This window comes from Chryseobacterium populi, from assembly GCF_000282115.1.
Lineage (GTDB): Bacteria > Bacteroidota > Bacteroidia > Flavobacteriales > Weeksellaceae > Chryseobacterium > Chryseobacterium populi.
The window spans coordinates 1-42,150 of sequence record NZ_AKJY01000077.1 but is presented as its reverse complement, the minus strand read 5'-3'; the positions used below and the strand labels follow the sequence as shown (position 1 = coordinate 42,150).

At 35.9% G+C, this 42,150-nt stretch carries 38 protein-coding genes; 33 read left to right on the top strand and 5 right to left on the bottom strand.

The window, feature by feature from the left end:
• The 3 genes from PMI13_RS16460 to PMI13_RS16450 all read left to right on the top strand — a co-directional run.
• Positions 1-825, top strand: an 825-nt coding sequence (locus PMI13_RS16460; protein ID WP_007845782.1) for an ABC transporter substrate-binding protein, incomplete at its 5' end; no start/stop codon positions are given.
• A gap of 43 nt (positions 826-868) precedes the next feature.
• Positions 869-1,513 carry a monofunctional biosynthetic peptidoglycan transglycosylase gene (gene mtgA / locus PMI13_RS16455; protein ID WP_007845775.1) on the top strand — a complete coding sequence of 215 codons (645 nt, stop codon included), beginning with the start codon at positions 869-871 and terminating at the stop codon, positions 1,511-1,513.
• Between the two features lie 13 nt (positions 1,514-1,526).
• Entirely contained in the window at positions 1,527-3,557 is a 2,031-nt protein-coding gene (locus PMI13_RS16450) for a recombinase (protein WP_007845772.1), read from the top strand.
• Here PMI13_RS16450 and PMI13_RS16445 read toward each other — a convergent pair.
• From PMI13_RS16445 to PMI13_RS16435, 3 genes are all read right to left on the bottom strand, one after another.
• Complete coding sequence (locus PMI13_RS16445; RefSeq protein WP_007845770.1) at positions 3,535-3,828, bottom strand: hypothetical protein; 294 nt, start codon at positions 3,826-3,828, stop codon at positions 3,535-3,537. The two genes, PMI13_RS16450 and PMI13_RS16445, sit on opposite strands and share 23 nt — an antisense overlap.
• A 251-nt stretch (positions 3,829-4,079) precedes the next feature.
• Positions 4,080-5,183, bottom strand: coding sequence for a DNA replication/repair protein RecF (recF, locus tag PMI13_RS16440; RefSeq protein WP_007845768.1), 1,104 nt, complete (start codon positions 5,181-5,183; stop codon positions 4,080-4,082).
• A gap of 3 nt (positions 5,184-5,186) precedes the next feature.
• Positions 5,187-5,942, bottom strand: coding sequence for a UbiA prenyltransferase family protein (locus PMI13_RS16435; RefSeq protein ID WP_007845767.1), 756 nt, complete (start codon positions 5,940-5,942; stop codon positions 5,187-5,189).
• A gap of 18 nt (positions 5,943-5,960) precedes the next feature.
• Here PMI13_RS16435 and PMI13_RS16430 point away from each other — a divergent pair, with 18 nt between their 5' ends.
• The 20 genes from PMI13_RS16430 to PMI13_RS16335 all read left to right on the top strand — a co-directional run bounded on the left by PMI13_RS16430 (position 5,961) and on the right by PMI13_RS16335 (position 25,428).
• Positions 5,961-11,855 (top strand): alpha-2-macroglobulin family protein, encoded by a 5,895-nt coding sequence (locus tag PMI13_RS16430; RefSeq protein ID WP_007845766.1) that lies wholly within the window; start codon positions 5,961-5,963, stop codon positions 11,853-11,855.
• 43 nt (positions 11,856-11,898) lie between these two features.
• Positions 11,899-12,387: a serine protease inhibitor ecotin gene (gene eco / locus PMI13_RS16425; protein WP_007845765.1), complete on the top strand. Its 489-nt coding sequence runs from the start codon at positions 11,899-11,901 to the stop codon at positions 12,385-12,387.
• Positions 12,388-12,695: 308 nt separating this feature from the next.
• Complete coding sequence (locus tag PMI13_RS16420; RefSeq protein ID WP_007845764.1) at positions 12,696-13,151, top strand: DUF1569 domain-containing protein; 456 nt, start codon at positions 12,696-12,698, stop codon at positions 13,149-13,151.
• On the top strand, positions 13,151-13,678 hold the full coding sequence (locus PMI13_RS16415; RefSeq protein ID WP_007845763.1) for a hypothetical protein: 528 nt from the start codon (positions 13,151-13,153) through the stop codon (positions 13,676-13,678). The genes PMI13_RS16420 and PMI13_RS16415 overlap by 1 nt, the downstream gene beginning before the upstream one ends.
• Before the next feature lie 12 nt (positions 13,679-13,690).
• Positions 13,691-14,161 (top strand): hypothetical protein, encoded by a 471-nt coding sequence (locus PMI13_RS16410; RefSeq protein WP_007845762.1) that lies wholly within the window; start codon positions 13,691-13,693, stop codon positions 14,159-14,161.
• A gap of 2 nt (positions 14,162-14,163) precedes the next feature.
• Positions 14,164-14,568 (top strand): hypothetical protein, encoded by a 405-nt coding sequence (locus PMI13_RS16405; RefSeq protein ID WP_007845761.1) that lies wholly within the window; start codon positions 14,164-14,166, stop codon positions 14,566-14,568.
• Positions 14,565-14,936 carry a VOC family protein gene (locus PMI13_RS16400; protein ID WP_007845760.1) on the top strand — a complete coding sequence of 124 codons (372 nt, stop codon included), beginning with the start codon at positions 14,565-14,567 and terminating at the stop codon, positions 14,934-14,936. The genes PMI13_RS16405 and PMI13_RS16400 overlap by 4 nt, the downstream gene beginning before the upstream one ends.
• A 21-nt stretch (positions 14,937-14,957) precedes the next feature.
• Positions 14,958-15,506, top strand: a complete 549-nt coding sequence (locus PMI13_RS16395; protein WP_007845759.1) for an SRPBCC family protein — start codon at positions 14,958-14,960, stop codon at positions 15,504-15,506.
• Between the two features lie 29 nt (positions 15,507-15,535).
• The gene (locus tag PMI13_RS16390; protein WP_007845755.1) at positions 15,536-15,985 is read left to right on the top strand and encodes a VOC family protein; all 450 of its coding nucleotides are present in this window, start codon (positions 15,536-15,538) and stop codon (positions 15,983-15,985) included.
• A gap of 441 nt (positions 15,986-16,426) precedes the next feature.
• Positions 16,427-17,101 carry a DUF2490 domain-containing protein gene (locus tag PMI13_RS16385; RefSeq protein ID WP_007845753.1) on the top strand — a complete coding sequence of 225 codons (675 nt, stop codon included), beginning with the start codon at positions 16,427-16,429 and terminating at the stop codon, positions 17,099-17,101.
• A gap of 19 nt (positions 17,102-17,120) precedes the next feature.
• On the top strand, positions 17,121-18,125 hold the full coding sequence (locus PMI13_RS16380; RefSeq protein WP_007845752.1) for a bestrophin family protein: 1,005 nt from the start codon (positions 17,121-17,123) through the stop codon (positions 18,123-18,125).
• 115 nt (positions 18,126-18,240) lie between these two features.
• The gene (locus PMI13_RS16375; protein WP_007845750.1) at positions 18,241-19,851 is read left to right on the top strand and encodes a Na+/H+ antiporter; all 1,611 of its coding nucleotides are present in this window, start codon (positions 18,241-18,243) and stop codon (positions 19,849-19,851) included.
• A 17-nt stretch (positions 19,852-19,868) separates the two neighbouring features.
• Entirely contained in the window at positions 19,869-20,294 is a 426-nt protein-coding gene (locus tag PMI13_RS16370) for an SRPBCC family protein (RefSeq protein ID WP_007845749.1), read from the top strand.
• Between the two features lie 184 nt (positions 20,295-20,478).
• A complete protein-coding gene (locus tag PMI13_RS16365; protein ID WP_007845748.1) occupies positions 20,479-20,862 on the top strand; it encodes a VOC family protein in 384 nt (127 codons plus the stop codon).
• A gap of 35 nt (positions 20,863-20,897) precedes the next feature.
• Positions 20,898-21,923 (top strand): glutaminyl-peptide cyclotransferase, encoded by a 1,026-nt coding sequence (locus PMI13_RS16360; protein ID WP_007845746.1) that lies wholly within the window; start codon positions 20,898-20,900, stop codon positions 21,921-21,923.
• 164 nt (positions 21,924-22,087) lie between these two features.
• Positions 22,088-22,285, top strand: coding sequence for a hypothetical protein (locus PMI13_RS16355; RefSeq protein WP_034670127.1), 198 nt, complete (start codon positions 22,088-22,090; stop codon positions 22,283-22,285).
• A gap of 167 nt (positions 22,286-22,452) precedes the next feature.
• Positions 22,453-23,427, top strand: coding sequence for a hypothetical protein (locus PMI13_RS16350; RefSeq protein ID WP_007845732.1), 975 nt, complete (start codon positions 22,453-22,455; stop codon positions 23,425-23,427).
• Positions 23,428-23,471: 44 nt separating this feature from the next.
• The gene (locus tag PMI13_RS16345; RefSeq protein ID WP_007845731.1) at positions 23,472-24,089 is read left to right on the top strand and encodes a deoxynucleoside kinase; all 618 of its coding nucleotides are present in this window, start codon (positions 23,472-23,474) and stop codon (positions 24,087-24,089) included.
• Positions 24,090-24,284: 195 nt separating this feature from the next.
• Positions 24,285-24,902 carry a hypothetical protein gene (locus PMI13_RS20750; protein WP_007845729.1) on the top strand — a complete coding sequence of 206 codons (618 nt, stop codon included), beginning with the start codon at positions 24,285-24,287 and terminating at the stop codon, positions 24,900-24,902.
• Between the two features lie 175 nt (positions 24,903-25,077).
• Positions 25,078-25,428, top strand: coding sequence for an ArsC/Spx/MgsR family protein (locus tag PMI13_RS16335; RefSeq protein WP_007845727.1), 351 nt, complete (start codon positions 25,078-25,080; stop codon positions 25,426-25,428).
• A gap of 48 nt (positions 25,429-25,476) precedes the next feature.
• Here PMI13_RS16335 and PMI13_RS16330 read toward each other — a convergent pair whose 3' ends face one another.
• Both PMI13_RS16330 and PMI13_RS16325 read right to left on the bottom strand, forming a co-directional pair.
• Complete coding sequence (locus tag PMI13_RS16330) at positions 25,477-25,782, bottom strand: DUF493 family protein (protein ID WP_007845726.1); 306 nt, start codon at positions 25,780-25,782, stop codon at positions 25,477-25,479.
• A gap of 41 nt (positions 25,783-25,823) precedes the next feature.
• Positions 25,824-26,501 carry a DUF4197 family protein gene (locus PMI13_RS16325; RefSeq protein WP_007845724.1) on the bottom strand — a complete coding sequence of 226 codons (678 nt, stop codon included), beginning with the start codon at positions 26,499-26,501 and terminating at the stop codon, positions 25,824-25,826.
• Positions 26,502-26,669: 168 nt separating this feature from the next.
• Between PMI13_RS16325 and PMI13_RS16320 the strand changes: the two genes are divergently transcribed.
• The 10 genes from PMI13_RS16320 to PMI13_RS16275 all read left to right on the top strand — a co-directional run bounded on the left by PMI13_RS16320 (position 26,670) and on the right by PMI13_RS16275 (position 42,099).
• Entirely contained in the window at positions 26,670-28,289 is a 1,620-nt protein-coding gene (locus tag PMI13_RS16320) for a T9SS type A sorting domain-containing protein (protein ID WP_007845722.1), read from the top strand.
• 288 nt (positions 28,290-28,577) lie between these two features.
• Positions 28,578-31,424, top strand: a complete 2,847-nt coding sequence (locus PMI13_RS16315) for a SusC/RagA family TonB-linked outer membrane protein (RefSeq protein ID WP_007845721.1) — start codon at positions 28,578-28,580, stop codon at positions 31,422-31,424.
• 10 nt (positions 31,425-31,434) lie between these two features.
• Positions 31,435-32,901: a RagB/SusD family nutrient uptake outer membrane protein gene (locus PMI13_RS16310; RefSeq protein WP_007845719.1), complete on the top strand. Its 1,467-nt coding sequence runs from the start codon at positions 31,435-31,437 to the stop codon at positions 32,899-32,901.
• Positions 32,902-32,912: 11 nt separating this feature from the next.
• Positions 32,913-34,415 carry a fibronectin type III domain-containing protein gene (locus tag PMI13_RS16305; RefSeq protein WP_007845718.1) on the top strand — a complete coding sequence of 501 codons (1,503 nt, stop codon included), beginning with the start codon at positions 32,913-32,915 and terminating at the stop codon, positions 34,413-34,415.
• 14 nt (positions 34,416-34,429) lie between these two features.
• Complete coding sequence (locus PMI13_RS16300; RefSeq protein ID WP_007845717.1) at positions 34,430-35,338, top strand: LamG domain-containing protein; 909 nt, start codon at positions 34,430-34,432, stop codon at positions 35,336-35,338.
• Positions 35,339-35,383: 45 nt separating this feature from the next.
• Positions 35,384-36,772, top strand: a complete 1,389-nt coding sequence (locus PMI13_RS16295) for a glucoamylase family protein (protein ID WP_007845716.1) — start codon at positions 35,384-35,386, stop codon at positions 36,770-36,772.
• A gap of 12 nt (positions 36,773-36,784) precedes the next feature.
• Positions 36,785-38,176, top strand: a complete 1,392-nt coding sequence (locus tag PMI13_RS16290) for a glucoamylase family protein (RefSeq protein WP_007845715.1) — start codon at positions 36,785-36,787, stop codon at positions 38,174-38,176.
• A 212-nt stretch (positions 38,177-38,388) separates the two neighbouring features.
• Positions 38,389-39,105 (top strand): carboxylesterase family protein, encoded by a 717-nt coding sequence (locus PMI13_RS16285; RefSeq protein WP_007845714.1) that lies wholly within the window; start codon positions 38,389-38,391, stop codon positions 39,103-39,105.
• Between the two features lie 143 nt (positions 39,106-39,248).
• On the top strand, positions 39,249-41,576 hold the full coding sequence (gene bglX / locus PMI13_RS16280; protein ID WP_007845713.1) for a beta-glucosidase BglX: 2,328 nt from the start codon (positions 39,249-39,251) through the stop codon (positions 41,574-41,576).
• A 112-nt stretch (positions 41,577-41,688) separates the two neighbouring features.
• Complete coding sequence (locus tag PMI13_RS16275; RefSeq protein WP_007845712.1) at positions 41,689-42,099, top strand: hypothetical protein; 411 nt, start codon at positions 41,689-41,691, stop codon at positions 42,097-42,099.
• The last annotated feature ends 51 nt before the right edge of the window (positions 42,100-42,150 follow it).

Below are 42,150 nucleotides of genomic sequence, written 5' to 3'. Positions count from 1 at the left end.
TATATTACAGAACTGGGCGCAGAAAATTTAGTAATCGGAGTATCCAGCCCTGAATATATTTATTCTGAAAAACTTCAGAATCTGCTTAAACAAGGAAAAATTCAAAATGTAGGCAGTGAGCAGAAATATGATGTAGAAAAAATTATTTCCCTGAAGCCTGATGCTATTTTCACCAATTATATTGCAAGCTTTGATAATACTTACCAGCTATTGAAAAATAATGGGATTCAGGTGATTTTTCTGGATGAGTTTATGGAACAGAAGCCTCTTGAAAAAACAGCCTATTTAAAACTTTTCGGAAAGCTTTTCGGAAAAGACAAAGAAGCGGAAACAAAGTACAATAAAATTAAGAAAAATTATAACGAACTGAAACAGATGGCCTTGAACGCTAAGACAAAACCCGTAGTTTTAGCCAATGAAATGTATGGTGATGTCTGGTATATGCCGGGAGGAAAAACTTCGGTGGCCAACTATATTTCAGATGCCAATGCCGAATATATTCTGAAAAATAATACGGATGAGAAAGCTTTACCAATGAGCTTTGAAGAAGTATATGCAAAATCCGGCAATGTGCAATATTGGATCAATGCAGGAAATCATGCCTCTAAAAAAGAAATGCTGGGCATGAATCCATTCTATGGAAAGCTGGAAGTATTCAATAAAGGTAAGATCTATGTGATTACAGGAAAGGAAAGATTGAAGGCCAATGATTTTTTTGAAAGCGGAGCGGTAAGGTCTGATCTTATTCTTAAAGACTATATTAAGATTTTTCACCCCGAGCTTCTTCCGGATTATCAATTTACCTATATAAAAGAATTGCAATAACTCAGACTATTTGTTTATTTTTGCATTTCCTTTTTTAAAAGATATGTGGAAAAAAATAAAACAGTTTCTGTTCATTGTTATCATACTGAATATAGTATTGATCATCTGGGGTAGATTTTTCAATCCACCCATTACGATAACCCAGATCGGTGGCCTTTTTGAATACGGAAGGTTGCAGAGAGATTATATTTCCTATGATGAGATGGGAGACAATGTGAAAAAAGCAGTGATCGCCTCTGAAGATCAGAAGTTTTTTATTCATAATGGTTTCGATTATGTTGCCATTGAAAAAGCTATGAAAAACAATGAAAAAGGGAAAAAAGTAAGAGGCGGAAGTACCATATCACAGCAAACGGCGAAAAACATCTTTCTCTGGCAGGGAAGAAGCTGGTTGAGAAAAGGATTGGAGGCAGTTTATACCTTCATTATAGAAAAAGTATGGAGTAAAGATATTATTCTTGAAAGGTACCTGAATTCAATTGAGATGGGGCAGGGCGTTTTCGGAGTGGAAGCTGCGGCTGAATATTATTTCGGGAAATCATCAAAAAGTCTTACAACCTCGGAAGCTGCCTGGATCGCTGCTGTATTGCCTAATCCGAAGAAATATGACCCTAAAAATCCGTCGGCATATTTAAGAAAGAAACATAACTGGATCATGAGACAAATGAGAAATGTGAGTTTGAAATAGTATCTTTGTACTAATGAAATTCTTCAATTCCAGCACAAATTTTGAATCCGTTCTTAAAAAATATTTTTCTTTTAAGAATGAAACCCTTTCTCTGGAGCCATTGGCAGAGTTTTTAGAGAGTGTAAAAAAAAATGATTTTACAGATGTTCTCAATTTTATCCGGAACAATCCTGAATATGCAGAAAATTTTAAATATTACATTCAGAATATTTTTGAAGGAAGACCTTTCAACCTTTCTTTAACAGAAGCCAATATCTTATCGGAAAACGCTTTTTTCCCCGAGCTTAAAAAGAGAATACTGAATAAGATTTTACCTCCCGTAGAAAATGAGAAAACGGTGTGGTACCTGATTGATAATATCAGTCTTCGGCCAAAAACAGACCTGAAATACTTACATAACCTTCCCGAAAATGAAATCAATGAGTTTTTTACCATTCTCGGAATTTCAGATTTCATTATCAGCCCTAAAGTAAAAAAAGAACTTATTTTTTCCATGAATATCCTTTCATGGCGCGTTACCGGAATGGCAATGGAAGTGGAAGTCGTAAGGATGGCTCCACAATACAGGAATTTTGATAACCCATTTTTAGCCTTACAAAACGAACTGGAAAGACTGGCGGAAGAATTTGAAAATGATCCGGATCTTCAGCTGCATTCTAAAGACGATCGGTATAAGCAAATCAAAATTTATGTTCAGCAATGTCAGGAGTTCGTCAATATTGCCTTCAAAAACTCATCTAAATATGGAATTTCCGGGAAAATCAACCAGTCACTTCTTAAAATCAATCAGCAGACCAAGAGGATCTATGAAATTGTAAAGCTGCTGGTAATCAATAATGAAGAAGATATTATTATTAAATCCAAGCAATTGGTTTTTAATATATTAAGCTATAAATCCCATAAAAATAATATCTCGGAACTGATTAATGACAGTACGAGGCTCTTATCCCATCTGATCACCAATCATACAGCGGAAACCGGTACCCATTATATTACATCTACCCGGAAAGAATATATGACCATGTTTTATAAGGCCAGTGGAGGAGGTATCATTGTCGGGGCATTGTGTGTCTTGAAAATGCTGTACGGATACATTCCGGGGAGTGATTTTTCCCATGCCTTCCTATACTCAATCAATTATGCGATGGGGTTTGTGATGATTTATCTGATGGGATTCACATTAGCGACCAAACAACCGGCAATGACTGCTGCTACCATGACCAAAGTACTGTCTGAAGAAGGAAACAATAAAAGAAATAACACAGAATTTGCCCATCTGGTTTCCAAATTATTCAGAAGCCAGTTTATTGCCTTTGTAGGAAATGTATTGTTATCGTTTCCGATCGCTCTGGCTATCATATACGGGTTGGATGTATTCTTCTCCCAGAATATGGCGGTTGAAAGATCAGATAAGCTGCTTAAAGATCTTGATCCGTTTAAATCCAAAGCTATTTTACATGCAAGTATTGCGGGTTTTTATCTTTTTATTTCCGGGATTATTTCTGGAAATATCGGTAATAATTCTGTATTCTATCAGATTCCTGAACGGATAGCAAAGAACCTTTCTATCAAAAGATTCTTTGGAGCAAGGTTTGCGAAAAAACTCTCTAAATATTACGCTAAAAACTGGCCGGGGATCATTTCCAATTTCTGGTTTGGCGTTTTTCTGGGAGCAACCGCGCCTGTCGGATTATTTTTCGGCCTTGATTTAGATATCCGGCATATTACTTTCGCAGCGGGAAATTTTGCCATTGGATTATATGGAAAGAATTTTTCCGTAGATTCTTATGCTTTCTGGCTTTCTTTCTTTACGGTTTTCCTGATCGGATTCTTTAACTTCCTGGTAAGCTTCAGCTTATCGATGTTCCTGGCATTCAGATCTAGAAAATTAAATTTCGGACAGGTGAGTGAGATCTATAAAGAAATTTTCAGGTATTTTATAAAACATCCGTTTAAGTTTTTTATCCCTTTACAGTCAAGGTTGGACAAAAAAGCAGATGATCTGATGAGCAATACAATTTCTACAAAATCTGAAGATCATTAAATTTTTCAGCACCGAATTTATCCTGAAACTTTTTCAGATAAAAGTTTCTGCGCATTTTAAAATCATTTTTCAGTAAAGGCGAATCAATCTTAATCGTGATGGTTTTATCTTTCAGATCAACACTTATGATTTCCCTGAACAGGCTTTCATCAAGATATTCTTCAAGGAAATCTTTAATTTCAAATGCTACAAGTTTACCTTCAAAACCATAAATTCTGGCGAATGATTTCACCAGTTCGGAAGATTCGTATTCTCTTTTTTTTCTTTTCATAAAAAAAAGCTACCGGGGTAGCATTCTGATTTTTAATTTACTTTTAAGATAAGTTTAAATACAAACAGGCAGGAGCGGGCATTTTGTAGGAAACTCTGTCCAATAAGCACATTGTGTTTCATCTGTATAACTTACTGCACAACATATCTGTACACCGGCACCCTGAACAGCTCTTAAATCTTGTATGCTTAATTTCTTTGAAGAAAGTGATTTTTCATAATATATTTAATTTAGTATCTCAAATATATCGATTAAATTTCAAAAATAATACTCTCCTCATTAATCTTTTTCACAACACTTTCAGTGCGTTCTCTGTGGGTATCCGTGATGAAGATCTGTCCGAAATTTTCCTGGTTGACAAGCTCAATTAATTGTGAAACCCGGTGATCATCAAGCTTATCAAAAATATCATCCAAAAGGAGAATAGGGGTTTTCCCTGTTAGTTCTTTTACAAGGCTCATTTGAGCGAGTTTAAGTGATATTAAGAAAGACTTCTGCTGGCCCTGGGAACCAATCTTTTTAATCAGAACTGCATCCATTTCAAAAAGAAGATCGTCTTTATGAATTCCCTTTGAAGTGTAAGTCAGCATCCGGTCTCTTTCAAGGCTTTGAGCTAAAAGCTCCTTAAATATTTTTCCGGGTTGGGTTGGGTCAAAACCTTCCTTAAGATCAGATTGATAATAAACGGAAACGGTTTCTTTTCCGCCTGAAATAATGTGATAAAAACTTTGGACAATTGGATTTAATTTGGCTACAAAATCTCTTCTTTTTTCAAAAATTTTGGTTCCGGATTTAGTGATCGGATCATCATAGATTTCCAGGGAATCTTTATCGAATACCCTGTTTTTTGCAAAATATTTTAATAAGGCGTTACGCTGTTGAATAGTCTTCTGGTATTGGATCAGGTCAAAAAGGTATTCAGAATCGGTTTGAGAAATCATCGAATCCAGGAACTTTCTCCTGCTTTCCCCTGAATCTGAAATCAGGTTAGAGTCATAAGGAGAAATCATCACACTGGGTAAATAACCAATGTGATCTGCTAATCTGTCATAACTTTTATCATTTTTTCTGATGATTTTTTTAGCCTCCTTAGGCTGTGAGATTTTAATGATATCTTCACTGTCATCATTTTGGATTTCAGCATCGATTGTGAAGAAATCTTCTTCTCTTTTGATGTTATTGAGATCGGTATTCCCTAAAAAACTCTTTCCTACAGACAGATAATGCAGGGCATCCAGAATGTTGGTTTTTCCTGCACCGTTATTCCCTACAAAACAATTGATCTGCGGCGAAAATTCAAACTTTTTCTCAGAATGGTTTTTGAAATTATACAGGGAAAGTTTCTTAATAATCATTCGTCAAAAATACTTCATTATTCCTAAAAATAAAAAAGGAAGTGCAGAGCATGTTTCCACTCCGAACGAAAAATAAATATCATTTCTTCTGTTTTCAGAAAAATAAATCAGAATATAGGTCACAATGCTTGATAAAAAAAAGGCAAATGAGGCACAGTGATCCAGGTAGTAAGCACTCAGAATGCTGCTTAAAAAGACGAGCAGGTAAGCGATGTATTTCGTGTTCTGAACTCCGATTAATTTAGGAAACGTTTCTACCGTATCGCTTTTCATATCCCGGATGTCAAAAGGTAAGACTAAGGCAGTGATAAAAAAGAAGCTGATCAGGAAAATAGGGAGGTTAAATTCAGGTAATGTAAGCCAGCAATTGACCAGTGCCCAGACCAGGCCTACATAAAAGACCTTTAAAAAAGGTATTTTCCGGATGTAGACATCAAGAAAAAAGCTATTGTACAGCAATCCTAAAACAACAATAATGGCCCATTTTATCAGTCGTATTTCATTATGGTTGTGAATGATTAAATAGGCACAGACAATCCCTGCAACGGCATTTAAAACCAGGATTTTTAAAAAATGTCGGGTGTATTGGTATTTGGTGTAAATATAACCGCTGAAATAAGTGATGAAAATTAAAGCTACAGAAGGGAAACGGAACGTGTTTTGCTCTTCCATGAAAAACACTGCAAAAAGAGTTCCCATTAGTGAGACATATAATTGGCTGTCGATAATGGTTTTTTTCAGTATTTTTAAGAAATTCATTTATCAAAAATAGCACATATGAAAACATTTTCCAAGCTTTTTGTTCTTTTGCTTTTAATACTGAATTTTTCGACTGCCTTTGCTCAGAAATATTATGATGCACAGTGGAAAAAGATAGAAGAGAACAGTAAAAAAGGAGCTTATAAGTCTAACCTTCCCTACATTTTAGAGATACAAAACCAGGCTATGAAAGAAAATAATGCACTTCAACTTATCCGCTCACTGAAGGCTGAATTTAGTGTGGTGAATCAAACTGTGGATGATGAAAAAAATGATTCTGCATCAAAATTCTTCAGTAAACTTCAGAATGCGGAGAAACAGCTGAAAGGTGATGAGAAAATGATTTATCAGGTACTTTTAAGCAGGTTCTTTTTAGATTATTATAATCAGGATTCATGGCAGATTGATGGCAGGACAAATATTAATTCACAGGATGTTTCACAGATCGAAACATGGAGTAAACTGGATTTCAAAAACTATTTAAGCAATAGTTACAAAACACTGGATCAGCAGAAGGCTGAAATGAAAAAGATTTCTTTGGCAAAATATAAAGATATTTTTTCCAATGATGGAAATATAGATTATTTTCCGACCTTGCTGGATTGGTATTCAGTGAGACAGATCGATTTCCTGTCTAATAACAGCCTGTTTACAAAAAACGAGCTCGCAGAAAATCAAAAAAAGTATAATGCTATTTTCGATGAATTAATTTCCCGGAATACCGGAAATGCAAAGCTCTACTTCATGCATAGGAAGTTATCTGAAAACTGTGATTTCACTCAATGCAAAGATAAGCTGGAGCAACTTCAGAAACTGGTAAAATCTGATACGGAAGGAGATTATAAAGTTCTGATCATGGAAAGTATGATGGATGAGCTTCTGGCCAAAAAAAAGGAAAAAGAAGCGCTTGCTGTTGCAGACCAGGCAAAAAGCCAATATCCGGAATCACCTTTTATTAACAATATTAAAAATAAAGAAGGACAAATTAAAAACCCCTTTTTAAGTATAAAATATGAAGCCCAGACCCAGGGTAATCTTCCTATTCATTTTGTAGCGGAACACAAAAATGCTTCTGAATTTTCTTTGCAGATTTATGAAGTTAAAGATGATCTCACATCAATGATGCAGTATATCAAAAATTCTTACTCGAATATGTATGGTAAACTGAAAAAAAATCTTGTAAGAAAAGAAGTGTATCAGCTCCCGGATCTTAAAGATTATCAGATCCATAAAACTTCCCTGGAAATCAAGCCGCTCCCTTCAGGGATGTATGTTGTGGAATACGTGGTAGCAGGATCAGATCCTAAAGATGAAAATTCAAGACAGAATTTCTATTTTTTAGTTTCCAACAATAAGGTGGTTTATCAGAATAAATCAGATAGAAACCAGCTTTCAAACGAATTAAAATTAGTAAGCAGTGAAAACGGGAAACCTGTCATTAATGAAAACCTTACATTTTACGAATTTGTTACGAATAAGACACTGACTAAAATTGATGGAAAAACAGATGCTAAGGGAGTATTCAGGCTTCCTTCAACAGAAAATAAGGAATATTACAGAACCTTCCTGATCCGGCAGCCTAAAACAAATGATGTTCAGATTATGCAGGTTTATGGGAATAATGATAATGCCGGAAGACAGGACCCCAATAAGCAAATGCATACCAAAGCCCAGATCTTTACGGATAGAGCCATTTACAGGCCCGGGCAAATTGTTTATTTCAAAGTCATCAATACCAGGATAGATAAGGAAATCGAATCTGTAACTTCAGGTTTAAAGCAGAAAATAACATTATTGGATGCCAATGGTGAAGAATCTTCTTCTCAAAATTTCACTACAAATGAATTCGGATCTTATCACGGAAGTTTTATTTTACCAAAAGGAAAATTAAACGGAACATTTTATTTAAAAACGGATGATGAGAGCCAGGGTTATAAAGACATCAGGGTTGAAGAATATAAAAGGCCGAAGTTTGAAGTGACTTTTGACCCGGTGAAAGGAGATTACAAATACGGGCAGACCATTGAATTAAAAGGAAAAGCAGCCATGTTTTCCGGCGTAGCCTTAAGCAATACCACCGTGAATTATGAAATTAAAAAACATAATATCCGTTGGAGATATTTCTGGTGGTATCCGCAGGGAGATGATAATGAAAACTCGATACTCGGAGAAGCAAAAACCAATGATAAAGGAGAATTTACCATCCGCCTGGATCTTAAAAAAGATGAAAAGCTTGAAGGGATTCAGGTCGATAATTATGAAATCAGTGCTTCGGTTACCGATATCAATGGCGAAACACAATCTGCAGAGACGCAGCTGAAAGTCGCTTCAGTTTCCCATTATATTAAAGCTGATGAGATTAAAAATGTTTTTGCAGATGAGAATCTTAAGCTGAAAGTTGAAACGAAAAATTATAACGAGCAGAACCTTAAAAAATCATATCAGGTTAAACTGTCAAAACTAGATGCTCCGGACAGGATTTTCAGAAATAATTTCAACACCGAAGTTCAGGACTTATCAAAATATTCTAAAGATGAATTTATAGGTAAATTTCCACATGACTTGTTTGATAAAAATGATGAGATGAAAAACTGGAAAGCCGGGAAAATACTCTTTGACAAATTGCAGCAGTCTTCTGCAGATAATGCTCAGCTGGTAACCCATCTTGATTTAGGAAAACTTGAAGCCGGGAATTACCGGTTGGAATTATACAATATCGAGGGAAAAGACACAATAAAATCTTCTCAGGATTTCAGTGTCTGGGATAAAAGATCTTTAAAACCTGCTCAGAAATCCTTCCTTGCAGTAGTAGACCCTAAAAATGAAGTAGTAAGAGGAGAGAAGGCTACAATTTACGCGTATTCTGCCATTCCGGATGCTTTGGCCAATGTTTTTGTACAGGATGGAAAAGGAAAAACAGTATCAGAAGTCCGGGAATTCAAAAACGGAGTGCTTGAATATGTGGTGGATATCCCGAAAGATAAAAGCATCACAACTTTAAACCTCCAGTTTATGGTGGTGGCATTCAATGATGTGCAGGTGGAGTCTGTGAATTTAGTGATAAAGGATTCAGAACAGCCTTTAAAAATTGAAACGGTTACTTTCAGAGATAAGCTGGAACCGAATGTTAAGGAAAAATGGTCTGTAAAAATCTCAGGAAACGATAAAGAAAAGATTAATGCTGAGGTATTGGCAAATATGTATGATATGTCTCTGGATCAGTTTGCAGTGAACAGCTTCAACTGGCAGGATCTTTATGTTCCCTATGCATTTATCACATCATATTACACAAGAGAATACCTGCAGCAGAAATATTACCAGAAAAGACTGGAGTATTTCAATGGGAAATATGTGGAAGTGCCCGGTTTTAATTGGTTTGATGGCGGGATTTATGAAGGAAGAATATTAAGTGGAAGGGTTGCAGACTTACAGGTTGAGGCAGCAGCAATGCCGGCGCCTACGGTAGCTTCTGAGGTAGTTAAGGAAGAGGTTGTTATGACTGGGGCTTACAGACAGAAAAAAATGATGAGAAAAAACGGAGCCAATGATGCTCAGGCAGATGCAGCCGGAGCTTCAGATGAAGAGGTACTGGATAAAGTTCCTGTTCGTCAAAACCTCAATGAAACTGCATTTTTCTATCCCGATTTAAAAACCGATGCAGAAGGAAATGTAAGCTTTGAATTTACATCGCCGGAAGCTTTAACAAAATGGAAGCTGATGTTTCTGGCCCATACAAAAGATGCAAGGGCAGCCACTCTGCAAAAAGAAGTGGTAACGCAGAAAGAGTTTTCGGTAACGCCAAATTATCCCAGATTCTTAAGGGAAGGAGACGAGCTGAATCTTCAATCCAAACTATCCAACTTAACGGATAAAAAATTAAAAGGTTCTGCCGTTTTACAGATACTGGATGTCTTTACCAACGAAGATATTTCCTCAAAATTCGGTTTAAACCCAGGAACTCAGAATTTTGATTTAAATGAAAACGGAAATTCAGCAGTAACCTGGAAAATTAAAGTTCCGGAGAACGTATCATCCATTATTTTAAAAGTAGTTGCGAAAGCAGGAGCATATTCCGATGGTGAACAACAGGCCGTTGCTGTTTTACCAAACAGGATGCTGGTTACAGACGCCGTTCCGGTATTTGTAAAAGAAGACGAAACTAAAACCTTTGTTTTAGATAATCTTCAGAACACAGCTTCAACAAGTATTTCAAATGTTTCAAATACGCTGGAGCTGACTACCAATCCGATCTGGGAAATTATGTTTGCGCTTCCGAGCCTTAAAAATGACCAGAATAATTCAGCAGATGTGATCTTCAATAAATGGTTTGCAGATGTCTTGGCGTCAGAGATTTTCAGATCTAATCCGAAAATGAAAACAGTGTTTGAAGAATACCAGAACAAAGGCTTATTGAATTCCAATCTTGAAAAAAATCAGGAATTAAAACAATTGTTACTGGAAGAGACACCCTGGGTTCTGGAAAGTAAAAACGAACAGGAGCAAATGCAGAAACTGGCATTATTGTTTGATGCCAATACGATGAGAAACTCGATTAATCAGGATTGGGATGATTTCAGGAAACTGCAGAATCCGGATGGAGGCTTCTCCTGGTATTCCGGATATCCGAGTTCTTACGGGGTATCAATGTACATCCTTAAAAATTTAGGGAAAATCAATCTCTGGCTGAAAGATAATGTAAAAGACTATCAAAGCTCTGCTCAGAATGAAATGGTTGCAAAACTGGTACAATATGTAGACAATGAGATCGATAAATATTGGGAAGTGAAGAAAGAGAATATCTGGAACAACTGGACGTTGGATTATCTTGATACCCGAAACTACTGGGAAAAACAATATCCGCTAAAAGGAAAAGGAGCAACCCTGAAATCATTGGTGAAACAGAAAGCGAGAACCGCAAAAATTACCGATTTTACGTTCTTCGGATTGCACCGTGCAGCTTTACTGATGAATAATTACGGGTTAAAAGATACTGCTGATAAGCTGATGAACTATCTGAAAGAAACATCAACCGATACAAAAACACAGGGTATTTACTGGAAACAAAACCTTAACGACTGGGGCTGGTTCAGCTCAAAAGTAGTGAATCATGCCGGGGCATTGGAGGCATTTAATACTTTGAAGCCGAATGATACTAAATTTATTGAAGATATGAAGATCTGGTTGATAACCCAGAAAGAAGTTAATTCATGGGGGAGCTCAAGAGGAACGGCAGAAGTGATTTTCACCATTTTAAATTCAGGGAAATCATGGACTGGTGCTGAAAGTGATAAGGCAACCATTGTTTGGGGTGGAAAAGAGTTGAATCCCCAGACCCAGGCAACAGGTTACGTAAAATCAACAGTTAAAACAGATGTTGTAGATAAAAATTTAGGTACAGTTACGGTTACAAAACCCGGCCCGGGAATTGTTCAGGGCGGATTGTTCTGGCAGTATTATGAAGACCTGGATAAAATTAAATCATCTGAAAATTACATATCAATCACGAAAGAATTGTATAAAAAGATAAAAACGGTAAACGGCGAAGAGTTGCAGAAAATCTCTTCAGAAACACCGCTGAAAGTGGGTGATAAGGTAACGGTAAGAATGATCCTGAATACAGACCGCCCGATGGAATTTATTCATATTAAAGATATGCGTGCAGCAGGATTTGAGCCCGTAGATGTATTGTCCGGTTATCAGTGGAAAAACAGTTTAGGCTATTACCAGTCTACAAAAGATGCTTCTACAAATTTCTATATCCAGTATATGCCGAAAGGGAAATATGTTTTTGAATATGATTTTGTGGCTAATGCATCCGGAAAATTCTCCAATGGGATTACTACTATGCAAAACTATTATGCGCCGCAGATGAATACTCACACAAAAGGGATGAATGTTCAGATTTTGGAATGATATTTGGGTATAGGGAAATAGCGAAATTTTAAAATAAAGACAAATGAAGTTTTCAAAGACCTTAATGATGGGATTAGTAATGTTGATGGGTGTAAATGCTTTCGCCCAAAATAAAGCAGATAAATTTGAAAAACTGGAGATTAAAATGTTCCCGAAAGCCAAAGAAGGCTACAAGCAGGTATATATTCAGCTTCCGGTTGCCAAAAATGAAAATGATTTAAAAGTAGAATTTTTTGTAGGAGCTGAGAAAATGCTGGACTGTAACAAACATTTTCTGATGGGAAATGTAAAAACTCAGGATTTGCAGGGGTGGGGCTATACCTATTATGAAGTGGAATCTACTGGAGAAACCGGAGGAACTTTAATGGCCTGCCCGGATCAGAAACTGACAAAGAAATTTGTTACCCTTCAACCGGAAATCGTAAGATACAACAGTAAATTACCATTGGTATTTTATGTTCCGAAAGACCTGGAAGTACGTTACCGGGTTTTACGCCCCGATGCTAAAATGAAATCGGCGGTTCAACAATAATTTAAATTGATTATTATAGAAAGCACTTCATCCATCTGGATGGGGTGCTTTTGTTTTAAATAGAGCTTTTTTATAATTGCAATCAGCTGCCCTGGTCATTCTATAAGAATCGGAAGTGCCGATATTTTAAAATTTTATATTCCGATTTATTCAAATTGACCATTTACCCCAAAACCAAAACTTAAAAATTCATCACTCAAAACTCATCATTCATCCTGTTCATTTTCAACCTTCTTTCTCTTTTTTCAAAAGAATATAAAATCAAAAGAAAAAACTGATATATTTGTTTTTTGACAATTAAACAAACTATGGAAAACGTTTTTGAAGCGAAAGTCGCTCAGGATTATATTAATAGAATAAATAAGCTTGTTGAAGATACTCACGGTTTATGGGGAAGAATGACAGTAGATCAGATGCTGGCTCACTGCTGTATTACTTATGAAATGGTTTACGAACCTGAAAAGCATAAAAAACCGGGTACAATTGCTAAATTTATTCTAAAAACATTTGTAAAACCTAAGGTAGTAGGTGAAAAAGCTTATCCGAGGGATTCACCTACAGCACCACAATTCTTAATTCAGGGGAGAAGAAACTTTCATGAAGAAAAGAAAAGATTAATTGGTTATATTCAGAAAACCCAACAGTTGGGTGCTTCAGCTTTTGACGGAAAAGAATCTTTCTCATTCGGTAAACTGAATTCTCAGGAATGGAATAATATGTTTGCCAAGCATCTGAACCACCATCTGGCTCAGTTTGGAGTATAATGAAAAAGTATCTTTTATTTTTATTATTTGCTTTTTCAATTCATTTTGGGCAGACAAAAGAATTTCCTTTAAAAAATGAGGATTTCAGTAAGCTGTTGATGAATGATGAAACTGCTTTTGCCGGAACTATTTCAACAGATGAAACAGTTATCAGGTTAAGAATTGAAAAAGCAGACAAAAATCCTAAAAAGCAGGAACAGTATTTTGTTTCAGGATATTCTGAGGTGGAAGATAATAAATCACCGTTTTCAGGAGAAATAATTTTCACCCAAAAATATAATGTGAAAAATGAACCTGATTCCATGCTTATTTTTGGTGATTTTACTTTAAAAGAATTAGATTCCGGAAAACATTCCGGGGTTTTTACAGGAAAGGTGAGAATTCAGACCCAGAAGGATCAGACAAAAGAAAACGGAACAACACTGACCTTCAAAGGAAAATGGAAAAATTACTCCAGAAATCTGGATTTTGATGTCTGGTGGGCCAATTTTCAGCCAAAGGATCTCTCTAAAGTAATATTCAAATAAAACCTGAACACTATGAAAAAAATTTTATTCCTTCTCATTCTTATTTCCAATTTTGCTTTTGCTCAGATGCCTGATATTTCAAGTGTGTGGCTTAATAACAGTAAGGCATATACCGGAATTATCGGAAGCAATAATCAGGAAATCAAGCTTAAAATCAATATTTCTGAACAGAATAAAAAGAATGACCAGGAATATTTTGTTTCCGGATATTCTTTAGTAGAAAAGAATTATTCAAAATTTGAAGGCAAAATATCTATTACGAAGTATAAAGATGCCAGGAAAAAAGGAACGGTTTACGGGGAATATGAATTAGCAGAGGAAAATAAAGGAAAGCATTCCGGAGTCTTTAAAGGAAGATTTATCTATACTTTCAAATGGAATAAAACAACGGAGAAGATTGAAGGACAATACATAGAATTCATCGGAGACTGGAAAAGCTACGACGGAACTTTGAATTTTAAAACCCGTATAAAAAATCAATAACCATGATAAGACGAATTTTAGCAGTAGTAGGAGGCATTATCACAGGATCACTTGCCATCTGGCTGATGGAGACTTTAGGACATTATTTATACCCGCTTCCCAAAGGTATAGGTCCTAATAATATGGCTGAGTTTAAAGAATATGTAAGTAATCTGCCGTTCCCTGCGTTACTTCTTGTAATCGTGGGCTACGCATTAGGTGCGGTGGTTTCGGGTTTTATATCGACTAAAATCGGGAAAGACGGTAAAAACAGGTATGCCCTGATCTGTGGGGTTTTCTTTTTACTGGCAACCATTTATAATATGGTTGTTTTACCGACACCAATCTGGTTCTGGATCCTCGGAATTGTAGTATGGATATTGGTTTTAGTAGGCTACAGATTAGCATTAAATAAAAAAACAATATGAAGCTGGGAGCATTTTCAATAAGCTTAAGTGTAAAAGATCTTCAGAAGTCGAAAGATTTTTATGAAAAATTAGGATTCAGTTCGATGGGTGGAAATATGGATCAGAATTATCTCATCATGAAAAACGGAAGTACCCTGATCGGGCTTTTCCAGGCGATGTTTGATGGAAATATGCTGACGTTCAACCCGGGATGGGATGAAAATGCACAGAACCTTGAATCTTTTGACGATGTGCGTGATATTCAGAAGCATTTAAAGGAAAACAATATTCAGCTTGATAAATCAGCAGACGAAAATACTTCAGGTCCGGAACATATTTTCCTTAAAGATCCGGATGGAAATATGATTCTGATCGATCAGCACAGGTAATTAATAATAAAAAAACTGATTATGAAAATTTTAAAGTGGATCATCATTGTTTTAGCTTCCATACTTATTGTCTGGCTTGTAGCTGCAGCATTTGTTTCCGGAGAGTGCAAATATGAAAAAAGCATCTCGATCAATGCTCCTGCAGAAAAAGTATGGCAAAATACGAATACATTAAAAGCAATGGATTTTTGGAGCCCATGGAATGATCTGGATCCGGGTATGAAAAAAGACTGGACCGGAGTAACAGGACAACCGGGAGAAAAAATGTGCTGGAACAGTAAAAATGATAATGCCGGTAAGGGCTGCCAGGAAGTTAAAAAAGTAGATGCCTCAAACAAAAGAATCGAGACTCAGATTAAATTTTTAACACCTTATGAAAGTGAAGCGAATGCTTTTGTAGCGGTTACGCCTGAAGGAAACGGAAGCAAAGCAACCTGGGGCTTTACTTCAACAATACCGTACCCGTTTACCCTGATGAAACTGTTTATGAACATGGAAAATGCGATTGGAAAAGATTATCAGAAAGGGCTTTCAAAACTGAAAGAAATCTCCGAGAAACCTTCAAATTAAAACTAACTCATATTTAAAAGAAACAAATTATGGCATCAGTAAACGTTTATTTAACATTCAACGGAAATTGCAGGGAAGCATTCGACTTTTACAAATCAGTTTTCGGTGGTGAATATCCTTACATCGGAACTTTTGGAGAAATGCCTCCAATGGAAGGAAAAGAAACTCCTGAAGAAGACAAAGACAAAATTATGCACGTTTCTCTTCCTATTTCAAAAGAGACGATATTAATGGGAAGTGACACCGGAGGCGAGTGGGCTTCTAATTTTAAAGCAGGAAACAACTTCTCAATTTCTGTCAATGCAGAATCTAAGGAAGAAGCGGATAAATTATTCAACGGACTTTCTGCCGGTGGGCAGGTGACAATGCCAATGGCTGATACATTCTGGGGGGCTTATTTCGGAATGTTTAACGATAAATTCGGAATCGGCTGGATGGTAAATTATGATGATCCGGCTAAAATGCAGGCTCACCCGTAAGATTAATATTTTGTATACGAAACATAGTTAAAACTAACCGGCAGATTGATCTGTCGGTTTTTATTTTATGGTAAATTTGAAATCCGGAAAGTAGGAATTAGGCAGCAAAAGATAGGTTTAAGGTTTGGGAGGGGTTGCATAAGCTTCAGAAAGTGAAGCTAAATCTTTGCTTTCTACAGATCACAAGAAGCAAACTAAATCTTTGCATTTAAATTTTGATTAATTTTAAAGTTGTAGTCATTAAGGATTGGTTACAGGCCAACTAAATCTGATGAACCAGAAAATGAAATTCTTGTAGGGCAGGTTTATATAGAAAGGATTTAACTGATTGTAAACAATTAAGAAAAATTTTCATAAACAATATTTTTTCCTTATTATTGATATTTCATATTAACTTTAGTTGAAGTGATAGATTTTAATAATAAATGTAAAAGATAAACTATGGAGATTTTCAGGTCGCTGGCTTTAGTGGTTTTTATTTGTGCAGCAACATTTTCATGGGCTCAGAAAAATGATTTGGGAGTCTGGTATATGTACTTCGGAAATAATAAGATCAGTAAAAAATGGAACTGGCATAATGAAGTTCAGTATCGTAATTTTGATGCTGTCGGAGATTTGGAACAGCTGCTTATCCGTACCGGGATCGGATATGACCTTAGTGAAAATAATAACAATGTTTTACTGGGGTACGGTTTTATTTTAAGCCAACCTTATGTGAACGGAGAAAAAAAGGAAAATATTGAGCACAGGATTTTTCAGCAGTTTATTACCAAACAGAAATTCGGGCGTTTCAATCTTCAGCATCGCTACCGTCTGGAAGAACGATTTCTTCAGGATGATTTCAGGATGAGGTTCAGGTATATGCTTGGGTTGAATATTCCGATCAGTCAGAAAGAAATGCTTCCGAAAACATGGTATGCTTCCGTTTATAATGAAATTTTCCTTCATTTTGACAGTTCCGTTTTCGACAGAAATCGTGTTTATGGAGCTTTGGGATATGTGATCAATAAAAATTTGAGAATTGAAGCAGGATATATGAACCAGCTTCAGGAAAGCAGAAACCGTGGCCAGATTCAGATCGGTTTTTATAATAATATTCCGTTTAATAAAAATTAATAAAACTAAAAAAACACTTATGCATTCAGGAAAAAAATTCGGCGCAATAGAGTTTATTATCTGGACAAGAAGAAGTATCTATTGTTTAATTATTTTATCAGCCATTCCTACGGTACTTTACTTTTGTGGCTGGACTTTCTTTTCGTTTCCGTGGCAACCCATTGCAATTATGGGAACTGCCGTGGCTTTTATTGTAGGCTTTAAAAATAATGCAAGCTACAGCAGGCTTTGGGAGGCAAGGCAGATTTATGGAGCCATCATTAATGACAGCCGGAGTTTCGGATATATCGTAAGAGATGCACTTTCAGGAAAGAATCCGGGAAGAGTAAACGAAATGTTCTCACGTCATTATGCCTGGTTGACAGCACTCCGTTTTCAGCTTCGTGAACCCAGAAACTGGGAAAATATGAATACGGCACAATTTGATGAGTATTCAAAAAAATATGAAATTCCGGAAAGGCTTTCCAAAATAGAAGATGAGCTCAGAAAATATCTTTCAGATCAGGAAACTTCCTATATTTTGAGCAAGAAAAACAGGGCGACACAGCTGATGGCAAGGCAGAGCAAAGAATTATCCGAAGCGTATGCAAAAAGTGAAATTAATGATTTTCAATGGACACAGATTAACCAGCAATTGGTAAAGTTTACAGATAACCAGGGAAAAGCAGAACGGATTAAAAACTTTCCTTATCCAAGAAATTTTTCATCCATCACGACTTATCTTTTGCTGTTATTTATTGTTTTTGTGCCTTTCGGATTGTTGAAAGAATTTGATAAGCTGGGTGACGGAACTTTACTCGAAGGCTTTACCCTGTGGTTTAATATTCCTTTTTCACTGTTGGTGACATGGTGTTTTTATACATTAGACAGTGTAGGGGAGGCTTCAGTAAACCCTTTTGAAGGCAGCCCGAATGATGTTCCCATTACGCAGATCAGCCGAACCATTGAGATTGATATGAGAGATATGCTGGATGAGAGTAATCTCCCGCCGGCCATTGCTCCGAAAAATAATATTGTCCTTTAAAATAAGCTAACCGCAAAGACACAATCTTATAGCAATATTTTATGTTTTAAGTCGCAAAAAAAATAGGTCTTTACGGTTAATAAATAATTAACCTTTAAAATAAATATCTGAAATAATGATTCACAATTATGTCATAATATCAATCGCGGTATTGTTGTCTGTGATGATACTGGTGATGATTGGCCAGAAATTAAGAGTAGCTTATCCTATCTTCCTGGTAATTGCCGGGTTACTGATAAGCCTTATTCCGGGAATGCCTCATATTGAAATAGAGCCGGACCTGGTTTTCCTGATCTTTCTGCCTCCTATTTTATTTGAAGCCGCCTGGTTTACTTCCTGGCAGGATTTCCATAAATGGAGAAAGCAGATTTTTTCAATGGCATTTGGACTGGTTTTTCTTACCTCGGTCGTTGTTGCTTATCTTTCATCATCCATCATTCCAGGGCTTACCATAGCAATGGGATTCTTGTTAGGTGGTGTTAATTCCCCGCCGGATGCCGTAGCAGCTACCTCTGTTCTGAAGCATATGAAAATTCCGAAAAAAATTACAAGCATTCTTGAAGGCGAGAGTCTGATTAATGATGCTTCAAGTTTAATCGTCTTTAAATTTGCTTTGGCAGCGGTTATTTCAGGGCAGTTTGTTTTCAGGGATGCAGTGCAGGATTTTTTCACCATGGCTATTGGTGGAATTGCAGTGGGAGTAGGAGTAGGTTTGCTCTTTGGGGCCCTGTTGAGAATTATCCCGACAAACTCCAATATTGATACCGTTATTACCCTGATTGTGCCTTATATTATGTACATCGGAGCGGAACATTTCCATTTTTCCGGAGTATTGTCTGTTGTTGCAGGAGGTTTGTTAATGTCTTACAATTCCCACTGTTATCTGAGCCATACCTCGAGAATTCAGTCGGGGAATGTATGGAGTGTCTTAATCTTCCTGATGAATACGATTATCTTCATCTTAATCGGCCTTGAATTGCCTGTGGTGGTAGCTGCGATGAAAGATTATACTATTTCTGAAGGTATTTTCTACAGTGTAGTGATCGGTGGTGCCATTATCCTGACCAGAATAGTATACAGCTATGCACTGATGTATTTTCCGAGATTATGTTCTAAAGAACTGAGGCTGAAAGTCCCGAAACCCGATTGGCGGGAACCTTTCATTATCAGTTTTGCAGCGATGAGAGGTGTGGTTTCCTTAGCGGCCGCATTGTCTATTCCTGCTTTTTTACCTAATGGTGAAGCATTCCCCCACCGGAATATTATTTTATTCGTAACTTTCGTTATCATTTTGATCACTTTAGTCGGACAGGGATTATTATTGTCTCCGATTCTGAAACTACTGAAAATAAATGACGCCGGAAGTGAGCTGCCTGAGGAAAAACAGGAAGTAATTTTAATGAGAAAATTAAAAGAAACAGCTTTGCAGAAATTAGATGATTTCTCTGAGCTGGCAGAAAAAAACAGTCTGGTACGCCATCAGAAACATAAGCTGGAAAACGAAATGATGATGATGGCTGATAAAGCCCAATGTATGGCCTCCACAGGAGATTACGTTACTGCGATGAATGAAAATAAAGATGTGCTCCGGCAGGTGATTCAGGCACAGCGAAACGAACTTCACCGTATGAAACGCGAGAAAATATTTGACGATCATGTGATGAGAACCATAGAAATGCAGCTCGATTTTGATGAAGCGAAAATCACAGGTTTTTCACACAGCTAAATTTAAAATCCACAAAAATGGGTACCCCGATTATTGTTCAGTACACCGTTAATGCACCCGTTGAGAAAGTATGGAAAGCATTGACCGATAAGAATGAAATGAAATCCTGGTATTTTGATATCCCGGATTTCGAGCCGGAAGCAGGAACAGAATTTAACTTCTATGAGCCGGGAGAAGAGAAAAAATATCACCATCAGGGAGAAGTTCTGGAAATTAATCCCCATAAGAAGCTGAAGCATAGCTGGTCTTACCCTGAATTTTCCAAAGAAAAAACATATGTGACCTGGGAGCTTCAACAGACTGATAAGGGCACAATTGTTAAGCTTACTCATGAGGATATTGATAAGTTTAATGAGCTGGGAGATAATTTTTCAAGAAACAGTTTTACAGAAGGCTGGAACGGGATTATCGGACAAAGCCTGAAAACCTATCTTGAAGAATAATTGAGCTGAACACAAAGAAGTAAAATTTCATCAATCAATTTCTTTAAGGAGTAAGGATTTTACTATGATAAAACTCCATTCCGTTTATATTGAAAATCTTTGATTTTCATGCGCCTTAAAGATCCGGTATTGCGGTAAATTTGTGTCTTTACGTTTAACTTATTTTAATTTTAAACAAAACATCATGGTAAAATACACTTCCCTCCGTCCTGTCCTATGGACAGAAAACCTCGATGACACCATAGGTTTTTACATTCATGTCCTGGGCTTTTCATTATTGGGGAGAAATGATGACTGGCAATGGGCCTCGATCTGTAAAGATGATGTACAGATTATGCTTTCAGCTCCCAATGAGCATGAAAAATTCGAGGGAATAGGCTTTACAGGATCATTTTATTTCAATGTGAGTGAAGTGAATAACCTTTGGGAAGAGCTTAAAGCCAAAGCAAAAATCTGCTATGAAATTGAAACCTTTGACTGGGGAATGAGGGAATTTGCGGTTTATGACAATAACGGCTATATATTACAATTTGGTGAACCTGTAGATGAAATTAGCAAAGCGGAATAAAATTTGCTATTTTTGGGGAAATATTTAGAAATTCAATGAAGAAAAATATAATAGCAGGTTTTGCAGCGATCCTATTGCTGGCATCTTGTACCAATAAAGATGAAAAAATCCTGAGTACCCTGAACGATTATAACAATTCAATGGAGCAGAAGGGATATCATTTCGGTGATAAGCTCGAGCTTCCGAAAGATGTTTCAGAGAATGCGGAAAGCATTAGCATCAGTTTTGGTGACAAAGAAACTTCAAACCTGACGATTGATCCTAAATTTTTTACATTAGGAGACAATGCTGTAACATTTAATATTAAAACAAAAGGAGGGGCATCCCTGAATCAGGATGCTACCATCAACGTTTTTGCTAAAAGTCCCGAAAAAAATATTTCGTATCAGATTATAGCCGAATACCCCCACAACCCGGAAAATTTTGTTCAGGGTTTTCAGATAGAAGGAAACACCATCTATGAAAGTGACGGGCAGAACGGTGCATCACAGATATTAAAATACACGTTGGGAACTACAACTCCGCTTGCTTCTACAAAACAGGCTCAGGAAGATTTTTCCGAAGGAAGTACCATCGTGGGGGATAAAGTATACCAACTGACATGGCAGAGCAAAAAAGGCTATATTTATGATAAAACCTCTTTAAAGTTATTATCTGAATTTGCTTATCCAAACGTTCTTGGAGAAGGTTGGGGACTGACGTACGACGGTAGAAACCTGATTGCATCAGACGGAAGCAAGCTTTTATATTTCCTTGATCCGAAAGATCCTTCAAAAATGATTAAATATATTGCGGTTGCCGGAAGTAGTCAAGCTTACGATCAGCTGAACGAACTTGAGTACCATAACGGATTTATCTATGCCAATGTCTGGCAAAAACCGGTTGTTTTAAAGATCAATCCTGCCAACGGAGAAGTAGTAGGAACATTTGATTTTACAGAAATTGCCAAGCAGAATACCAAAGGAAGCGATGATGTGCTGAACGGAATTGCCTTTAAAGGTGAAAATATGTTGGTAACAGGTAAAAACTGGCCGAAAATATATGAAGTAGCTATTAAATAATAAAATTTCAGATGGCTTATCCTCTGATAAAATATGGCAGATAGCGTTCCGTTGGAGCGCTATCTGTCTTTAATAAACAGAATTTTACTGATCATTATGCCTGCTAATGAAATTAGTTATACGGGATAAATTTTACTATTTTTGGAGAACAAATTAGAAATTGAGTGAGAAATCATTTCGGAGATAAGTCTGATCTTCTGAAGGAGGTTTCGGAAAACGCTGAAAGGACCATGATCAGTTTTGGTGACAAAGAAACTTCAAATCTTGCGATTGCTCCTGAGTTTTTCACGTTGGGTGACAATGATAACACTTTCAATATCAAATATGCTGGTCACCGGAAAAAACTGGTCGAAAATTTATGAAGTTGTTATTAAGTAAATTATAAGTTTAAATTTGTACATGAAAAGCTAATTGATAAAAAAATATTTTCCCTTTCTTTTGTATTGTTAATGATTTTTAGATTTGCCAATTATCAAAGCGATATAAACAAGGTTTAAACAAAAAAATGTTAGATAAAGCTATAAATTAATTGAAATTATTTATTCTCATATTGGGGTTTGCTTTCTGTTCATTATCTGCACAGAAAGCTCTTCCGCTAGACACTTTAAAGTTAAAGGAGGCAGGAGATATGCTTGCTGATGATTACGGTAATCTGTATATCTACAAAAACAAAGATTTTAGCTTTACAAAATACGATTCCCTGGGAAAGCAGATCGGAAAAATGATGCTTACCGTACCCTATAAAGTTCAGACGGTTCAGAATCCTTTAAGTGTTCCGTTGTTCTCGGAAAATGCCCAGGAACTGAAATTTGTAGATCAGAACCTGAATGAGATCCAACGGATAGATTTCAAGCAGAAGTTTGCGTTTATAAAAATGGCATACGCAGAAGATCTTCAGCAGATATGGCTGCTGGATGAAAGCTCAAAACGACTGATTCAATATAATTTCAGGAATGATACGACGATAAATTCATACCCTTTTGATGCCAGTTTTGATGATCTTATGGACCTTCTTGTATTTGAGAATAAAGTTTATATTTTAACAAGGAAGCACTTCAGGGTTTACAGCCTGAAATTTGAAAAGCTTTTTGAAGTACCTTTAGAAAATGGAAAACGTTTCAGAAGGGAAAATGAATTCATCCTGGTGATCACAAATAATTCGATTCTTAAATACATTCCGGAAAAAGAGCTGGTTAAAATTTTTGAAGATCCTGATGCACAAATTGTGGATAAAAACACGCTTTCTTATTTTGAAATCAAAGCGAACAACCTTTATCTTTACAGCCTTGAAAAGAGTAAAGAACCTAAACTACAAACCGACCCTGAACAAAAACCAACAGAAAAGCCTTCTGATCAACCAAAAGAACAGTCGGATGATGCAACCGGGCAAACTGTGGAAAAGGTTGAGGAACAGCCTAAAGAACAATCTGCAGATAAACCTGCAGACGACACTTTACAGAAGCTTATAGAAGAGACTTCTGAAATTCAGGCCGTGGGTATTTAGTTTTTTACCGGATAAGTATCATTAAAAACATTAAGGAAAAAATTATGCATATTGCAGTTACAGGGAATATTGGGGCAGGAAAAACTACATTGACAACCATGCTTTCAAAGCATTACGGATGGGATGCACAGTTCGAAGACGTAGATCACAACCCTTATCTTGAGGATTTTTATGCGGATATGAGCAAATGGAGTTTTGCCCTGCAGATCTATTTTCTCGGAAGCAGGTTCCGTCAGGTAAAAGAAATCAGGGAAAGCGGTAAAAATATTATTCAGGATCGTACGATCTATGAAGATGCACACATTTTTGCAGAAAACTTAAATGATATGAATCTGCTTTCTGACAGGGATTTTAATAATTATGCTGCTGTATTCAACCTGATGAAATCTTTCGTTTCAGCACCAGACTTATTGATCTATCTGAAATCTGATGTACCGAATCTTGTGAAAAAAATCTATAAAAGAGGCCGGGAATATGAAGCATCCATCAGTATTGAATATCTTTCAAAACTGAACCAGAAATACGAAAAATGGATTTCAAACTATACAGAAGGAAAACTGCTGATTATTGAAGTGGATGATCTTGATTTTGTTGAAAAGCCGGAAGATTTTGGGTTTATTCTGGAAAAAATTGAGACTGAACTTCATGGACTATTTCAATGATTGACTTAAAAATATACATTTAAACTATTTTGTAAATTATTATTATTTTATAAAATTTACTTTTTAAATAAAGTAGAGGTGTTAATTTAAGAGAGTGGGTTTTAATTGGATAAAAATATTTAATTTTAGCTGAAAAGGATCGGTTTTCAATAATGATAATTTGATCTTGAAATTTTTAACCTTCAAACTACATTTATGTTTTTAAATATTAAACGATTATTGATATTTTTCCTTGTTTCAACATGTTGTTTTTCGTGTAATAAGCAAACAGAAAAGCCGGTTTCTCCTGATGCCGGCAGTGCTGTAAATAAAGATCATGATTTACCGGCAAAAGGCTCTGCTACCTTATCTAAAACAGATACAGTCAGGAAAGTTATTGATGGGAGAGCTTTGTTTATTGGTGAAATCCTGAGAAAGAAACTGCTGAAAGACGATATGAATATTCTTACCGGCAGTGATCGTATATTTCGTTATACAGAGGCAGACCTGAATGGAGATAATAATAAGGAGATCTTTATTATGATGAATGGAAGCTATTTTTGCGGAACCGGTGGATGTACTGTTTTCCTTTTAAACAGTAAAGGGCAAAAAATCAGTCGATTTACAGTTGTAGGTGGGCCTATAGCTATTTCTTCCGATAAAGCAAACGGTTGGGCAGATCTGATTATTCCTAGCAGAGGTCAAAATTACCAGGTAAAATATAATGGAAAAACATATCCAGGAAATCCGACCGTACAACCTGAATTTAAGGGAATGATACCATCATCTTTCCGGATTGTGCTGAGAGATAATGATGTAGAGTATAGCTTCTAAAGGAAACAGTTTTTACAAAAAACTTTGAAGAAAATAATCACCAGCTGTATAGACACACTTGAATTATAAAAGTTAATGAGTAATATTGTTTTAACAGTTTTTATCAGAAATTAATACTGCTGTCAACTCTTTTCTTCCTAAATTTGTTTATAGAATTTAATTTTTGACTTATATTATGCTGGTTAAAGTTTTACATAACGGAAACTGTTCTAAATCAAATGCCGTACTGGAGTATCTTGATGAAAACGGAGTGCCTTTTGAGATCATCAACATCGTTGAAGATCCTTTAAGCATTTTAGAGATAAAGACGGTATTAAAAAAATTGAACCAGAGTGTTTTTCATATCATCAGAAAAACGGAAAAACTATATACGGATAAATTTGCAGACAAAAATTATTCGGAAGAAGAATGGCTTAAAATCTTATCGGAGAACCCTTCCTTAATCCAAAGACCGATTCTTATAAAAGGTTCAGTAGCCATGTTGGGAAGACCTATTGAAAATGTAAAGTTTTTTATAGAGAAATAAAGAAAATCAAAATAAATAAAAGTCAGCTTTACGCTGACTTTTTGCTTTCTATAATAGAATGACGCCTTCTATTCTGGCGACTTCCTGGTAAATTCTGACCACCTGATCGGCATCCAGTACAAATGCATTGATGTTACAGGCTGTATATTTTCCGTTTTTACTTTCACGGTTTCCTAATGTGAATTTAATGCCATCAAAAACTTTATAAATTTCAGTGAGTTTTGCCTGGTCTGTCGGAATGATAAATTTAAATAAATAATCTTCCGGAAAATCGTGATGATCTTCCAGTTTTTCCTTCAGAGATTTATAAAAATCCTCCGGGCTGGCGTGTTGATTTCCTTGTAATATATCCATCTACAAATTTTAAATTATATATAAATATAACGAAATTTTATTTATTTTCCAAGTGGTCCCAGCAGGGCTTTGGAGTTCTGAATTTCGTAATCTTCAATGATGTTGAACAGTCCGTTTACCAACTGTTCGGAAGCAAGCTGGCTTAAGCCTCCTGCATTCACGGTATTGCTGTTCCCGCCTAACAAACTTCCCAGTAAATTGCTTCCTGACAAAGCTGTATTGATGGTTTTCACAATTCCGTATTGATTTAGCTGCTCATCTACTTTTGGGGTAATAGCTGCTACCAGTCGCTGAGCAGTTTTTTCTTTTAAGATCTGTGTTGCAGTCCCTTTCTCACCCTGAATAATTCTTGTTACGTCCTGTGCATTCAGGCTGTTCACTGCATCCACAAGGATAGGCTTTGAAATATTCACGGTATAGGAAGCTGCCTGGGCAATATATTCCCTTTCTTTTGCAACAAGTGAAGGGGCTATTTTTTCCAGCGTTGAATTGATTTCCCGCAATTGTTTAGGTAACGCTTTATCTACCATATTATTTTGCAGGAAAGCATCTTTATTGCTGTAAATTCCCATTCCCTTATCAATTCCGTTAATTAAAAACCTTTTAATAACTGATAAGCCAAGGTCACTTGTGGCTAAAGTAGTGCATGACTGTACAGAGGTATAGATTACTGTACCAACGCCTAACATAAGAGCTGCAGCGAAAATATATTTTTTCATTGATCTTTTTTCTTATTTTTTCAATTATTGAGCCAAAGTTAAATACTATTATCTGTTTAACAAATTTTTATAGAAATTAAATAATTCAATATTATTTGATTTATTTTTAATAATTTTAAGACTATGAAATTCATATAATAGAATCATTAACACCCAATCAAAATTATTATGAAAAATTTTATCCTATTCTTTTTTTTCTTTATAACCTTTATTGTTAAATCACAGGTTACTGTGGCATTTAAAGATTTTAAGGTAAATAATAGTGCTCATAGTATAAGCAATCCCATAAATCTGGGAACAGGAGGATCTGTAAATGTCAAATTTACAGTATTGCTTACAAAGTCATCAACCTATGTAGTAGGTAATTGTAAATTATTCATCAGAACGTACAATAGCTACGGACAGTATACGGATTTAGTGGACCCACTGAATATATATCTTCCGGATTCTGGAACCAGCTTTGCAACCGCTATTGATGCTAATATATCATCTACCTATATTACGTATGAACCTGGTAATTATTTATCAGTAGAGCTTGTAGCACAATCTTCGGGAGCAGTTTGGTATTCTCCAAGACCGGTTGTTGTAAAAACTCCTTCATTTACGCTTTCGCCAACAAGTATTACAATATCATGTGGTTCAACATCTCCTGTTACCCTTACTTGTAACAGCAGTACAAACGTGGGAACCTATGTGTATAAATGGAATGTTGGAAATGGATGGAGTAAAGATGGTAATCCGGTTTCAGGAATTATAACAACAAATACTAATTCTATTACTTTATCACCTACTGATCCTAATATTTTACCTTCCAATATTTCATTGGAAATTATTTGGAACACCAATTATTCTTTTGGTATAACTTGTTTAGTCAAAAGAGAAATATTCGATAGCTCAGGCTCTTTGCAAATTTTAGGGGGCTCGCCCACAGTGTGTGTTTTCCCAACGACCCAATTTTTTAGTATCAATTCAGGAAGTGGAAATACTGTTTCCTGGACTAGCTCGGATAACTCAGTCGGAGAAGTGCAGACAGTTAACGGGACTTCAACAAATGTTATTGTCAAAAGACAAGGAGAGTTTACTTTAACAGCGACCGTTTCAAATTCCTGTAACCAAACCAAAATTGTAACAAGAAAAATCTGGGCAGGAACTCCATTGGTTTACATGCCTAATGCATATTGTGGAAATCCTTATGACTCCGTTTGTTTCAATTCTAATTATAATGTGCCTACCGGACAATATAGTAATGTAGTTGTTGATGCATTAGGTTTTGATGGCACACCAAATTTAGATACAGATTTTGAATGGGAAAAAATTGACGGGCCATTTACGTTTGCATCGTATGGTAATGGTTATTATTCCAATGTATCAAACAACGGGACTAAAGTAACTGGAAGAATGGCCATATTATATATAACTTCTGGGTATAATTATATGCAGGTAAGGGCAAGAGCCAAAAATAGTTGTGGTTGGGGCCCCTGGAAAAATATTTTGTTCCAAAGTGGAGGTTCCAAAATGTCTTTAAGTATAAAAAATTATAAAGTTTCTCCAAACCCGGCGAGTGATTATATAAATATAGTTCCAGTTGATGAAAATGACACAGAAATAAATAAAAGCTCAGCAATTGTTTCCGCAGAATTATTTAATGCAACAGGAGTAAGAGTTGGTAAAACCGAATTACAGCATAATAAAGGAAAAATTTATGTTAACGGATTAAACCAGGGAGTATATACATTAAAAATATATACCAATAAACAACAGGAAGATCATCAGGTTATCATAAAATAAAGTAGAAATATATTCTTATAAAAAAAGCTGTTTTATCCTTTTAAAACAGCTTTTTGCTTTAGTTTAAGAATTTAATTGCAAAAAAATGAATACAAATTATGATTTTAATAAATTTTTAAGTTAACAAAAAAATTAAAAAAATTAAGTTAACTTAACATTGTTAGAGATATTTTTATAATTTTGAATAATGTCTTTTTTTGAGAATAACATGTTTTCCTTTATTAAAGGCAGTTTACAGGCGCTAAAGCTTGTTTTGAAATTTGATTGTACGAAATAAAAATGAACTATATGAAACAAAGTGATTTAAAGTATTCATGTCTCATTGCTGTTTTATACTTCGGTATGAATGTCAATGCACAGGTTACTCCTCAAGATACTGTTACTAAGGAGCAGAAGATTGAAGAGGTAGTGATGATCGGGTATGGTAGCCGTAAGAAAGTAGATAATACTACAGCTGTAAGTTCTCTGAATGCGGAAGAAGTAACAAAAACTAAAGTATTAAATGCAACACAAGCTATTCAGGGTAAGGCAGCGGGTGTTCAGGTAACATCATCTGATTTACCGGGATCTACACCTACAGTAATGATCAGAGGTCTTGGAACTGCTTTAGGAGGGCGAGATCCTTTGTATGTAGTTGACGGATTGTTTGTTGATAATATAAATAATATTAATTCTAATGATATCTTAACTTATGATGTGCTAAAGGATGCTTCTGCATTAGCTATTTATGGAAACAGAGCGGCAAACGGAGTTATTATTATTACAACTAAATCGGGAAAGGGAAAAGGAATCACTGTGGAATATGACGGTTTTACTGGAGTAAGAATGCCGTTGGAAAAAGTGAAAATGGCTGGAAGCAATTTATTTTCCAGTTATAATAATATAGCTTTTGGAGCAACAAGATATTCTCAGGATCAACCTGTAAATACAGATTGGTTTAATGAAATTACAAGAACAGGAACTTATAATCAACATAATTTATCATTATCCGGAGCTTCAGAAAATGCTAAATATTTCTTAAGTCTAAGTAATTATGATGAAAAATCAATATTGCAGGGAACGGACTATAACAGGTCTACTGTAAGAACAAATAATGAGTTTAAATTTTTGAAAAGAGTTACAATTTCTCAAAATTTAAGCGCAACATTTACAAATACTACCCCTAAACCATTAAGCGCTTTCACTGCTGCGTATAAACAATCTCCGATAGTTCCAGTGTATTTCCCTTCTGGTCAGTACGGTGTTTCTTTTGTAGGAAGTAATGGTTTTGCATCTCCAACAGGACAATCATTTAATAATGTTGGAAACCCTGTAGCAAGCTTAGCTTATAATAATGAAAGACAAAATTCATTTATTCTTCAAGGAGGATTAAAAATGGATATCGATCTGTTTAAAGGTCTTAAATTTACGTCTCAATTCTCAGGGGAATATTCTAATTTTAAAAGCTATAACTATGTACCCTCTTTAGCTATCTGGTTATCACAAGATCCAACAAGAGTTCCGGGGGGGTATAATACAGACCCTGATCCTGAAAAACAATTACCATTAAATTTATTAACCAACACACGTAAAGACTATTTTAACTGGGTTTTAACAAACTTCTTTACATATAATAAAAAGTTCTCTGATATTCATGATATTGAAATTACTGTAGGTACTGAATCTACTATGCGAAGTGGTGAAAATGAACTTACAATTCAGAGAAAAAATATGATTGAAAATAGTAATTATTGGGATATTTACGGTACCGGAACAGAAGCCTTTAATTACGCCGATCAAATCGTAAAAGCAAATTCAATTAATAGAAATAACAATACTACAAATTCTTACTTTGGAAGATTACAATATAAGTTAATGAACAGGTATTTATTAACAGCTACTGTAAGAAGAGACGGATCTTCGCAATTTTCAGAAGGAAATAAGTGGGGGACTTTCCCATCATTTGGAGCAGGTTGGGTAATTTCAGAAGAAGACTTCTTAAAAGATAATTCGATTATCAATTTATTAAAAATAAGAGCTGGTTGGGGAAGATTAGGAAATCAAAGAATACCTACAAATTATCTTCCTTTTGCCACAGGAGTAGAATATAATTACGCTTTTGGTGGAAGTAGTATTTCAAACGGAACTACTATAGATCAAATTTATGATCCAAATCTAGGTTGGGAAATTACGGAAGAAACAAGTGGTGGGATTGATTTTGAATTGCTTGACCGCAGATTAAAAGGATCATTTGATTTATACAGCAAAATTACTAAAAATTTAATTTTAGCATCTAAACCTGTTTCTACAACTGGATTATCAAAAGTAGGATACTCTCACCTAGGAGAAGTATCTAACAAAGGTATTGAAGTTTCATTAGGATGGAGTGATACTATTGGAAAAGATTGGAGCTATTCAGTTAATGGAAACTTTTCAGTAAATAAAAATAAACTTGAAAAATTATTTGATGGCTATAATCCTATTATAGGAGGTGGATTAGGAAATGGACAAGATACGAAGTACCTTAATGATAGTGCCATTGGACAGCCTCTGGGAAGTTTCTATTTATGGGAATTTGGAGGGTTAGATTCAAACGGCAATTTTACTTATGTGGATACAAACGGAAATGGGACAACTGGAGCTAATGATGCTAGTGATAGAAGGTTTTTTGGTTCATATATTCCCAAATCAACTTTAGGTATCAATGTTGGAGTTCAATATAAGAATGTAGATTTAAGTGTAAATGGTTATGGAGCTTTTGGACATAAAGTATATAATGGTAAAAAAGCACAGAGATTTGGTGGGGAAAACGTTGAATATGATGTAGCAAACAATTATTGGTCGTCAAGCAATACAGGATCTCCAAATCCAGCACCATTCAATGCTGTACCACTTGCCTCCACATATTATTTAGAATCAGGTGATTTCTTTAGAATTAATAATATTTCTTTAGGATACACCTTAAGCAAACCGGTAGATTATCTGTCTAGTTTGAGATTTTATGTAAGTGCGATAAACCCATTCATTTTTCAAAAATTCTCAGGATATTCTCCTGAATTGAACGCAAATGGAGATCCGTATGGTTTGACAGGTGTTGAATTGGATGCCTATCCTACATTAAGATCTTTTGTATTTGGTGTAAATGTTAAATTTTAATTAAGAATCTATGAAACGTAATATAATTTTAATTGCAGCATTATGTTCTGTTATGCTGGTAAATCAAAGCTGTGAAGGTGATTTTTTGAATACACAACCTACAGATGCAATCTCTGGACAAGAGTTGTCACTGATGAACAATAACGAAGGCGCAGAAAGTTTTGTAACTGCTATTTATGCTAAGTATTTAGATTGGAATATCAGTTCATTCGCATGGATAGGCGTTTCAAGTATTATAACCGATGACGCAGATAAAGGGTCCGATCCAAGTGATGCAGGTACTGATAAAGATATTTTAGATGCTTTAACTTTTACGGCAACTACACCTTCATTCCAATCTATTTGGGAAGGACATTATCAGGCGATAAACAGATCTAATCAGGCATTAAAGTTTTTACCATTATTAACAAATGCTGATGCAAATTTGAGAGCCAGATTAGAAGGTGAAGCTAAGTTTTTAAGAGCATTTTCTTATTTTATGCTGGTAAAATGTTATGGTGGAGTACCATTAGTTGATCATGTGCCTGTAGCTGGTAATGAAGATGACAGAGTAATGACTCTTACAAGAAAATCGAAAGAGGAAATTTACGCCTTTATAGAAAAAGACCTAAATGAAGCTATTAGTGCTCTTCCAGCTAAAAGTGCCTATACAGGAAACAATGTCGGGAGAGCAAGTAAAGGAGCAGCATATGCATTATTAGCAAAAGTTTCCCTCTACCAGAAGAAATGGCAACAGGTAATAGATAATTGTAATCTTGTAACCGGATATTCTTTAACACCTAATTTTGCTGATATTTATAGAGTTTCAGGTGAAAATAATCAGGAATCTATCTTTGAAATACAAGGATTAGGAGGGCAGGCTACCCCGGGTATTCAACAATATTCTCAGGTACAAGGGGCGAGAGGTGCCGGTGGCTGGGGCTGGGGATTTTGTACTCCAACACAGAATCTTGTTGATGCATATAATGAAGAAGGAGACACAGAAAGAAGGAATGCAACAATTATTTTCAGAAATTCTACATTATATGATGGGAGGGTAGTTCCTTCAACAGTTGCTGCTCCATATTATAATTATAAGGCATATTCTTCAGCATTTACAGGTTCTGATGATTCAGATGCTAACATCAGATACCTGAGATATTCTGAGGTATTATTAATGAAAGCTGAAGCAATGAATGAATTGGGACAAACAGCTCAGGCCGCACCCTTCTTAAATCAGGTTAGAAATAGAGCAGGACTTGCTAATACGACTGCAACTTCACAAGCGGATTTAAGAAACGCAATTTGGAAAGAAAGGAGACTGGAGCTGGCATTTGAACATGATAGATGGTTTGATTTGATAAGAACAGGCCAGGCACAGGCTGCTATGGCTGCAAATGGTAAAACATTTGTAACAGGAAAGCATGAGCTATTTCCAATTCCGAATTCGTTTATTATAGAGTCTAAGGGGATGTCTGGTCAAAATCCTGGTTACTAAAAAAAAAGAGAATGAAAAAATTACTTACATTCATATTATTACTGATTGTTAATTTTTATTTGGTTAAATCACAGGCATTGCCTGCATTTATTACTGCACCAGCCCCTCAAACCCAGTGTAATAATCTTGCAGGTAATTATTCTAACCAGTGGAGACCTAGTCACGGTAGCCCCAATGTTTTGGATTTAGGTTGTGGTAATAAAGTAATAAGATTGTATAGCAAAAATGAAAATATTACAACTAAGAAATCGGAAGGGATATTTATTGATCTTAATAATATTGGTATTACATTAGATACTTCTAAAAAATACAAAATTATTGTTACGTATCGTTACTCATTGCCAAGTAATCCTAATAGAGCAGTAAACTTTGATGTTTATTTTGCTAATGGTTTGATAGAAAAATCTACTAATAATTGTGATGAAGAGAAAGAACCTGTTGTGTCTGACAAATTAAAAATCCTTACTTTTAGCAACGGTGAATTCTTAGATGACACATATACTTGTCAAGTAAAGTCAAAAGAACAAGGTCAAATTGCACCTACTAAATCATACAAATACCTATGGATTGTTTCCAATATGAATACGACTTTAAATTTTAGAGAATATGTAGATATTGATAAGGTAGAATTATATTATGATTCTTCAGGAGCTGGTCAAACTTGTGAATTAGCTCCCATAAAAAATATTGTTGTTAATGATATTAAAACATCTTCAGCTAAAATTTCTTGGGATTTACTTTCAGGAGCTGTATCTTACAGAATAATAAATACATCAGGTAACCCTACACCAAAAATTGTAACCGATAATTTTGTAACCTTAGACAACCTTACACCGAATACTACATATACTGTAAGAGTCACAGCAATGTGTAGTTCTCAAAACTTATCAATCAATCAATATATAACTTTTAAAACACTTGAATGCCCCTTACCTCCTAATAATATTACTATTACTCCTTATGGTAATTGGTATAGATTAGACTTTGCTGATGTGCCTAATATAGCAATTTATAAAATAGAATGGATAGATCTTATTACAAATCAAACAGGAATATCTGATGTTTTGGCTCAAAATCATATATTCTATTATACTAATAATCCAAATGAATTCAAATTTCGATTGGCTTCTGATAGCAGTTGTAACTGGTCAGATTGGCAAACTGTAAATCCAAATAACTTTGATTGTAATTTAGGTAATTTACCATCTGATTTAAAAGTAGCAAATGATTGTTCATGTTCCACACCGGGTAGATATGGAAGTTTTGCAATATTTAGTTGGACACCAATAAATAATGTTGTTTCTTATCAGGTAGAATACCAAATTGTTTCATTAACAAATCCTTCTCAGGTTAAAACGGGAACTTTTGAAACTAATAATAACTTAACATGGTATCAAGGAGCTCAGGCTTATGACTTTACAGGAAATGTTATTATTCGATTCCGTGTAAAATATAAATGTATGCAGGGTATATGGTCTGAATTTACTCCTTGGTCATCAAACTTTGCTTGGTAACAAAATCAATAAATATGAAAAATATAAATTTAATAAAATCTATAGGAGCAGCTTTTTTGTTTGGTCTAATGAATCTAAGTTGCGAAGACAGTATTGACAAAGATAATCCGCCTATTCCATATGCTTCTATTGGTGGGTATCAAAATTCAGATGAAGTTGCAACAGATAATTTGATCAGTAAGATTAGCTTTGATGAAGGTTCAATTACTGACGCCAAAAATGGTGTTATTAATGGATTTGTTTCTGCTACAGGAACAAGTTTTGATGTGGGTTTTAAAGGAAAAGCTTATAAAGGATCAACGACAGGTTTTATTACTTATAATGACGTAAGTGATAAGATTAAAAATGTTAAAAGTTTTACACAAGCAATGTGGATAAAAACTTCGGTACATACAGGAGGTGCACAATGTCTTTTCATGCTTCCTAAAACTACAGACTTTTGGGGAAATATTTTCGTTTTAATTGAAGGGTCAACCGATGGGAAAATGTTAGTCAAATTTCATATTCAAAAAGATGTTACACCAAGTATTCCTTGGGCTGGACAATTTATTGAAACGGGAGGATCAAATAAATTAGAGAATATGTATGGTAATTGGAAGCACATGGTTTGGACTTATGACGCTACTTCTTCTATGTTTTCTTTATATATTGACGGTACGAAAATTCAGTTACCAGATAGTATAACAAAAAGATTTACAAATGATCCTACTCAAGGAGGAGTTGCTTTAGGCCCCCTTTCAAATTCCAATGTTTCTAAATTTGTCATTGGAGGCTATCAGCAACATTTGGGCACTCCTTGGGGAGCTCCTGATGGATGGATGTTGACGTATACAGGCATGATGGATGAATTCAGGATGTATGATAAAGCATTGTCTGCAGGAGAAATTGATGCTTTGTATAAATTGGAAAAAGACGGAAGATAATCGCAAAAGAGCCTCAAAAAAGGCTCTTTTTTTACAAAATTATATATGAAAAAAATACTGACAACAATATTATTTGTAGGGCTGGTATTCAACTCCTGCTCATCAGATGATTCATCATCAGGTACGGGAACGCCAATAGGTGGAGGAAATACGGAAACTCCTAATAATTATAGCGATGCCCAGCTTATAGAAATGGTACAAAAAGATGCATTAAAATATTTTTGGGATTATGCAGAATCAGGATCAAAACTGGCAAGAGAGAGATATCATACAGATAATCCTTCACAGGATGCTAATGTAGTGACTACAGGAGGATCAGGGTTTGGTTTGATGACCATTCTGGTAGGGATCAAAAATGGTTATATTGCCAAGCCTGAAGCTGTTTCAAGGCTTACAACTTCTCTGAATTTTTTACAGAATGCCAATCGTTTTCATGGGGCATGGCCACATTGGATGAATGGTACAACAGGCCAGGTTATTCCTTTTAGCATAATGGATAATGGCGGGGATTTAGTAGAAACCGCATTTTTGGCTCAAGGTTTAATTTGTATAAGAGAATATTTTAAAAATTCTTCAGATTCTGCTGAACTTGCCCTTTCTCAAAAAGCAGATACACTATGGAAAGGAATAGAATGGAGCTGGTATACAAAAGGAGAAAATGTCCTGTATTGGCATTGGTCTCCAAACTATGATTTTCAAATGAATATGCAATTAAAAGGTTTCGATGAAACATTGATTACTTACGTTCTGGCTGCTGCTTCTCCGAATTATTCAATCAGCAAGTCTGTCTATCAACAAGGCTGGTCAAGAAATGGAGGTATAAAAAATACAGGAACACAATACGGAATTCCTGTTGTTGTTAATCATAACGGAGCTAATGGATCAGTTGGTCCAATGTTCTGGTCACACTATTCATTTTTAGGATTAGATCCCAGAGGTTTATCAGACGAAAACGTAAATTATGGGGATGCAACTACAAACCACGCAAGAATTATGTATCAATATTGTCTGGCAAATCCAAAAGGTTGGCAAGGGTATAATTCTAAAAGTTGGGGGCTTACAGCAAGCTATTCTAGGAATGCTGATGGGACTACAGGGTATTCTGCTCATCAGCCTAATAATGATTTAGGGATAATTTCTCCTACTGCAGCCCTTTCAAATATGCCTTATACACCAACAGAAAGTATCAATATGTTGAGGTTTTTATATAATGAAAATTATAACAAATATATTGGAGCAGCAGGTCCTTATGATGCCTATTCTGTACACTATAATTGGGTTACGCAAAGATATTTGGCAATAGATCAGGGAACCATTGCACCTATGGTTGAAAATTATAAAACTCAGTTTTTATGGCAGCTGTTTATGAATGCTCCGGATGTTAAGCAAGGTTTAGTTAAATTAGGATTCCATTCTACACAATACGGATTTTAAAAAAATGATATAATGAAAAGGATCACATTATCGATTGCTGTTGCATCTATGTTTTTTGCTTATTCCTGCAAAAACTTCCAAGCCTCAAAACCTGAAATTTCAAAAGTTGAAGCCGTAAAAAGTAATATTACCGATGAACAGCTGATGGACAGAGTTCAGAAAGACGCCCTGAAATATTTTTGGGAGTATGCAGAGCCTCATTCTATGCTGGGACGTGAGCGTTACCATGAAGACAATATTTATCCGGATAATGATAAGCATGTAGTGACTACGGGAGGTTCCGGATTTGGATTGGCTACCGTTCTTGTAGGAGTTGAAAGAGGGTTTGTCCCAAGAAAAGAAGCTGTAAAAAGACTTACCAATATGATGGATTTCCTTGCTAAGGCAGACCGTCATAAAGGTGCCTGGTCACACTGGATCAATGGAGAAACAGGGAAAACAGTGCCTTTCGGTAAAAAAGATAATGGCGGAGATCTTGTGGAAACAGCATTTTTAACATCAGGAATTTTAATGGTTCGTGAATATTTTAAAAACGGTAATGCTGAAGAAAAAGCCTTAGCTCAGAAATGCGATGACTTATGGAAAGGAATTCAATGGAACTGGTATACAAAAGGCGGTGAGAAAGTATTATACTGGCATTGGTCTCCGGATTATCAGTGGGAAATGAACTTCCCATTGGAAGGTTATAACGAATGTTTAATCACTTACATTTTAGCAGCTTCATCACCCACCTATGCCATTGATGCAGAAACTTACTATAAAGGCTGGGCAAGAAACGGCGGCATTGTTTCCGACAAGACCCAATACGGATTGCCCATGTATGTAAAGCATAATGGAGCACAGGAATATGGTGGCCCGTTATTCTGGGCTCATTATTCATATATAGGGCTAGATCCTACAGGATTGTCGGATAAACTAGTGAAAAATTATTTTGATCTGAATAAAAACCAGGTTCTTATCGATTATAAATATTGTGTTGAAAACCCAAAACAATGGAAAGGCTACGGCCCGAATTATTGGGGACTGACAGCCGGCTACACAAGAAATGATGATGGAAGCACCGGCTACAACGCCCATTTCCCACAAAATGACCTTGGAGTAATTACGCCAACCGCGGCCTTAAGCAGTTTTCCGTATACCCCTAAAGAATCAATGGATTTTTTAAGATTCATCTACACCCAAAAACCTCAGTTTATAGGTACGGCAGGTCCTTACGATGCCACATCAATCAATTACAGTGACTGGTTTACACCAAGATACCTGGCTATTGATCAGGGAACCATTGCGCCGATGATTGAAAATTACAGATCCGGATTTTTATGGAAATTATTCATGAATGCTCCTGAAATCAAGCAGGGATTAAAGAAATTAAGCTTTAAATCTGAAAAATATAACATTAAATAATATATTTCAGGAGCTTAATCCTGCTTTCCGCTGTATCTTTTTTGTTACGGCCGGAGCGAAGCGGAGGCCGTAACAAAAAAGGATGTCGCTGTAATCGGGGCTAAATAATAAATAAGTGAATTTAGAATAGTATTTTACATCAATAGGAACGGGCTTTAGCCCGTTTGAATAAAAACAAAATCAAACGGCTTTAGCCAAAACCTGAATATTAAATGAAATTTAAAATAAAATTTATTCCTCTTCTGTTTCTGCCATTTTCCCTAAGCATGACTGCCCAGGAAATAAAAGCGGAATTGAACAAGGATTTTAAAAGAACAGAGAAAATATCCTATATTTTAGATTACCCACAGAAAGTTAAAGGAAGTGTTCCTTTAATTGTTTTCCTTCACGGTTCGGGAGAAAGAGGGAGTAACCTGGAAATGGTAAAAGCGCACAGTCCTTTCACATACAAAAACCTGATCAAAGAGCCTGTTGCTATTTTGGCACCTCAATGTCCGGCTGATATGTGGTGGGATACCGTGACGGTCTATCATTTAATTAAAGAAATTCAGAAGAAATATAAAATTGATGCTTCCCGTATTTACCTTACAGGTCTTTCAATGGGAGGCTGGGGAACATTGAAGCTAGCAATGGAACATCCTGAAATGTTTGCAGCTGTTGTTTCAGTTTGTGCTCCCACAGATCAGGTGATGACAGCGAACATCAATCAATACAAAGATTTAAACATGAAAATATTTCATGGTGGGATGGATGATGTAGTTTTACCCGAAAATGCTTTTGATTTTTATCAGAAATTACATCCGGTTAATCCAACTGCAGAACTGACGATTTTTCCTAATGATAATCACAATTCATGGGATTCAGCGTATTCAAATCCGGATTTGTACAAATGGATGCTGTCAAAAAGAAAAGAATTAAATAAAAATTAATCGTCAGGATAAAAAACTTCGCGATCTTAGCTAAATATAATGCTTATCGCTTTAAAAATTGAATTAATCAGGAAACTTTGCACCCTGTGTTTCACCTGAGAATTAAAACAAAAAATTGAACTATAATTTAAGAAGATAGATTTATGAAAAAGTTAATTGTAATCGCCACTTTAGCACTGGCGCCTGTATTTTCGGCTCAGGAAATGGTATCGAAGCCGGTTCAGTCTTATCAAACGGCTCAATATCAGGCAAAGAAAAAAGCTTTTGTAAATAACCTTTTGTCGAAAATGACTTTAGATGAAAAAATCGGACAGCTGAATTTACCAAGTTCAGGAGATTTTACTACAGGTTTGGCTCAGAGTTCTGATATTGGAAAAAAAATTGAACAAGGTTTAGTCGGCGGACTATTCAATATAAAAGGAGCTGACAAGATCAGAGCTGTTCAGAAAGTAGCGGTGGAAAAAAGCCGTCTGAAAATTCCATTGATTTTCGGAATGGATGTCATTCACGGTTATGAAACCACTTTCCCGATTCCATTAGGGCTTGCGGCCTCATGGGATATGAATCTGGTACAGCAGTCTGCAAGAGTAGCCGCTAAAGAGGCATCTTCAGATGGAATCAACTGGACATTTTCCCCAATGGTGGATATTTCCCGTGAACCCAGATGGGGAAGGGTTTCCGAAGGTTCCGGAGAAGACCCTTATCTAGGAAGTGAAATCGCTAAAAATATGGTGTACGGATATCAGGGCAAAGATTTATCTGTTGGAAATACCATTTTAGCCTGTGTTAAGCACTTTGCATTGTATGGAGCAGGAGAAGCAGGAAGAGATTATAATACCGTTGATATGAGCCATGTGAGAATGTTCAACGAATATTTTCCGCCTTACAAAGCGGCTGTAGATGCAGGTGTAGCTTCTGTAATGGCTTCTTTCAACGAAGTGGACGGAGTTCCTGCCACCGGAAACAGATGGCTTCAAACCGAAGTTTTAAGAAATAAATGGAATTTCAAAGGTTTCGTAGTGACCGATTATACAGGAATAAATGAAATGGTTGACCACGGAATGGGAGATCTTCAGCAGGTTTCTGCTTTAGCATTAAAAGCAGGAGTTGATATGGATATGGTTGGGGAAGGATTTTTAACAACCCTGAAAAAATCTTTATCAGAAGGAAAAATTACCCAGGCTGATATCGATATCGCTGCAAAAAGAATTCTTGAGGCGAAATATGATCTGGGATTATTCGATGATCCTTACCGTTACGGAGATGCAAAGCTGGCTGCAAAAGAAGTGTATAATATGGAAAACCGTAATATCGCCAGAAATGCTGCCGCTCAGTCAATGGTTTTGATGAAAAATGACAATCAGGTCCTGCCTTTAAAAAAATCAGGAACAGTTGCCGTAATCGGACCGTTGGTAAATAATTCGTTAAACATGGCCGGAACATGGAGTGTAGCTGCAAAACATGATCAGGCGGTTAATCTGATGCAGGGCCTTCAGGCTAACTTCGGAAAAGAAGTGAAATTTATTTCTGCTAAAGGAGCCAACATCGATTATGATGCTAAATTGGAAGATATCTATGCTGCCCACGGTAAAAAAACAGACCGGGACAACCGTCCGAAAGAAGCTTTACTAAAAGAAGCGGTAGATGTTGCCAACAAAGCAGATGTTATTGTTTTGGCAATCGGTGAATCTGCAGAAATGAGTGGTGAATCATCTTCAAGAACTGAAATTACCATTCCCCAGTCTCAGGTAGACCTTTTAAATGAATTGAAGAAAACAGGAAAGCCAATCGCAGTTGTACTTTTCACAGGCCGTCCTTTAGCTTTAACGAATATAAAAGATACTCCTGATTCGATCCTGAATGTCTGGTTTGCCGGTTCAGAAGCGGGAAATGCAATTTCTGATGTGCTGTTTGGAAAAGTAAACCCTTCAGGAAAATTACCGATGACATTCCCGAGAAGCCTTGGCCAGGTTCCTGTTTATTACAATGCCAAAAATACAGGCCGCCCGCTAAGCAAGGAGCTTACCGATAAATGTGAATACCAGAGATTCCGTTCCAACTATATGGATGAGTGTAATACACCGCTATATCCGTTTGGTTATGGATTGAGTTATACAAAATTCGGTTATTCGGATGTTACGGTTTCCAATGCAAACCCGAAAGGAAATCAAACCATCCAGGCTTCAGTTATGGTAACCAATTCCGGAAACTATGACGGAGCTGAGGTTGTTCAGCTATACATCAGAGATATGGTGGGAAGCATTACCAGACCGGTGAAAGAGCTGAAAGGATTCCAGAAAGTGATGCTTAAAAAAGGAGAATCTAAAAAGGTGACCTTCGACATTACGCCTGAAAACCTGAAATTCTATAATGGAGACTTAAAATACGACTGGGAATCCGGGGAATTTGATATTATGATCGGAACCAATTCCGAAGAAGTAAAACATTCAAAAATCAACTGGACAAAATAATATTTTAAGCCGCTCACAATGAGCGGCTTTTTTTGTATCTTAGAATTAAATTAACTAATACCATATTTTTGGCATACTTTTTACCAAATTGAAAACCATTAAAAATTTAAATATGAAAAAAACAGTTTTACTCGGCGCGATCTTCTTAGGTTCTTTTGCTTTTGCACAAAAAGTGGGCGGAGACAGAGACGTTCACGGATGTATCGGGTCGGCAGGCTATACCTATTCACAAATCAAAAATGACTGCGTAAGGGTTTTTGAACAGAAAATCAAATTAAAGGAAATAAGTTCGGATAAAAGTTATACTTCGATGACGGCTGTTATTTTTAGTAAAGACATGAAAAGAGCCGAAGTTTTCATCCCGGACGGAGCGGCAAAAAGCATTATCCTTGAAAAAGAAGGAAAAAACAAAATCTGGAAAAGTGGAAGCTATATTAAAGAAAGCTATGTTTTGACTCCTTATAAGAAGAATAAGAAAATGAGCTACCAGCTTAAAAAAGATGATGTTGTAATTTATAAATAAAAAAAGAGGCTGTCTCAAAAGGGGCAGTCTTTTTTCTGTCTCAAAATTTGT

What these genes read in the sequence shown, in the direction of transcription:
- PMI13_RS16275 (WP_007845712.1), top strand. Translation starts at nt 41,689, where the DNA reads ATGAAAAAAACAGTTTTACTCGGCGCGATCTTCTTAGGTTCTTTTGCT.
- PMI13_RS20750 (WP_007845729.1), top strand. Translation starts at nt 24,285, where the DNA reads ATGTTTTTAAATATTAAACGATTATTGATATTTTTCCTTGTTTCAACA.
- PMI13_RS16400 (WP_007845760.1), top strand. Translation starts at nt 14,565, where the DNA reads ATGAAGCTGGGAGCATTTTCAATAAGCTTAAGTGTAAAAGATCTTCAG.
- PMI13_RS16295 (WP_007845716.1), top strand. Translation starts at nt 35,384, where the DNA reads ATGAAAAAAATACTGACAACAATATTATTTGTAGGGCTGGTATTCAAC.
- PMI13_RS16345 (WP_007845731.1), top strand. Translation starts at nt 23,472, where the DNA reads ATGCATATTGCAGTTACAGGGAATATTGGGGCAGGAAAAACTACATTG.
- PMI13_RS16325 (WP_007845724.1), bottom strand. Translation starts at nt 26,501, where the DNA reads ATGAAAAAATATATTTTCGCTGCAGCTCTTATGTTAGGCGTTGGTACA.
- PMI13_RS16310 (WP_007845719.1), top strand. Translation starts at nt 31,435, where the DNA reads ATGAAACGTAATATAATTTTAATTGCAGCATTATGTTCTGTTATGCTG.
- PMI13_RS16415 (WP_007845763.1), top strand. Translation starts at nt 13,151, where the DNA reads ATGAAAAAGTATCTTTTATTTTTATTATTTGCTTTTTCAATTCATTTT.
- PMI13_RS16330 (WP_007845726.1), bottom strand. Translation starts at nt 25,782, where the DNA reads ATGGATATATTACAAGGAAATCAACACGCCAGCCCGGAGGATTTTTAT.
- PMI13_RS16335 (WP_007845727.1), top strand. Translation starts at nt 25,078, where the DNA reads ATGCTGGTTAAAGTTTTACATAACGGAAACTGTTCTAAATCAAATGCC.
- PMI13_RS16315 (WP_007845721.1), top strand. Translation starts at nt 28,578, where the DNA reads ATGAAACAAAGTGATTTAAAGTATTCATGTCTCATTGCTGTTTTATAC.
- PMI13_RS16435 (WP_007845767.1), bottom strand. Translation starts at nt 5,942, where the DNA reads ATGAATTTCTTAAAAATACTGAAAAAAACCATTATCGACAGCCAATTA.
- PMI13_RS16370 (WP_007845749.1), top strand. Translation starts at nt 19,869, where the DNA reads ATGGGTACCCCGATTATTGTTCAGTACACCGTTAATGCACCCGTTGAG.
- PMI13_RS16375 (WP_007845750.1), top strand. Translation starts at nt 18,241, where the DNA reads ATGATTCACAATTATGTCATAATATCAATCGCGGTATTGTTGTCTGTG.
- PMI13_RS16300 (WP_007845717.1), top strand. Translation starts at nt 34,430, where the DNA reads ATGAAAAATATAAATTTAATAAAATCTATAGGAGCAGCTTTTTTGTTT.
- PMI13_RS16290 (WP_007845715.1), top strand. Translation starts at nt 36,785, where the DNA reads ATGAAAAGGATCACATTATCGATTGCTGTTGCATCTATGTTTTTTGCT.
- PMI13_RS16420 (WP_007845764.1), top strand. Translation starts at nt 12,696, where the DNA reads ATGGAAAACGTTTTTGAAGCGAAAGTCGCTCAGGATTATATTAATAGA.
- PMI13_RS16305 (WP_007845718.1), top strand. Translation starts at nt 32,913, where the DNA reads ATGAAAAAATTACTTACATTCATATTATTACTGATTGTTAATTTTTAT.
- PMI13_RS16405 (WP_007845761.1), top strand. Translation starts at nt 14,164, where the DNA reads ATGATAAGACGAATTTTAGCAGTAGTAGGAGGCATTATCACAGGATCA.
- PMI13_RS16285 (WP_007845714.1), top strand. Translation starts at nt 38,389, where the DNA reads ATGAAATTTAAAATAAAATTTATTCCTCTTCTGTTTCTGCCATTTTCC.
- mtgA (WP_007845775.1), top strand. Translation starts at nt 869, where the DNA reads ATGTGGAAAAAAATAAAACAGTTTCTGTTCATTGTTATCATACTGAAT.
- PMI13_RS16395 (WP_007845759.1), top strand. Translation starts at nt 14,958, where the DNA reads ATGAAAATTTTAAAGTGGATCATCATTGTTTTAGCTTCCATACTTATT.
- eco (WP_007845765.1), top strand. Translation starts at nt 11,899, where the DNA reads ATGAAGTTTTCAAAGACCTTAATGATGGGATTAGTAATGTTGATGGGT.
- PMI13_RS16320 (WP_007845722.1), top strand. Translation starts at nt 26,670, where the DNA reads ATGAAAAATTTTATCCTATTCTTTTTTTTCTTTATAACCTTTATTGTT.
- PMI13_RS16360 (WP_007845746.1), top strand. Translation starts at nt 20,898, where the DNA reads ATGAAGAAAAATATAATAGCAGGTTTTGCAGCGATCCTATTGCTGGCA.
- PMI13_RS16445 (WP_007845770.1), bottom strand. Translation starts at nt 3,828, where the DNA reads ATGAAAAGAAAAAAAAGAGAATACGAATCTTCCGAACTGGTGAAATCA.
- PMI13_RS16390 (WP_007845755.1), top strand. Translation starts at nt 15,536, where the DNA reads ATGGCATCAGTAAACGTTTATTTAACATTCAACGGAAATTGCAGGGAA.
- PMI13_RS16380 (WP_007845752.1), top strand. Translation starts at nt 17,121, where the DNA reads ATGCATTCAGGAAAAAAATTCGGCGCAATAGAGTTTATTATCTGGACA.
- bglX (WP_007845713.1), top strand. Translation starts at nt 39,249, where the DNA reads ATGAAAAAGTTAATTGTAATCGCCACTTTAGCACTGGCGCCTGTATTT.
- PMI13_RS16385 (WP_007845753.1), top strand. Translation starts at nt 16,427, where the DNA reads ATGGAGATTTTCAGGTCGCTGGCTTTAGTGGTTTTTATTTGTGCAGCA.
- PMI13_RS16430 (WP_007845766.1), top strand. Translation starts at nt 5,961, where the DNA reads ATGAAAACATTTTCCAAGCTTTTTGTTCTTTTGCTTTTAATACTGAAT.
- PMI13_RS16365 (WP_007845748.1), top strand. Translation starts at nt 20,479, where the DNA reads ATGGTAAAATACACTTCCCTCCGTCCTGTCCTATGGACAGAAAACCTC.
- PMI13_RS16450 (WP_007845772.1), top strand. Translation starts at nt 1,527, where the DNA reads ATGAAATTCTTCAATTCCAGCACAAATTTTGAATCCGTTCTTAAAAAA.
- PMI13_RS16410 (WP_007845762.1), top strand. Translation starts at nt 13,691, where the DNA reads ATGAAAAAAATTTTATTCCTTCTCATTCTTATTTCCAATTTTGCTTTT.
- recF (WP_007845768.1), bottom strand. Translation starts at nt 5,183, where the DNA reads ATGATTATTAAGAAACTTTCCCTGTATAATTTCAAAAACCATTCTGAG.